The sequence below is a fragment of the Bacillus sp. JZ109 genome (genome assembly GCF_053903135.1).
This window is the reverse complement of sequence record NZ_CP096388.1, coordinates 345,008-402,678: the sequence shown is the minus strand read 5'-3', so window position 1 is coordinate 402,678 and position 57,671 is coordinate 345,008. Positions and strand designations below refer to the sequence as shown.

General features: G+C 44.8%; 58 protein-coding genes, 1 pseudogene and 2 other annotated features (2 of these 61 running past the window's edge). Of the genes and pseudogenes, 25 read left to right on the top strand and 34 right to left on the bottom strand.

All coding sequences use genetic code 11. The annotated features are described in order from the left end of the window. Positions 1–309: the 5' portion of a class II fructose-bisphosphate aldolase gene (locus M1D94_RS02085; RefSeq protein WP_003243339.1), read on the bottom strand. The gene continues 549 nt to the left of window position 1, outside the view; the window shows 309 of its 858 coding nt (coding positions 1–309); the start codon lies at positions 307–309; its stop codon lies off the left edge, out of view. Between the two features lie 180 nt (positions 310–489). Beyond that, on the bottom strand, positions 490–864 hold the full coding sequence (spo0F, locus tag M1D94_RS02080) for a sporulation initiation phosphotransferase Spo0F (RefSeq protein WP_003227621.1): 375 nt from the start codon (positions 862–864) through the stop codon (positions 490–492). 165 nt (positions 865–1,029) lie between these two features. Here spo0F and M1D94_RS02075 point away from each other — a divergent pair, with 165 nt between their 5' ends. Beyond that, positions 1,030–1,551, top strand: coding sequence for a DUF2529 domain-containing protein (locus M1D94_RS02075; RefSeq protein ID WP_032727050.1), 522 nt, complete (start codon positions 1,030–1,032; stop codon positions 1,549–1,551). An 81-nt stretch (positions 1,552–1,632) separates the two neighbouring features. Here the strand turns inward: M1D94_RS02075 and pyrG are convergent, their stop codons facing one another. The 4 genes from pyrG to M1D94_RS02055 all read right to left on the bottom strand — a co-directional run bounded on the left by pyrG (position 1,633) and on the right by M1D94_RS02055 (position 7,439). Beyond that, positions 1,633–3,240, bottom strand: a complete 1,608-nt coding sequence (pyrG, locus tag M1D94_RS02070) for a glutamine hydrolyzing CTP synthase (RefSeq protein WP_003227612.1) — start codon at positions 3,238–3,240, stop codon at positions 1,633–1,635. Between the two features lie 241 nt (positions 3,241–3,481). Then, positions 3,482–4,003 carry a DNA-directed RNA polymerase subunit delta gene (gene rpoE, locus M1D94_RS02065; protein WP_003227609.1) on the bottom strand — a complete coding sequence of 174 codons (522 nt, stop codon included), beginning with the start codon at positions 4,001–4,003 and terminating at the stop codon, positions 3,482–3,484. 182 nt (positions 4,004–4,185) lie between these two features. Beyond that, on the bottom strand, positions 4,186–5,325 hold the full coding sequence (gene acdA, locus M1D94_RS02060; RefSeq protein WP_072175620.1) for an acyl-CoA dehydrogenase AcdA: 1,140 nt from the start codon (positions 5,323–5,325) through the stop codon (positions 4,186–4,188). After that, on the bottom strand, positions 5,322–7,439 hold the full coding sequence (locus tag M1D94_RS02055; RefSeq protein WP_072173777.1) for a heterodisulfide reductase-related iron-sulfur binding cluster: 2,118 nt from the start codon (positions 7,437–7,439) through the stop codon (positions 5,322–5,324). The genes acdA and M1D94_RS02055 overlap by 4 nt, the downstream gene beginning before the upstream one ends. 154 nt (positions 7,440–7,593) lie before the next feature. Here M1D94_RS02055 and cls (M1D94_RS02050) point away from each other — a divergent pair, with 154 nt between their 5' ends. The 3 genes from cls (M1D94_RS02050) to M1D94_RS02040 all read left to right on the top strand — a co-directional run bounded on the left by cls (M1D94_RS02050) (position 7,594) and on the right by M1D94_RS02040 (position 10,118). Next, positions 7,594–8,790: a cardiolipin synthase gene (gene cls / locus M1D94_RS02050; protein WP_187001944.1), complete on the top strand. Its 1,197-nt coding sequence runs from the start codon at positions 7,594–7,596 to the stop codon at positions 8,788–8,790. 12 nt (positions 8,791–8,802) lie between these two features. Next, complete coding sequence (uvsE, locus tag M1D94_RS02045) at positions 8,803–9,765, top strand: UV DNA damage repair endonuclease UvsE (protein ID WP_124059346.1); 963 nt, start codon at positions 8,803–8,805, stop codon at positions 9,763–9,765. An 80-nt stretch (positions 9,766–9,845) separates the two neighbouring features. After that, positions 9,846–10,118 carry a hypothetical protein gene (locus M1D94_RS02040; RefSeq protein WP_003227597.1) on the top strand — a complete coding sequence of 91 codons (273 nt, stop codon included), beginning with the start codon at positions 9,846–9,848 and terminating at the stop codon, positions 10,116–10,118. A gap of 41 nt (positions 10,119–10,159) precedes the next feature. On the opposite strand, the gene M1D94_RS02035 is transcribed toward M1D94_RS02040, so the two are convergent. From M1D94_RS02035 to arfM, 9 genes and pseudogenes are all read right to left on the bottom strand, one after another. Further along, positions 10,160–10,684 carry a dihydrofolate reductase family protein gene (locus M1D94_RS02035; RefSeq protein ID WP_014481206.1) on the bottom strand — a complete coding sequence of 175 codons (525 nt, stop codon included), beginning with the start codon at positions 10,682–10,684 and terminating at the stop codon, positions 10,160–10,162. A 9-nt stretch (positions 10,685–10,693) separates the two neighbouring features. Then, a complete protein-coding gene (locus M1D94_RS02030; protein ID WP_424934894.1) occupies positions 10,694–12,421 on the bottom strand; it encodes an ABC transporter ATP-binding protein in 1,728 nt (575 codons plus the stop codon). Positions 12,422–12,509: 88 nt separating this feature from the next. Next, the gene (gene cls, locus M1D94_RS02025) at positions 12,510–14,012 is read right to left on the bottom strand and encodes a cardiolipin synthase (RefSeq protein WP_038829823.1); all 1,503 of its coding nucleotides are present in this window, start codon (positions 14,010–14,012) and stop codon (positions 12,510–12,512) included. A 130-nt stretch (positions 14,013–14,142) separates the two neighbouring features. After that, positions 14,143–14,348: pseudogene (locus M1D94_RS02020) on the bottom strand (YitT family protein); the annotation flags it as partial. Positions 14,349–14,534: 186 nt separating this feature from the next. Further along, complete coding sequence (gene narI, locus M1D94_RS02015; protein WP_003242665.1) at positions 14,535–15,206, bottom strand: respiratory nitrate reductase subunit gamma; 672 nt, start codon at positions 15,204–15,206, stop codon at positions 14,535–14,537. Next, the gene (gene narJ / locus M1D94_RS02010) at positions 15,203–15,757 is read right to left on the bottom strand and encodes a nitrate reductase molybdenum cofactor assembly chaperone (protein ID WP_456270402.1); all 555 of its coding nucleotides are present in this window, start codon (positions 15,755–15,757) and stop codon (positions 15,203–15,205) included. The genes narI and narJ overlap by 4 nt, the downstream gene beginning before the upstream one ends. Before the next feature lie 25 nt (positions 15,758–15,782). After that, positions 15,783–17,246: a nitrate reductase subunit beta gene (gene narH, locus M1D94_RS02005; protein ID WP_456270401.1), complete on the bottom strand. Its 1,464-nt coding sequence runs from the start codon at positions 17,244–17,246 to the stop codon at positions 15,783–15,785. Beyond that, on the bottom strand, positions 17,236–20,922 hold the full coding sequence (locus tag M1D94_RS02000) for a nitrate reductase subunit alpha (protein ID WP_456270400.1): 3,687 nt from the start codon (positions 20,920–20,922) through the stop codon (positions 17,236–17,238). The genes narH and M1D94_RS02000 overlap by 11 nt, the downstream gene beginning before the upstream one ends. 190 nt (positions 20,923–21,112) lie before the next feature. Further along, positions 21,113–21,589, bottom strand: a complete 477-nt coding sequence (arfM, locus tag M1D94_RS01995; protein ID WP_003243032.1) for a Crp/Fnr family transcriptional regulator ArfM — start codon at positions 21,587–21,589, stop codon at positions 21,113–21,115. Between the two features lie 143 nt (positions 21,590–21,732). On the opposite strand from arfM, the gene M1D94_RS01990 reads away from it, so the two are divergent. Beyond that, positions 21,733–22,452 (top strand): YwiC-like family protein, encoded by a 720-nt coding sequence (locus tag M1D94_RS01990; protein ID WP_161619171.1) that lies wholly within the window; start codon positions 21,733–21,735, stop codon positions 22,450–22,452. Positions 22,453–22,483: 31 nt separating this feature from the next. Here M1D94_RS01990 and fnr read toward each other — a convergent pair whose 3' ends face one another. The 4 genes from fnr to M1D94_RS01970 form a co-directional block, all read right to left on the bottom strand. Then, on the bottom strand, positions 22,484–23,200 hold the full coding sequence (gene fnr, locus M1D94_RS01985) for a fumarate/nitrate reduction transcriptional regulator Fnr (RefSeq protein WP_021480833.1): 717 nt from the start codon (positions 23,198–23,200) through the stop codon (positions 22,484–22,486). A 98-nt stretch (positions 23,201–23,298) separates the two neighbouring features. Further along, positions 23,299–24,486: a nitrate transporter NarK gene (gene narK / locus M1D94_RS01980; protein ID WP_014478287.1), complete on the bottom strand. Its 1,188-nt coding sequence runs from the start codon at positions 24,484–24,486 to the stop codon at positions 23,299–23,301. A gap of 135 nt (positions 24,487–24,621) precedes the next feature. Further along, positions 24,622–26,292: an arginine--tRNA ligase gene (gene argS / locus M1D94_RS01975; protein WP_021480835.1), complete on the bottom strand. Its 1,671-nt coding sequence runs from the start codon at positions 26,290–26,292 to the stop codon at positions 24,622–24,624. Further along, positions 26,289–26,717, bottom strand: a complete 429-nt coding sequence (locus M1D94_RS01970) for a DUF1934 domain-containing protein (protein ID WP_003243604.1) — start codon at positions 26,715–26,717, stop codon at positions 26,289–26,291. The genes argS and M1D94_RS01970 overlap by 4 nt, the downstream gene beginning before the upstream one ends. Before the next feature lie 312 nt (positions 26,718–27,029). Between M1D94_RS01970 and sboA the strand changes: the two genes are divergently transcribed. From sboA to albG, 9 genes are read left to right on the top strand one after another with little or no spacing between them, the layout of a single operon-like run. Next, positions 27,030–27,161 carry a subtilosin A gene (sboA, locus tag M1D94_RS01965; protein WP_003222002.1) on the top strand — a complete coding sequence of 44 codons (132 nt, stop codon included), beginning with the start codon at positions 27,030–27,032 and terminating at the stop codon, positions 27,159–27,161. Beyond that, positions 27,118–27,270, top strand: a complete 153-nt coding sequence (gene sboX, locus M1D94_RS01960) for a bacteriocin-like protein SboX (protein WP_010886632.1) — start codon at positions 27,118–27,120, stop codon at positions 27,268–27,270. Before sboA ends, sboX begins: the two co-directional genes overlap by 44 nt. A 24-nt stretch (positions 27,271–27,294) precedes the next feature. Further along, positions 27,295–28,641: a subtilosin maturase AlbA gene (albA, locus tag M1D94_RS01955; RefSeq protein WP_015714887.1), complete on the top strand. Its 1,347-nt coding sequence runs from the start codon at positions 27,295–27,297 to the stop codon at positions 28,639–28,641. Between the two features lie 12 nt (positions 28,642–28,653). Further along, entirely contained in the window at positions 28,654–28,815 is a 162-nt protein-coding gene (gene albB, locus M1D94_RS01950; protein ID WP_003222006.1) for an antilisterial bacteriocin subtilosin biosynthesis protein AlbB, read from the top strand. Continuing rightward, on the top strand, positions 28,812–29,531 hold the full coding sequence (locus tag M1D94_RS01945; protein WP_072175631.1) for an ABC transporter ATP-binding protein: 720 nt from the start codon (positions 28,812–28,814) through the stop codon (positions 29,529–29,531). The genes albB and M1D94_RS01945 overlap by 4 nt, the downstream gene beginning before the upstream one ends. Continuing rightward, positions 29,524–30,834 carry an antilisterial bacteriocin subtilosin biosynthesis protein AlbD gene (gene albD / locus M1D94_RS01940; RefSeq protein ID WP_456270399.1) on the top strand — a complete coding sequence of 437 codons (1,311 nt, stop codon included), beginning with the start codon at positions 29,524–29,526 and terminating at the stop codon, positions 30,832–30,834. Before M1D94_RS01945 ends, albD begins: the two co-directional genes overlap by 8 nt. Then, entirely contained in the window at positions 30,824–31,984 is a 1,161-nt protein-coding gene (albE, locus tag M1D94_RS01935) for an antilisterial bacteriocin subtilosin biosynthesis protein AlbE (RefSeq protein WP_456270517.1), read from the top strand. The genes albD and albE overlap by 11 nt, the downstream gene beginning before the upstream one ends. A 4-nt stretch (positions 31,985–31,988) precedes the next feature. Beyond that, entirely contained in the window at positions 31,989–33,269 is a 1,281-nt protein-coding gene (locus tag M1D94_RS01930) for a M16 family metallopeptidase (protein WP_456270398.1), read from the top strand. Continuing rightward, a complete protein-coding gene (gene albG, locus M1D94_RS01925; RefSeq protein ID WP_456270397.1) occupies positions 33,266–33,967 on the top strand; it encodes an antilisterial bacteriocin subtilosin biosynthesis protein AlbG in 702 nt (233 codons plus the stop codon). Before M1D94_RS01930 ends, albG begins: the two co-directional genes overlap by 4 nt. Before the next feature lie 5 nt (positions 33,968–33,972). Here the strand turns inward: albG and M1D94_RS01920 are convergent, their stop codons facing one another. Together M1D94_RS01920 and M1D94_RS01915 are read right to left on the bottom strand one after the other, a co-directional pair. Beyond that, positions 33,973–35,349 (bottom strand): YncE family protein, encoded by a 1,377-nt coding sequence (locus tag M1D94_RS01920; RefSeq protein WP_416042660.1) that lies wholly within the window; start codon positions 35,347–35,349, stop codon positions 33,973–33,975. Positions 35,350–35,387: 38 nt separating this feature from the next. Further along, complete coding sequence (locus M1D94_RS01915; RefSeq protein ID WP_015250986.1) at positions 35,388–36,743, bottom strand: YncE family protein; 1,356 nt, start codon at positions 36,741–36,743, stop codon at positions 35,388–35,390. Positions 36,744–36,972: 229 nt separating this feature from the next. On the opposite strand from M1D94_RS01915, the gene rapF reads away from it, so the two are divergent. From rapF to M1D94_RS01875, 8 genes are all read left to right on the top strand, one after another. Next, complete coding sequence (gene rapF / locus M1D94_RS01910) at positions 36,973–38,118, top strand: response regulator aspartate phosphatase RapF (RefSeq protein ID WP_021480843.1); 1,146 nt, start codon at positions 36,973–36,975, stop codon at positions 38,116–38,118. Beyond that, positions 38,102–38,221 carry a phosphatase RapF inhibitor PhrF gene (gene phrF / locus M1D94_RS01905; RefSeq protein ID WP_085185514.1) on the top strand — a complete coding sequence of 40 codons (120 nt, stop codon included), beginning with the start codon at positions 38,102–38,104 and terminating at the stop codon, positions 38,219–38,221. Before rapF ends, phrF begins: the two co-directional genes overlap by 17 nt. Positions 38,222–38,473: 252 nt before the next feature. After that, positions 38,474–38,953 carry a hypothetical protein gene (locus M1D94_RS01900; protein WP_015714892.1) on the top strand — a complete coding sequence of 160 codons (480 nt, stop codon included), beginning with the start codon at positions 38,474–38,476 and terminating at the stop codon, positions 38,951–38,953. Positions 38,954–39,101: 148 nt separating this feature from the next. Next, positions 39,102–39,890: a membrane protein gene (locus tag M1D94_RS01895; RefSeq protein WP_015714893.1), complete on the top strand. Its 789-nt coding sequence runs from the start codon at positions 39,102–39,104 to the stop codon at positions 39,888–39,890. Further along, positions 39,877–40,551 carry a hypothetical protein gene (locus M1D94_RS01890; protein WP_015714894.1) on the top strand — a complete coding sequence of 225 codons (675 nt, stop codon included), beginning with the start codon at positions 39,877–39,879 and terminating at the stop codon, positions 40,549–40,551. The genes M1D94_RS01895 and M1D94_RS01890 overlap by 14 nt, the downstream gene beginning before the upstream one ends. A 9-nt stretch (positions 40,552–40,560) precedes the next feature. After that, the gene (locus M1D94_RS01885; RefSeq protein ID WP_302897074.1) at positions 40,561–41,358 is read left to right on the top strand and encodes a hypothetical protein; all 798 of its coding nucleotides are present in this window, start codon (positions 40,561–40,563) and stop codon (positions 41,356–41,358) included. A gap of 2 nt (positions 41,359–41,360) precedes the next feature. Continuing rightward, positions 41,361–42,008, top strand: a complete 648-nt coding sequence (locus M1D94_RS01880; RefSeq protein WP_015714896.1) for an ABC transporter ATP-binding protein — start codon at positions 41,361–41,363, stop codon at positions 42,006–42,008. Next, positions 42,001–42,561: a hypothetical protein gene (locus M1D94_RS01875; protein WP_163135931.1), complete on the top strand. Its 561-nt coding sequence runs from the start codon at positions 42,001–42,003 to the stop codon at positions 42,559–42,561. The genes M1D94_RS01880 and M1D94_RS01875 overlap by 8 nt, the downstream gene beginning before the upstream one ends. 48 nt (positions 42,562–42,609) lie before the next feature. On the opposite strand, the gene speB is transcribed toward M1D94_RS01875, so the two are convergent. Together speB and speE are read right to left on the bottom strand one after the other, a co-directional pair. Continuing rightward, positions 42,610–43,482, bottom strand: a complete 873-nt coding sequence (gene speB / locus M1D94_RS01870) for an agmatinase (RefSeq protein WP_003227545.1) — start codon at positions 43,480–43,482, stop codon at positions 42,610–42,612. Positions 43,483–43,542: 60 nt separating this feature from the next. Continuing rightward, on the bottom strand, positions 43,543–44,373 hold the full coding sequence (gene speE / locus M1D94_RS01865) for a spermidine synthase (RefSeq protein ID WP_003227543.1): 831 nt from the start codon (positions 44,371–44,373) through the stop codon (positions 43,543–43,545). Between the two features lie 201 nt (positions 44,374–44,574). Here speE and M1D94_RS01860 point away from each other — a divergent pair, with 201 nt between their 5' ends. Then, entirely contained in the window at positions 44,575–46,650 is a 2,076-nt protein-coding gene (locus M1D94_RS01860; RefSeq protein ID WP_077670951.1) for a transglycosylase domain-containing protein, read from the top strand. Between the two features lie 27 nt (positions 46,651–46,677). On the opposite strand, the gene M1D94_RS01855 is transcribed toward M1D94_RS01860, so the two are convergent. The 3 genes from M1D94_RS01855 to M1D94_RS01845 all read right to left on the bottom strand — a co-directional run bounded on the left by M1D94_RS01855 (position 46,678) and on the right by M1D94_RS01845 (position 48,442). Beyond that, on the bottom strand, positions 46,678–47,115 hold the full coding sequence (locus M1D94_RS01855) for a hypothetical protein (RefSeq protein ID WP_456270396.1): 438 nt from the start codon (positions 47,113–47,115) through the stop codon (positions 46,678–46,680). A 135-nt stretch (positions 47,116–47,250) separates the two neighbouring features. Next, a complete protein-coding gene (locus M1D94_RS01850) occupies positions 47,251–47,769 on the bottom strand; it encodes a YwhD family protein (protein ID WP_032727077.1) in 519 nt (172 codons plus the stop codon). Positions 47,770–47,782: 13 nt separating this feature from the next. Then, a complete protein-coding gene (locus M1D94_RS01845) occupies positions 47,783–48,442 on the bottom strand; it encodes a site-2 protease family protein (RefSeq protein ID WP_003243167.1) in 660 nt (219 codons plus the stop codon). A gap of 108 nt (positions 48,443–48,550) precedes the next feature. Here M1D94_RS01845 and M1D94_RS01840 point away from each other — a divergent pair, with 108 nt between their 5' ends. Further along, positions 48,551–48,739: a 2-hydroxymuconate tautomerase gene (locus tag M1D94_RS01840; protein WP_003222038.1), complete on the top strand. Its 189-nt coding sequence runs from the start codon at positions 48,551–48,553 to the stop codon at positions 48,737–48,739. Between the two features lie 42 nt (positions 48,740–48,781). Here M1D94_RS01840 and M1D94_RS01835 read toward each other — a convergent pair whose 3' ends face one another. The 7 genes from M1D94_RS01835 to M1D94_RS01805 form a co-directional block, all read right to left on the bottom strand. Continuing rightward, positions 48,782–49,201: a MarR family transcriptional regulator gene (locus M1D94_RS01835; RefSeq protein ID WP_021480847.1), complete on the bottom strand. Its 420-nt coding sequence runs from the start codon at positions 49,199–49,201 to the stop codon at positions 48,782–48,784. A 119-nt stretch (positions 49,202–49,320) separates the two neighbouring features. Continuing rightward, on the bottom strand, positions 49,321–51,237 hold the full coding sequence (thrS, locus tag M1D94_RS01830) for a threonine--tRNA ligase (protein WP_032727078.1): 1,917 nt from the start codon (positions 51,235–51,237) through the stop codon (positions 49,321–49,323). A 53-nt stretch (positions 51,238–51,290) separates the two neighbouring features. Beyond that, positions 51,291–51,512: a binding site (T-box leader), on the bottom strand. Positions 51,513–51,545: 33 nt separating this feature from the next. Then, positions 51,546–51,774, bottom strand: a binding site (T-box leader). A 46-nt stretch (positions 51,775–51,820) separates the two neighbouring features. Then, entirely contained in the window at positions 51,821–53,230 is a 1,410-nt protein-coding gene (locus tag M1D94_RS01825) for an MFS transporter (protein WP_041850405.1), read from the bottom strand. Continuing rightward, on the bottom strand, positions 53,230–53,700 hold the full coding sequence (locus M1D94_RS01820; RefSeq protein ID WP_021480899.1) for an Rrf2 family transcriptional regulator: 471 nt from the start codon (positions 53,698–53,700) through the stop codon (positions 53,230–53,232). Before M1D94_RS01820 ends, M1D94_RS01825 begins: the two co-directional genes overlap by 1 nt. 111 nt (positions 53,701–53,811) lie before the next feature. Continuing rightward, positions 53,812–54,312: a YwgA family protein gene (locus M1D94_RS01815; protein WP_003227524.1), complete on the bottom strand. Its 501-nt coding sequence runs from the start codon at positions 54,310–54,312 to the stop codon at positions 53,812–53,814. Positions 54,313–54,347: 35 nt separating this feature from the next. Beyond that, entirely contained in the window at positions 54,348–55,649 is a 1,302-nt protein-coding gene (locus M1D94_RS01810) for an HD domain-containing protein (RefSeq protein ID WP_021480900.1), read from the bottom strand. A gap of 161 nt (positions 55,650–55,810) precedes the next feature. Beyond that, the gene (locus M1D94_RS01805; RefSeq protein ID WP_003222050.1) at positions 55,811–56,035 is read right to left on the bottom strand and encodes a DUF1450 domain-containing protein; all 225 of its coding nucleotides are present in this window, start codon (positions 56,033–56,035) and stop codon (positions 55,811–55,813) included. A gap of 215 nt (positions 56,036–56,250) precedes the next feature. On the opposite strand from M1D94_RS01805, the gene rsfA reads away from it, so the two are divergent. After that, positions 56,251–57,027: a prespore-specific transcription regulator RsfA gene (rsfA, locus tag M1D94_RS01800; RefSeq protein ID WP_003227516.1), complete on the top strand. Its 777-nt coding sequence runs from the start codon at positions 56,251–56,253 to the stop codon at positions 57,025–57,027. A 143-nt stretch (positions 57,028–57,170) separates the two neighbouring features. On the opposite strand, the gene M1D94_RS01795 is transcribed toward rsfA, so the two are convergent. Next, positions 57,171–57,671, bottom strand: the 3' portion of a protein-coding gene (locus tag M1D94_RS01795) for a carboxylate/amino acid/amine transporter (RefSeq protein WP_264379378.1). Its footprint extends 390 nt past the window's final position; only the last 501 of its 891 coding nucleotides appear in the window; the start codon falls outside the window, past its right edge; the stop codon is at positions 57,171–57,173.

Below are 57,671 nucleotides of genomic sequence, written 5' to 3'. Positions count from 1 at the left end.
AGATGTGAAACCTGCATGAATCGCTTTCGCACAAGATTCAAAGCTTGAACCATGGTCTAAGTGAATCGCAACAGGAACTGTCACTTTGTACTCTTCCATAAGTGCTTTTACCATAGCAACGACTGTTTTGAAGCCGCCCATGTAGCGTCCCGCACCTTCGGAAACACCAAGGATCACTGGAGATTTTTCTTCTTCAGCTGCTTGTAAAATCGCTTGAGTAAACTCAAGGTTGTTTAAGTTAAATTGTCCTACAGCGTACCCTTTTTCTTTAGCTGTATTCAACATTTCCGTCATAGAAACTAAAGGCATGTCGAATGTCCTCCTTATGTAGCCTGATTGTCTTCTAGCGAAAAAAGCTTTCCACCCTAGCATGACCCATATATTGCTGTCATATGTAAATACTCAGATCGCTTTTTCTCCATAACTAGGATACCAACTTTTCGACAAATCGGCAACATAATGACATGATTCATTTGTTTCTTCTTTTTGTCAGTTAGACTTCAGGGGCAGATATTTTTTGACGGCGTCTCTGATTTCGTCGATGTCAAACGGCTTGGCAAAGTGCGTCAGAGCGCCCAATTCCTTCGATTCCTGGATCATGTCGAGCTCTCCGTATGCCGTCATGATAATGACCCGGATGTTTTCGTCAATGACCTTCATCCGTTTTAAGATTTCGATTCCGTCCATGCCGGGAATTTTCATGTCCAAAAGCACAAGGTCGGGCCGTTCTTTTGTCACAATGTCAAGCGCCTGCAGGCCGTTCGCAGCCTGAAACGTCTGGTAGCCTTCTTTATTGAACACTTCATTTAGCAAAATACGAATGCCGTATTGATCATCAACGATTAAAATTTTTTCATTCATCATTTTACACCCCAATATTATGATTTTCGTCAAAAGTAAGCAGTATTGTATGTATTCTGTTTGATTTTCCTATTTCCTTTAATTATAATAGTCTACTTTACGACATTTTCTGAGCATTTTCTCTTTTGTTGTATACTGATATTGTACGTTATAAAGGAGGATTCACTTATGTTGAAAATATTCACGACGCAGTTAACAGGTATTTTTTCCCGCATTCAGGATAAGGAATCTGACGCGATTGAAGATGGGGCGCGGCTGCTTGCTCAAGCGGTGATCAGCGGGCATTCCATTTATTTATACGGAGCAAATGAGCTGCAGGGCATCTTTTTTGAGGCCACTGAAAGCAAAGAACCCTTCCCATCTGTCAAAGCCTTTCCAGAAAGCGCTGAGGAAGTGACAGAAAGCGACAGGGTGCTGATGTTTTGCTCAGGGACGGGCACAGCCGAAGAACAGGCGCTCGCAAAAGAGCTTTATGAAAAAGGTGCGGGAGTCGTATGCGTATCGCCCGCAGCCAAAGACAGTGCGGGAATAGAACAGTATTGTGATGTGCATATTGATTCTAAATTAAAAATGCCGCTTGTTCCGGATGAAGACGGCACCCGTTACGGGTTTCCCTCTTTAATGACAGCACTGTATGTCTATCACGCTTTATCGTTTACACTAAAAGAAATTCTGCAAGAGTATGCATAATATCTTATTGTACATGCTGGAACTTGCCGGAAACAAATAAAAAAGACTTGCCCGCTTTTGACAAACGGCAAGTCTTTTTTATTACTTCTGATTTGCAGCTTCGACAGACGCTCCGATAAAGCCTTTGAATAGAGGCTGAGGTCTTGTCGGTCTTGACTTGAACTCTGGGTGGAACTGAGAAGCCACGAACCAAGGGTGGTCTTTCAGCTCGATGATTTCAACAAGGCGTCCATCAGGGCTTGTGCCTGAGAATACGAAGCCTTGCTCTTCCATTTGCTGTCTGAATTCATTGTTAAACTCATAGCGGTGGCGGTGGCGCTCGTACACCACTTCATCCTGATACACTTCAAAGGCTTTCGTGCCTTCTTCAAGCTTACAAGGGTAAAGGCCTAGACGAAGCGTTCCCCCGAGATCCTCCACATCCTTTTGTTCAGGAAGAAGATCAATGATCGGGTATTGAGTTGACGGATCAATTTCCGCTGAGTGGGCACCTTTTAAGCCCAATACGTTTCGTGCGTATTCAATAGACGCCACCTGCATGCCCAAGCAAATGCCCAAGAACGGAATGTTGTTTTCGCGCGCGTATTTTGTCGCGACGATTTTACCTTCAACACCGCGGTCTCCGAATCCGCCCGGCACAATGATGCCGTCTGTTCCGCTTGTGAGTTCTGCGATATTGTTTTCTGTCACTTCTTCCGCGTTGATCCATTTCACTTTTACATCTGTGTCAAACGCATAGCCCGCATGGCGGAGAGACTCGACAACAGAAATGTATGCGTCAGGAAGCTCAACGTATTTGCCGACAAGGCCGATTGTAATCGTTTGAGACAGATTGCTGACTTTGTTAACAAGCTCTTTCCATTCGGACATTTCCGCTTCTTTGCATGCCAATTTCATGTGCTCGCAAACAAGCTTATCAAGCCCTTGTTTTTGAAGCTCCAACGGAATGGAGTAAAGGTTGTCCGCATCTTCACATTCAATAACCGCTTTTGTATCGATGTCGCAGAAAAGCGCGATTTTATCTTTCATATCTTGAGAAATCGGCATTTCTGTACGAACGACGATGATGTTTGGCTGAATGCCCAAGCTGCGCAATTCTTTTACGCTGTGCTGTGTCGGTTTTGTTTTTAATTCGCCAGCAGCTTTAATGTAAGGTACGAGCGTACAGTGGATGTACATTACGTTTTCACGGCCGATGTCGCTCTTCATTTGGCGGATCGCTTCAAGGAATGGCAGTGATTCGATGTCTCCGACAGTACCGCCGATTTCTGTAATGACAACATCTGCGTTTGTCTCTTTCCCTGCGCGGTAAACACGGTCTTTCAATTCGTTTGTGATGTGCGGAATGACCTGTACGGTTCCGCCAAGGTAATCTCCGCGGCGTTCTTTTTTAAGAACTGTTGAATAGATTTTACCTGTTGTCACGTTGCTGAATTTATTCAGGTTAATGTCGATAAAACGCTCATAGTGACCAAGGTCCAAGTCTGTTTCAGCGCCGTCATCCGTTACGAATACTTCACCGTGTTGGTACGGGCTCATTGTTCCTGGGTCAACGTTGATGTATGGATCGAATTTCTGAATCGTCACGTTCAGTCCGCGGTTTTTCAGCAAACGCCCTAATGAAGCTGCTACAATACCCTTTCCAAGTGAGGATACAACTCCCCCGGTTACAAAAATATATTTCGTCATTTCGTTTGCTCCTCTCTTCGCTCTTAGCTACATTTTTAAAATGTACTATTTTATAAAAAATCATTTAGCCTTTTAAATGATTTATAAGAAAAATGAGGGGTGAAAATAAGAAAGCTCCCTTTCAATTTCTTGAAAGGGAGCATAACGTACTATGTTCTCTCTTCGTTTTTGAAGAGCCCAAAATACATACTACATAGTTCGACTATGAAAGTCAAGATCGTTTTGAAGATGAAATCTGATACTATTTAATTTCCTCTTCTTCATCATCATAGTCTTCATCATCTTCATCAATAATATCTTCTTCGATCTCAAGATCATCGTCGTCTTCATCAAGATCTTCATCGTCAAAATCGTCGGCTTCAAGATCGAGTTCTTCCTCAACTTCATCCAAATCAAGGTCGTCTTCGTCGATCTCTTCAAACTCGTCAAGATCAAGATCTTCTTCGACTGCTTTCTTCGCTTTTTTCTTTTTCGCCTTGACTGTCGGCTGAGTTTCTTCATCAAGCTGATCATACGGATACCAGCTGCGAAGCCCCCACGTCTGGTCAGAAAGCGCCAGGAAGCGGCCGTCAATGTTTAAATCTGTATAAAATTGAGCGATGCGGTCTCCAAGCTCTTCTTTTTTCACGCCGAGCAAAGATGCGATTTCATTTAAAAGCTCCTGAAAAGGAACTGGTTTTTTATGTTCTTCAAATAATTCGTGAGCGATTTCAACTAAAGCCATTTCCTTTAGCTCTTCCTGTGAATATTGTTTGATACCCAAGGTCGGACACTCCCTTTCTATTACTTATATGTATCTGTTTTATCAATAATGAAAGCGATTTTGTATCGTTCTTATACAAACCATACCTCTCATTATAAACAAAATAAAACAGAATATGCTACCCTTAACAGCGTTAATTTAAATAATTTTACAAGAGTGATCCGACTGAGAGATGTTTTCCGTTAATCCGCGAGCATTCTGGAGATGACCAGTCTTTGAATTTCTTGAGTGCCTTCATAGATTTGCGTGATTTTTGCATCACGCATATAGCGTTCTACCGGATAATCTTTTGTATAGCCGTAGCCGCCGAAAATCTGCACGGCTTCGGTCGTTACCTTCATCGCCGTATCCCCAGCCATCAGTTTGGACATGGCGGAAGCTTTTCCATATGGAAGGCCCGATGATTCTAACCACGCAGCCTGATAGGTCAATAGCCTTGAAGCTTCTATCATTGTCGCCATATCCGCGAGTTTAAAAGCGATGCCCTGCTGCTCGGCGATCGATTTTCCGAATTGCTTTCGCTCTTTTGCATATTGAAGCGCCGCATCAAGCGCTCCTTGGGCGATGCCTACGGCTTGTGCAGCTATGCCGTTTCTGCCTCCGTCAAGCGTCTTCATCGCGATTTTGAAGCCTTCTCCTTCTTCTCCGAGACGCTTTGATGCGGGCACCACACAATCTTCGAACATGATTTCCGTTGTCGGTGAAGAACGGATGCCCAGCTTCTTTTCTTTCTTGCCTGTAAAAAATCCTTCAAAATCCTTTTCTACTATAAAAGCGGTAATGCCTCTTTTCTTTTTCTCGGGATCGGTGACGGCAAAAACAATGTAAATATCAGCAACGCCGCCGTTTGTGATAAACACTTTGGAACCATTTAACACATAGTCATCGCCGATTCGTTCAGCAGTTGTTTTCATGCTGCCGGCGTCAGAGCCAGACCCTGCTTCGGTCAAAGCGAATGCGCCGATTTTCTCTCCGAGGGCCAGCTGTGTTAAGTACTCTGTCTTCTGTTCCTCTGTCCCAAAGGCAAACAGCGGCCAGCTGCAAAGAGAGATATGGGCGGAAAGCGTCACACCGGTGGAGGCGCACACTTTTGACAGCTCCTCCACCGCGATGACATAGGCTAAATAGTCACTTCCGATTCCGCCGTAATCTTCAGGCCACGGAATTCCCGTCAGCCCCAGATTTGCCATTTCCCGAAACAGCTCGCGATCGAAGCGTTCTTGTTCGTCCCGTTCTGCTGCTGTCGGGGCCACCTCATGCTTCGCAAAATCGCGCACCAATTTTCTTATCATCTCATGTTCTTCTGATAATGAAAAATTCATTGCTTCTCCCCCATTTTCAGATCAGCGCCTAAAACGGATTGAGCCAGAAGCTCGACGACGTCGTACGTTTTGACTTGGTCTTCGGCTTCCTTCGCCTTTGTGCCGTCCCCAAGCATTGTGAGACAATACGGACAGCCAGAACTGATCACCGATGGGTTGACTGCGAGCGCTTGCTCTGTCCTGGCGACGTTAATCCTGTTGCCTGTTTCTTCCTCCATCCACATTAATCCCCCGCCGGCTCCGCAGCACATGCCGGTTTCCCGGTTTCTCTCCATTTCAACAAGCTGCACGCCCGGAATGGCTTTCAAAATCTCTCTCGGCGGATCATAGACTTCATTGTACCGGCCCAAATAGCACGAATCATGGAAGGTAATCGTCTCATGAAGCGGGTGCTGCGGTCTTAATTTTCCGTTTTTCACAAGCTCGGCCAGCACTTCTGTATGATGATAAACCTCGCCTTCAAATCCGAAATCCGGATATTCGTTTTTAAATAAATTGTATGCATGGGGATCGATCGTAACGATTTTTTTGACATCATTTTTTTCAAATTCAGAAATATTCTTCTCAGCCAGCTCTTGGAACAAAAATTCATTTCCGAGGCGGCGCGGCGTGTCTCCTGAATTTTTTTCTTTATTGCCGAGGATCGCGAAGGACACGCCCGCGTGATTGAGCAGCTTGGCAAAGGAAATTGCGATTTTCTGGCTTCTGTTGTCGTAAGACCCCATGGAGCCTACCCAGAAAAGGTACTCAAATTCTTTTCCTTCTTTTTTCATTTCTTTTACAGTCGGAATCTCAGCATCCGGCGCCTCGTCACGCCAATTTTCACGTTCCTTGCGGTTGAGTCCCCACGGATTCCCCTGCCGCTCAATACTTGTCATTGCGCGCTGGGCGTCACTGTCCATTTTTCCTTCTGTCAGTACGAGGTAGCGGCGGAGATCGATGATTTTATCCACGTGCTCATTCATGACCGGGCATTGATCCTCACAGTTCCGGCAAGTGGTGCATGCCCAAATTTCTTCCTCTGTGATGACGTCGCCGATCAAGCTTGGATTGTAATCAAGCGCCGCTGCGGCTTCCTGCGATCCGCTGCCCGCTGACGCCGCAGCCAGCTGATTGCCTCTCGTATGCCGAAACGCTGCTGCGGGCACCCATGGGGAGCGCGAGGTGACGGCAGCGCCTTTTTCCGTGAGATGGTCTCTGAGACGCAAAATCAAGTCCATCGGAGAAAGCATTTTTCCGGTGCCTGTTGCAGGACACATATTGGTACAGCGGCCGCACTCGACACACGCATATAGATCAAGCAGCTGAGACTGTCTGAAATCCTCAATTTTTCCCGCTCCGTAGCTTTCTTTCGTTTCGTCGGTAAAATCAATTTTTTCAAGTTTTCCGGCAGATTCCATTCGATTGAAAAAGACGTTTGCCGGGCCGGCGATTAAATGGGCATGCTTCGACTGAGGCACGTACACTAAAAAGCTAAGCAAGAACAGAAGATGGATCCACCAAGCGATATAGAAAATCACCGCCGCGCCTGTTTTCCCGACACCGCTAAGCATAAACGCAATACCTGAGGCAATTGGCTCGCTCCAAGAAAGCCCATGCTCATGCCAAATCAGATTCATCCCGTTCCCAAGCAGAACGGTCAGCATTAATCCTCCGATAAAAATGAGAACGAGTCCGGCTTTGAAACCGCGTTTCAGCCTCACGAGCTTTTCGATATAACGTCTGTAGAATGCCCACCCAACAGCAATTAAAATGAGAAACGTAACAATTTCCTGAAAAAAGGTGAAGGCGGGATAGACAGGGCCAAGCGGCAGATTCCGGCCGGGAGCCAGTCCTTTGATGATAAAGTCAATTGCTCCGAACTGAACCAATATAAATCCGTAGAAAAACATGACGTGAATGATTCCGCTTTTCTTGTCCTTGAGCAGTTTTTTCTGTCCGAATACATTCACCCATATGGCGTGAAGCCGTTCCTTGAACCGTTGATCAAATTGTTCTTTCTGGCCGAGCTTGATGTAGGCCAGTCTCGTTTTGACCAAGTACACAAACAAATAGACAGCGTAAGCGGTTACAATCAGAAATAATAATGCATTTGCGATGAGAAAGCCGCTCATTCCAATTCCCCCTTTTTACTGATAAAGACCGCGATCCCCTACCCCCGAATCTGTATAAGATTATCTTTATGATAAATAATGAATGAGTGTTCAGTCAATAATTAAATTCCTGCTGTTCGGGCACACTACCTTTACTACGGAAAGGAGTGCCGGTATGAAGGTATTTATCGTGATTATGATCATTGTCGTTATTTTCTTTGCCTTGATTCTGCTTGATATCTTCATGGGCCGTGCCGGATACAGAAAAAAGGCGTACGAGCCTGTTTTTTCAAAAAAGAAGAGTGACATCGAATTGATCCACTGCGGCGCTGATCTCGTTGAGCGGATGATGAATGATATTCGCCAGGCCGCCTCTTCTGTTCACATGATGTTTTTTATTATGAAAAATGATGAGGTCAGCCACAATATGTATACCTTGCTGAAAACAAAAGCCCAAGCTGGCGTCTCCGTTTATTTGCTTCTGGATTGGGCGGGCTGCCGGGCAATTAAAAAAACGGCGCTGCAGACGATGAAAAATGCCGGCGTCCATGTCCATGTGATGAATCGTCCCCGTTTTCCTTTTTTCTTTTTTCACATGCAAAAACGGAATCACCGGAAGATTACGGTGATAGACGGAAAAATCGGTTATATCGGCGGGTTTAACATCGCCGAAGAATATCTTGGAAAGAAGGCGAAGTTCGGCAATTGGGAGGATTATCATCTGCGCATGATGGGAGAAGGCGTACATGATCTTCAAACGCTTTTTGCTTCTGATCTAAAACGAAATACCGGAATCGAACTGGGTTCGGATGTTTGGCCAAAGCTTCAGCAAGGGACTATTTCTCACAAGATATATGCGACTGACGGTTATTCCCTTGAAAACACATACTTGGCCAACATTGCCCAAGCGAAGAATCGCCTTACGGTTTGCACGCCTTATTACATTCCATCAAAACCGCTTCAAGAGGCCCTTATTAACGCAAGAAAAAACGGCGTATCCGTGAGAATCATTGTACCGATGAAATCAGACCATCCGCTGGTACGAGAAGCAGCTTTTACGTATTATTCGGAGCTTTTGGATGCCGGCTGTCTTATTTATCGTTATTATCAAGGGTTTTATCATGTAAAAGCCCTCATCATAGACGACCATCTCAGCATAATCGGAACAGCCAACTTCGATAAACGAAGCCTGTTTTTAAATGAAGAGGTGAATGTCGAAATTGATGACGAAGCGTTTACAAGTGAAGTCTATGCCACGATTGAGGAGGATATGAAAAAGTCGGAGCGGCTGACCATGGAGGATTTCAGCAAGCGCACATTCAGGCAGCGCCCGGCGGAATGGCTCGGCAGGGCATTATCTTATTTCTTATAAAGGAGAGTTCCTATGATTTTCAGATTCGGGTTCGTTTCAAATGCGATGAGCCTTTGGGATGCGTCTCCCGCTAAAACATTGACATTCGCGCGTTATTCAAAGCTTTCAAAGACTGAAAGAAAAGAAGCGCTTCTGACTGTGACAAAAGCCAATTTGCGCAATACGATGAGAACCCTTCACTATATCATCGGCCACGGCATTCCTTTGTACCGTTTTTCCAGTTCGATTGTGCCGCTGGCTACGCATCCCGACGTGATGTGGGATTTTGTAACACCGTTTCAAAAAGAGTTTCGGGAGATTGGAGAGCTTGTTAAAACGCATCAACTGCGAACAAGCTTTCATCCAAATCAATTCACTCTGTTTACGAGCACGAAGGAATCCGTCACAAAAAATGCGGTAACCGATATGGCCTATCACTACCGCATGCTTGAGGCCATGGGCATTGCTGATCGCTCCGTTATCAACATTCATATTGGCGGCGCTTACGGAAATAAAGACACCGCCACTGCACAATTTCATCAAAATATAAAACAGCTGCCGCAGGAGATCAAAGAGCGGATGACACTTGAAAATGATGATAAAACATATACAACGGAAGAAACGCTTCAGGTCTGTGAGCAGGAGGATGTTCCGTTTGTCTTTGACTTTCATCATTTTTACGCCAATCCAGACGATCACGCCGACCTGAATGTAGCACTGCCCCGCATGATCAAAACGTGGGAGCGGATCGGCCTTCAGCCAAAGGTTCACTTGTCTTCCCCAAAATCGGAGCAAGCGATACGCAGCCATGCCGATTATGTTGACGCCAACTTTTTGCTGCCGCTGTTGGAACGCTTTAGGCAATGGGGAACGAATATTGATTTCATGATTGAAGCAAAGCAGAAAGACAAGGCGCTTCTCCGCTTGATGGATGAATTAAGCTCCATCCGCGGTGTCAAACGCATCGGGGGCGGTGCGCTGCAATGGAAATCATAAATGTGCAAAAATAGGTTTACGACTTGTCAGCTTTGGGAACTTAGGCTATATAAGACAACAATCGATGGAGGAGAAAGATCATGAAAAATATCAAGTCTCTGAAAGTAGCCGCACAGGCCTTTACTTTAAGAAATTTGATTCATCTTTATAAAATGTGCCATTCCGGAAGCCACGAGGTTTATATTTATTCAAAGAAAACGATGTGCAAAATCAAAAGCTTAATTGAGCTTGAAACATTCCGCATGGCTCATAATGAAAAGGAATATTTGATCGTAGTTGAAGGAACAAAAGCATCACAGCTCATTGAAAAATTCCAAAATCTCATCGAGCCTGCTGAGAGAGAAGCGCTCTAACTTACATACAAAAAAGGATAGACATCTGTCTATCCTTTTTCTTAAGCTCTTACATAATGGAGCTGAACCGCTTGTCCAAATTGTTTTGTCCCTTTTAACCGCAGTTTTGTTTCATTTGTTAGTTCGTGAAACAGCGGGATGCCGCTTCCTAAAACGACGGGAATAACAGTGATGATGAATTCGTCGATGGCATCTTCTTTCATAAAGTCATTCACAAGCTCTGCCCCGCCAGCTATCCAGATGTTTGAGCCTTTTTCCTGTTTCAAACGGGCAGTGAAGGCTCTGGCTCCCTCATTGATAAACGTCACATGTTCATCTTGATAACTGTCGGGCGATCCTGTAAAAACATAGCAGGTTTTATCCTGATATGGGAAAACCGGTGTTAGCACTTTAACGTGCTCATATGTGCCCCGCCCTAGAATGACTGTATCAACAGTCTGATAAAAATCACTGTAGCCGTTGTCACCTTCACCTTCAAATTCATCCAGCCAATCGATGCTTCCATCTTCTTTTGCGATCATCCCATCCAATGAAACAGCAATGTACAGCACAGTTTTTCTTTCCATGTTCTCCTCCTATCGCTGCACAATTTGCCCGAATTGCGCTTGATGCAGCCTGCTGTATAGGCCTCCGGCTTCGATCAGGTCTTGATGACAGCCTTGTTCTTCAATACCGTTGTTTGTGACGACTACAATTCTGTCCGCGTCTTTGATCGTCGCCAGCCTGTGGGCGATGACAAGCGTCGTGCGCCCCTCAGACAACTCTTGAAGCGCCTTTTGGATCGCCGCTTCCGTCTCTGTATCAAGGGCTGAGGTGGCTTCGTCGAGAATCAAGATCGACGGATTTTTCAAGAACATCCTTGCAATTGACAGACGCTGTTTTTGCCCGCCGGAAAGCTTCACGCCGCGTTCGCCAATCATAGTATCCAACCCATCGGGCATGTTATGGACGAGCTCTTCCAGATGCGCCTGCTTCACAGCTTGCCAAATGTCTTCTTCTGATGCGCCTAGTCGGCCGTAGGCGATATTTTCTCTAAGCGTGCCCGAGAATAAGAAAACGTCCTGCTGCACGACGCCAATCTGCCCGCGCAACGAAGAAAGCGTCATGTCTTTTATACTGATCCCGTCAATCGTAATGTAGCCCTCCGATGCTTCATAAAAACGCGGAAGCAGACTGCAAAGCGTTGATTTCCCCGCACCTGACGGACCGACGAACGCCACCGTTTCCCCCGCTTGAATGGATAGGTTGATGTCATTGAGGACATTGTGATGGCCATCATAGCCAAACGAAACATGTTTATAGCGGATATTGCCCTTCAGGCCGGAAACATCTTTCGCATCAGGTGAATCCTGAATGTCCGGCTCTGTCTCCATGAGCTCCATATAGCTTTTGAAACCCGCGATCCCCCTCGGATACATTTCGATAATGGCATTAATTTTGTCAATAGGCCTGAACAGCACATTTGTCAGGAGCACAAACGCCACAAATTCCCCGTACGATAAGGAGCCGCGAATGACAAACCACGTCCCGCACAAAAGGACAAACAGCGTGACAAACCGGGTCAGCATATAGCTGATTGAACCGTTTTTCGCCATGATTTTGTAGGAAGAAAGCTTTGTGGCACGGAAACGCTGGTTATTGACGGCGAAACGTTCTTTTTCAAACGCTTCATTTCCGAACGCCTGCACAAGCCGGATGCCGCCGATGTTATTTTCTACACGCGCGCTGAAGTCTCCGATATCCTTGTTCAGCGTGGTAAATGCTTTGGTCATTTTTTTGTTGAAATAAAGCGCTAGCCAAATGACGATCGGCATAATGATAAACGTTAATAAAGCAAGCTGCCAGTTAATAAACAGCATCACTCCGAACGCCCCGAGAATGGTCATGACCGCAATGAATAAGTCTTCCGGTCCGTGATGAGCGACTTCACCGATATACATTAAATCGTTCGTGAGCTTCGACATCAGCGTTCCCGTCTTGTTGTTGTCGTAAAATTTGAACGAGAGCTTTTGCAAATGGTCAAAAAGCGACTTTCTCATATCAGTCTCAATATTGATACCAAGCATGTGTCCCCAGTAGGTCACGATATACTGAAGAGCCGAGCTGAGCGCGTACACCGCAAATAACCCGATTGAGGTCGCGATGATCAGCCCCCAGTCCCTGCCCGGCAGCAAGGTATCAATAAAATAATTGACGATCAAAGGAAAACTCAGCTCCATTAAACCTCCCGCGATCGCTGAGAAAAAGTCGAGAAAGAACAACGTTTTATATGGTTTATAATATGAAAAAAATTGCCGCAGCACCCTATCTTCCCCCAATGTATAAATAACTGATAATATTTCTCAATTATACTATACACGGGCTGTTTTGAAAGATCAGATTTCTTTTTTCTTACAGAACACCTGAAAACAAGCGGGCAAATGACTCTTTTGTCCGGTCAGCCACGCCTCTTTTATAAAAGCCGACAGGGCTGAGCTTTTCACTTTCCTGCATATCCTCTTCAAAATGGGTCTCAAGGGTTCGGATCGCTTCGGCATCCGTGAAGAACACATTCACTTCAAAGTTGAGCTGAAAGCTGCGCATGTCCATATTCGCGGTGCCGACGGAGGCGAGATCACCATCAATGATCATGACTTTTTGATGCATGAAGCCTTTTTGGTAGGAGTACACTTCAATGCCCTCAAGAAGCAGCTCCGGGAAATAGGACCTCGACGCGTATTGGGTCAAAAAGCTGTCGTTCTTCTCCGGCACCATAACCCTTACCTCTACCCCCTTTGTCGCCGCTGCTTTTAGCGCCGTGCGAATGGATTCATTGGGGACAAAATAGGGCGTGGCGATCCATATTGATTTCTGCGCTGAAGAAATCATTTCATAATAAAGGTCGCTCATGCTTTCCTTCATGTCAGGGCCTGTCGCGACAATTTGATAAATGCCTCCTCCTTCCACGGGAACCGGGGTATTGTACTCCTCTTGATCAATTAGCACTTCATTGGAGACGTATTCCCAATCCAGCATAAAGATAGCGTGGAGCGTTTGCACAATTTCCCCCTCAAGCCGCAGGTGTGTATCTCTCCAAAATCCGATGTACGGATCTCTGCTGATATATTCCTTTCCAACATTTAATCCGCCCACAAAACCGGTTTTCCCATCGATGATCACGATTTTCCGGTGATTTCTGAAATTCAGCTTCTGGTTGAAAAACCCGTATTTCAGCGGAGAAAACGGGACGATGTCCACCCCCGCTTGTTTCATTCTCATAATATCTCTTCTTGCCAGCTTCATGCTTCCTGCCGCATCGTATAAAAACCTCACCTCGACACCCTGGCGCGCTTTCTCCATCATAATGTCCATCATGCCGCGTCCGAGCATGTCTGATTTAAACATGTAGTATTCAATATGTATGTAAGATTCCGCTTTTCTCATCGCTTTGAAAATGTCCGGGAAGGTTTCTTCGCCGTTTTTCAGCACTTTGATGTTGCTTTTCGTATTGATATTCATATGGGCAGCCCTGATGGAATATGTAAAGAACCTCTCTTGATTGTCCTTCAGCCCTGTCACTTCGGGCGTTTCCTCCTTGTCAAACAGCTTCCTGAGCTTTTCCCTGTTGTACATTCGTTTTGTCTTAAACAGCTTTCCCTTTACATAAAGCTGTCCCGAAAACAGATAAAACACGTAGCCGGCGATTGGAAAAAAGACAAGAATATGGATCCATAGCAGCGTGTGCTGCGAGGTGCGGTTTTCAAGAATTAATGAATAGATGCTGAACAAAATAATGCTTATATAGCAAAGCAATCCTCCGTAAAACTCAAGCCTGGAAACCGGAAAAAACCAAATGACATATGCCCCGATGAGCATCATATATAAAAAGAAAAATTCCAGTCTCCTTTTCAGCATCCTGATTCTCTCCAATCTGATTCAATTACCTCTGTATTACCTCTTTTTTCTAATCGATAAACCTTGTAAGTAAATAACCTCTCCGCCGAAGGAGGAGAGGTTTAGAGAAAACTAACTGTCAAGGAATTCATCCGCATCGTTTCTGCAGAAATAAAGCAAGACTATTGGCAACGCCGAGTGACAACATGAGCGGCAGGCCGAACCCGCTGAGCACTCCGGCAAGCGCCGAAAAAGAGGCAGCGCTGTGACTGCAAATACGGTGGATAGAGTGAAGTTGATACCCATTCTGATGAGAGAAAATATATAAAACGGGATATTGATCAGAAAGAAAATAAGGAGTTAATCAGGCTGAGTCATAATCTTCTGTTCCGCCGGTTTAAAATGAGTAAAATCCGTTTTATTCTTGATGTTATTTCCAAATACAAACACAACAGGATTCCCGGCCGCCCAGCCATTACCTTGGCAGAAGATATCTTATGTTTTCATCAAGATAAAAAAATCCCCCTCTTTCAAGGGGGATTTTCACGAGCGTTTCCGATATACAACGTAGCTGCGGGTCAGATACTTGAGCGGCAGACTGAACACATGAACCAATCTCGTAAACGGCCACAGGATAAAAACGACGTATCCTATCACAATATGAAACTTAAACCATAGCGGGACACTCTCCATCAAAGAGGCGTCAGGCCTGAACAAAACGATTTCCCTGAACCAGGGCCCGACTGTGGTCCGGTAATCAAATCCTTTCGAATCAATGTTGAGAAACGTGGCCGCAACGCCTGACAGCATCATGAACAGCAGCAGGAGGAGCGTAAGGATATCGGATGGCGAGCTCGTTTTGCGGATTCTTTTGTCAAACAGCCTTCTGTACGTCAGGATGACAAGTCCGGTACATGCCGCAATGCCCGCCGGCAAGCCAGCGCCAATCGCCATTTTGTGATACATATGCTCTGAAATGCCAAGGGAAGCATACACGCCTTCTGGGATCAGAATCCCCATGACATGCCCGCCGACAACGCACAGCAGTCCCCAGTGAAAAAGTGTGCTGCCCGCCGCAAGTTTTTTCTTTTCTAACAGCTCGCTTGATTTCGCCGTCCAGCCAAATTGGTCATGCTGGTAGCGGTAAATATGGCCGCCGATAAAGATCGTCAATACAATGTATGGCATAATACCCCAGAGGATCTGCCCGCTCATGCCTGAACAGCCCCTTCAACGCTTTCACGTACGCCGATGGTTTCAAGCGCGGCCAGCAGCACGTGCAGCAGTTCAGCGTATATACTGTCATTTTTTTCGAGACGGGATGCCAGCTCCCTCACATTGGACAGATATTTCTCAAACACGCTTCTCGCTGCTTCAATTTCTGCAGCCGCAGCAAATTCCAGCATCAGCGGCAGATAATCAGGCAGCTCTTTCTCTGTCGGCAGAAAACCGGATTGCTCGTATGCGTTTTTTAAATGCAGCAATTCAATGCCGCGTTCCCTTTGCTCGCCCGAGTTAAAGTAGGTGACATACATATTTGTTTTTTTTCCAAAGTCGAACGTATAGACATAGTGTTCAATCAGCGCTTCCGGTGAAAAGCTGGCTGACGCCTCGAAAAAGTGCAGCAGCTTCTCTCGGATTTGCCGGTTGCCGATTTCATGGATAAGAGCCTTCCATTCGGGAATCTCGGCTCTCCACTCTTCATCCGGATAAGAGAGAAGAGAGGAAAGAGCGGAGAACGTAATTTGCCGGTCTGTGGTGTTCATCTTGTTACACCTCATTTATCAAAAGTTAGAAACAGGAGCCGGGGCCGCCTGAAAATGATAAGCCGCAGCTCCCTTGTTCAGCATATAAATCTGAAACTTCTTCTCGATGACTGCTCGGTATCACAAAGCGGTCATCATATTTGGCAATCGCAAGCAGCCGATACATATCTTCAATTTGCTGTTCTGTTAAGCCGATACTGGAGATCAGTTTCGGGTCGATTGATTTATTCGTCTGGATCGCTCTCATATACTGGCGCATGACAGACATTTTCTTTAACGTTGACCGAATATGATCCGTATCACCGGCCGTTAACAGCTGCGCCAAATAGTCTATCGGTATTCTCATTTGGTCGATAGCCGGAAAAATATCTTCCGCGGATTGCCGGCTGCCTTTTCCTTCAAAGAGATTCATAATCGGACTGAGCGGCGGAATGTACCACACCATTGGCAGCGTGCGGTACTCAGGATGAAGCGGCAGCGCAATCTTCCAGTCAATGATCATTTTATAGATCGGCGATTGCTGCGCAGCCTCTATCCATTCAGCCGGAATGCCTTGTTCTTTTGCCAGTTTGGCAACCTCAGGATCATTTGGATCAAGAAAAACGTCCAATTGGGAATGGTAGAGATCCTTTTCATTTTCAACAGATGCCGCTTCCTCCACTTTGTCCGCATCGTAAAGCATGACGCCGAGGTAGCGGATTCTGCCAACACACGTCTCAGAGCAGATGGTCGGCAGTCCCGCCTCCAAACGCGGAAAGCAGAGTGTGCATTTTTCCGCTTTGTTCGTTTGCCAGTTAAAATAGACTTTTTTATAAGGACAGGATGAGACGCAATATCTCCATGAACGGCATGCGTTTTGATCCACAAGCACAATGCCGTCCTCCTCGCGTTTGTACATGGCGCCGGATGGACAGGATGAGACGCACGCCGGGTTGATGCAGTGCTCGCAAATACGGGGCAAATACATCATAAAGACCTCATCGAATTCTGTTTTGATCGATTCCTCCATCTTTTGTACGTTGGGATCTTCAAGTCCCGTTATGTGGCCGCCCGCGAGATCATCCTCCCAGTTCGGTCCCCATTCGATATTCATGAAATCCCCCGTCAAGGACGATTTCGGGCGTGCTACTGGCTGGTGTTTTTTCTGCGGGCTGTTCGTTAATGTTTCATAATCATAGTTCCAGGGCTCATAGTAATCATCAATCGACGGCTGATTCGGATTATAGAAAAGGCCTGCAAGCCGATTGGTTTTCGAGCCCGATTTCAGCTCGAGCTTTCCTTTTTTCAATGTCCAGCCGCCTTTATATTTGTCCTGGTCCTCCCATTGCTTCGGGTAGCCGATGCCCGGCTTTGTTTCTACATTATTGAAGTACATATATTCCGCACCGGAACGGTTTGTCCACGTGTTTTTGCAAGTGACGCTGCACGTGTGGCAGCCGATGCATTTATCCAAGTTCATGACCATACCGATTTGCGCTTTAATCTTCAAGCCAATCGACCTCCTTCAGCTTGCGGATGACGACGTTCAGGTCGCGCTGATTCCCCGTTGGACCGTAATAATTAAAGCCGTAGCTGAGCTGGGCGTAGCCACCGATCATCTGTGTCGGCTTGACGTGAATCCTTGTCGGGCTGTTATGGGTGCCTCCGCGGTTATTCGTCAGCTTTGTTCCTGGCACGTTGATGTGGCGGTCCTGGGCATGGTGCATAAACGCCATTCCTTTAGGAATCCGATGAGACAAAACGGCTCTCGCGACGACAACACCATTTCGGTTAAAGCATTCAATCCAATCGTTGTCTTTGATATCCGTGTCCTCTGCATCATCTTTATTCATCCACACGGTTGGCCCGCCGCGGAACAGCGTCAGCATTGGCAGTGAATCAAAATACATGCTGTGGACAGACCATTTATTATGCGGCGTCAAATAATTGAGGACGATTTCTTTTCCCTCTTGATCAGGCCGCTTGCTCAGAAACGGGCGATGCTGAAGGATCGGTTTGAATGTCGCCATCGTTTCACCGAATTCCATCATCAGTTCATGATCGACATAATAGGATTGTCTGCCTGTCAGCGTCCGCCACGGAATTAATTTTTCAACATTCGTTGTAAACGGCGAATACCTGCGCCCTCCTTTTTCAGAGCCGGAAAACGCTGGAGACGTGATCACCGTTTTCGGCTGGGCTGTAATTTGTTCGAACGTAAAGCATTCTTCCTCGCGTTCTTCCGCCAGGTCTTTCAGCTTCAGGTTTGTGATGTTTTCAAGTGATTCCCATGCTTTTACTGCGACCTTTCCATTCGAAGTGGATGATAGGGTTAAAATCGCTTCTGCAGCCTGCTTTGCTTCACTTATATTCGGACATCCCTTTGCCACACTGTCCGAGGTGATTTCTCCCAATCTCTGTTTGAGTGATTCATATTCATCGGCTATTGACCAGCTCATCCCTTTTGTTCCGCTCGGCTTTAAAGCAACGTTCGGACCAAGTGCAGTCATTTTATGAAAAATGTGTTTGTAATCCCGTTCAACGACTTGGATGTTCGGCATCGTTTTTCCCGGAATGGCTTCACATTCGCCCTTGCTCCAGTCATTGATTTTGCCGAATGGCTGGGCCAATTCCTGCATGGTGTCGTGGAGGAGCGGCGTCGCAACCACTTCTTTCACCGGCTCCATATTGACTTCTTCTGCCAGATCGGAAACGGCTTTTGACAGCGCCTTGAAAATATCCCAGTCTGACTTCGATTCCCACGGAGCTGAGATCGCCGGAGCAAATGGATGAATGAACGGATGCATATCTGTGCTGCTGAGATCGTGTTTTTCATACCATGTCGCCGCCGGCAGCACGATATCGGAATACAGCGCCGTACCGGCCATTCGGAAGTCAAGATTGATTAACAAGTCGAGCTTTCCTTCCGGCGCCTGCTCCCGCCATTTAATTTCTTCAGGGCGGATGCTGTCGCTGTCGTCATTCATCAAGCCGTTTGTCGTCCCCAACAAATGCTTGAGAAAATATTCATGCCCTTTTCCTGAGCTCGAGATCAGATTTGCCCGCCATACGAAGAGATTTCTTGGGAAATTCACTTCATTATCAGGATCTTCAATCGCGAATTTCAGTTTTTTCTCTTGGAGCTGTGAGGCCACGTACGCACCAACGTCTTCAGGTGTTTCTGCCCCTGCTTTTTCAGCTTCTTTATACAGATCGATGCCATTTTGATTGAAAGTCGGGTAAGACGGAAGCCACCCCAGCCGCGCGGCCAGCACATTGTAATCAGCGTGGTGCTTGTAACGGGATGACGCAGCAATCGGTGATGCCAAATCACTGATCGGCTGGTCCTCATAACGCCACTGATCTGTCGCAAAGTAGAAAAATGAGGTGCCGTTTTGCAGCTTGGGCACGCCCTCCCAGTCCTTTGCAGTTGCAATCGTCTGCCACCCTTCAGCAGGTCGGAGCTTTTCCTGCCCCACGTAATGGGCCCAGCCTCCGCCGTTTACGCCTTGGGCGCCTACAAGTAAAACAAGATTTAACACCGCTCGGTAGATCGTGTCGGAGTTGAACCAGTGGTTAATGCCGGCCCCTACGATAATCATGGACCGGCCGTCTGTATCGATCGCATTTTGAGCAAACTCTCTGGCAATCTTAACGACAGCTTCTTTTTTGATTCCTGTCATTTGTTCCTGCCAGGCAGGCGTAAACGGCTCAGGATCATCATAGGAGACAGCCGATCGTTCGCCGATACCCCGGTTCACGCCGTAGTTAGCCAGTATCAAGTCAAACACGGTCGTGATGTACGTTTCTTCACCGTTCAGGTTCATTTTTTTAATAGGTAGATCCCGCTCGAGCACTTTGTTTCCGTCATTTGAAAAATACGGGATGCGCACCGTGCCGATTTCGTCCTCTATTCCCAGCACAGAGAGACGGGGTTCAATCGGTTCCCCGGTTTCTTCATCAATCATGTGCAGGTTCCATTTCTGCTGCCCGTCCCAGCGCGATCCCATTGTCCCTTGGGGTATGGCAAATGAACTTGTTTGTTCATCCCAAACCGCAGGCTTCCACTGATCATGCTTTGTCTTCCGCCCGATGTCCTTCGCATGCAGAAACCGTCCCGCTGTGTATACGCCATTTTCTTTTGACAGGGTGACGAGAAATGGAAAATCAGTGTATTGCTTCGCGTACTCAATAAAACGTTCAGTTTCTTGGTTCACGTAAAATTCCTGCAGAATGACATGACCCATCGCCATCGCAAGTGCCCCGTCAGTCCCTTGGCGAATACTCAGCCAGTCATCCGCGAACTTTGAGGATTCCGCAAAATCCGGACTGATCGAAATGACCTTAGCGCCTTTATAGCGGGCCTCCGCCAAAAAATGCGCGTCAGGCGTTCTCGTTAACGGAACGTTGGAGCCCCATGTGATGATATAGCCGGAATTGTACCAATCACTGCTTTCCGGAACGTCCGTCTGGTCACCCCAAATTTGCGGGGATGCTGGTGGAAGATCCGCATACCAGTCATAAAAACTGAGCATAGGGCCTCCGATTAACGACATAAACCGGGAGCCTGATGCATGGCTGATCATGGACATGGCCGGAATCGGAGAAAAACCGACGTTTCGGTCAGGCCCGTATTTCATCACTGTATACAGCAGAGAGGCTGAAATCAGCTTCAGCACCTCCGGCCATTCAGCGCGCACAAAACCGCCTTTCCCTCTCGCCTGTTTATAGGACTTCGCTTTTTCAGGGTTTTCGACGATCGATTTCCAGGCGTCCAATGGATTTTGATGTTCTTGCAGTGCCTCCCGCCATAAATTAATCAGTACACCGCGCACGTATGGATATTTCACACGCAGCGGGCTGTAGATATACCATGAAAAGCTGGCCCCCCGCGGGCAGCCTCTCGGTTCAAAATCAGGCATATCCGGGCCTGTTGATGGATAATTCAAATTTTGCCCTTCCCACGTGACAATTCCGTTTTTCACATAAATATTCCAGCTGCAAGACCCTGTACAGTTGACGCCGTGGGTGGAGCGAACGACTTTGTCGTACTGCCATCTGTTTCTGTATACATTCTCCCAATCGCGATCCTCGCGGGTAGTTTGGCTATGTTTATTTGAATGGTGTTCGATAGGAGAGAAATAATTCAATCTCCTAAACAACGGACTCATTTTCTTTTTCTTCATGAGAGTTCACTCCTTCCGAGTCAGGTGATGCTAAGTTCACTATAAACAGAGACAGCGTGTTTCCTTGTGAACTATGTCACACACTCCGCTTTTTTCACAAAATGTTCACACAAAGGAGAAGGAAGGCTGCGTTCAGGCAGAACGCTTGGGTCATTAGCCGCCTTTCAAAGATCAAAAAAACCGGCTCTATTTAAGAACCGGGCTCGGCGTTTTCATCCTGTGATGTATGCAGATACCGCAAAAATAATTGATAGGAACAAAAAACATTTTGCTGAAGCATAGCCAAAAAGTTCATTTGCAGCTGCGGATGATAAGACATCATTTTCTTAAATATGTAATATGGGATGTTGAGAATCAGAATGTCTGAAGTGGCATTGACTGAGATAAAGGGCGATAAATAAAGCCCGCCTTTTTCATCAATCGGAAACACATCGCCTTTTTCCCACAGCGCAACGGTTTTCGACCCTTCAGGGAGCCTTGTGTCCATAAAACGGACACTGCCTTTTAATACAATATAAACAGATTGAGAATGAAGAAAAGATGGAGACTGATCACATGAGCCGCGGATAAACGTGCCGTTTTTCAGCAAGGTTTCGACAATGGATAGAGGCACTTCATTAAACATAGGAAGTTGTTTCAGAAATAATAAATAGTCACACTGATTCATAGGAAAACCTCCTGTGCTAAGGATAGCTTTAGTGTAGCTCGACTGAGCCTGTACAGCAGTGATGTATTTCACAGCCTGTATGATGAATGTCACTTATCAGGAGGGTGACTGCATTTATAATGAAAGAAAAAAGGAGGATTTCGATGAAGGCGCTGATTCCGAAGCAGCACGGCGCGTGGGCGATGCTGCTGATCCCATTTTTACTCGGCATGGTCAAGGGAGGCCCCGTTATTTGGCATATTCCGCTCTTCCTAGGCTGGCTTTTCCTATACTTAGCGGTTTATCCCGTTACGCTTGCCTTAAAAAAGAAACAAAGCAAACCATATCAAAAGTGGATGTGTTATTACGGTTTTCCCGCCTGCTGCTTTTTGATGATCTCGGTCTTTCATAAGCCGCCTCTCATCTGGATGGGCGTTTCTTTACTGCCGCTGTTTCTCATACATATGTATTTTGCCCGCAGAAAAAACGAACGAGCCCTATTGAATGATGTTGCAGGTGTCTTGTTCTTTTGTTCGGGCGGGTTTGCGAGCTGCTGGCTGGGGATGGGAACCCTCGACGGCTGGGCTTGGTTTATTTTCTTGCAGTCTGCTTTATTTTTTATCGGGAGTTCCTTTTATGTGAAATCGGTGATTCGTGAAAGAAAAAACAGGACATTTGCATACTGGTCATGGGGATATCACCTGCTGCTCCCCTTTTTATCCGCTCTTTTCGGAGCAGGATGGGCGTTTCTCGCTTTTATCCCGAGCAGCTTGCGGGCATGGTTTTTTCATGGAAGAGATTGGCCCGTAAAAACGATTGGCATTCTGGAAATCGTGAATGCCTGCTTCTTTTTTGCCGTCATGTGCCTCTTTATGACAAGGTAAAAAAACAAGGACACCGCTGTCCTTGTTTTTTTCAGTCAATATTGCAAATCTCCAGCGGGCAATTTTCACACTCAATCTCACATCGTAAATAGTCCCGCTTGTGCAAAATAATTTTTCCGGATTCGTCTATCGAAATAACCCCTTTTTTGCGGAGATCTCCCAGCATACGGTTGATGCTTTCCCGTGCAGCCGCACAAAACTTTGCCAAATCCTGATTTGTCAGGACAATGTTAATCAGAATGCCGTCGCTTCGCTTCACTCCGTAGCTGTTTGATAAGCGGATAAGGGTAGAATAGAGCGCCCCCTTTTTGCCATGAAGAAGCAGATCCCTGATTTTGGACTGAATCTTCCGGAGGTGCGTGCTCATCCATTTCATGAACTCAAATGTCAAAGCGCCGTTTTGGATTAATTCTTTTTCCAGCTTATTTTTATTAATGACGAGCACCTCGCCATCCTCTAGCACTTTTGCACTGAGCATATACCTTGGTTCTTCAGTGAAAAGTGTTAATTCTCCGACGATATCATGCTTTTGGCAGATTCTAAGCGTCAGGTCTTTTCCATCAGATGTCAGCTTGCCGATTTCAATGAGTCCTGATTGAATCAGATAAAGCTCTTCTGCATCCATTCCTTCTCGAAACAAATACGTGTGTTTTTCCATTTTTCTTTTCGTGCTGATCGATTCCAGCAATTCATGCAGATCGCTGGAAATAAGATCACTATCAGATGGTCGAACAGAGAGAAAATTCATGAGCTCACCTCGAAGAAAGTCACGTTGTGTGTTTATTGTAACGTGAATTGATTTGTACCCATCGAGAAAAAACTAACAATCTTGTGAATGCCCCAGTGTTAGTTGATGCTCTGGCTGTTTCTCTCCGTGTGTGTTTTCATTCTTTCCTGCCAATACATCCATATGACAAGGACAAAACTGGCTAACGCCACCTCTGAAAGCGCCATAAACCCGATCGCGTACTGGCCTGTTGCCTGAAACACACTCGCCAATATGAGCGGAGGAAAAAAGCCGCCTAATCCGCCCATGGCAGACACAATCCCATTGGCAATCCCCGCTTGCTTGGAAAAATAGAAAGGCACCAGTTTAAAAACAGTCCCGTTTCCTATGCCTGAGCAGACGGCCACGGTTAATGATCCAAACGTATAAAGGCCAATTGTCGGCGAGAACGATAGGATAATACCTGATAATGTAAGCCCGGCAAAAACAAACATTAAGATGCGGAGCGGGCTCATTTTATCAGCCAGGAATCCACCCGCAGGCCTGAGCAGCGTAGAAACCGCAATAAAGCCAGCCGTCCGCAAGCCGGCATCTGCAGGATTCAGCCCAAAATGCTCGACCAGAAAGTTCGGCAGATAGATAGTGAAGGCGACAAAGGCACCGAACGTAATAAAATAAAACAGGCTCAGAAACCATAGCACATGATTTCGGTAAACGGCTTTGATTTGAGTCTTAACAGAAACTTTGACCTTCTTCTCATGCCTGTCGCCGAACAAAACGTGCAGTAAGGCAAAGACAGCCAGCAAAACCAGATACATCTGCACGGTTGATTTCCACCCGACGGCTTGAGCGATAACCGGCGCTGCAAATGTCGTAACGGCTGTCCCGATATTTCCTGCACCGTAAATCCCATTGACGACACCGTGCTTTTCTTTCGGATAATATTTCGGGAGGGAGGTCACTCCAATGGAAAACACCGCTCCCCCGATCCCTAAGAAAAAGCCGCCTGCGATTAAATCAAACAGAGAGTCCGCGATACTGATCCAAAATACAGGAAATAAAAGCAGGATGAAGCTGACCATAAACATGAGCCGCGCGCCAAACCTGTTCGTTAAATACCCTAAAGGAATGCGGAGAAGCGACCCGAGGATCACAGGAATCGCCGTCACCAAAGAAATCTCACCCTTGCTTAAATGAATATCTAATGTGATTTGGGAAATGAGTGATGAAATCAGCACCCAAACCATAAACCCTGCCACCAAGCTTAATGACTGTAACGATAATTGAATGTGTTGACGGTTGATCATTTGGCTTGCCCCTTTCAATGATTCAATAATCAGTCTTATCATACAAAAACTCGCCAAACAGGATTGTGAATTACATCACACGTTTTTCTCATAAAAAAAGGACAAAGCCCGAAGACTTTGCCCTTTTGATCGTGATTACATTTTTTCCGGAGCCGATACGCCGATCAGCTGAAGCGCATTGTTCAGCGTAATTTGCGTTGCCTTCATTAAAGCCAGGCGCGCGCGGCTCTTCTCTTCATTTTCAGGGTCGATGACTTTCTCTGCGTTGTAGAAGCTGTGCAGAGCAGAAGCCAGATCATAAATATAGTTTGTGACACGGTGCGGAATTCGTTTTTCCGCTGCTTCCGCCACTGCCTCTGGGAAGCCGCCGATCGTTTTCAGCAGATCGTATTCTTTTTCTGATTGAATATGGCTGAAATCAAGATCTGCCGCCGGTTTAAGTCCCAGCTCTTCCCCTTGGCGAAGCATGCTGCAAATACGGGCATGCGCATATTGTGCATAATACACAGGGTTTTCGTTAGATGTTGATACAGCAAGATCTAAGTCAAAATCCATATGGGTGTCCGCACTTCGCATTGCAAAGAAGTAACGAACGGCATCCAAGCCGACTTCTTCAATCAGGTCACGCATCGTTACGGCTTTACCGGTCCGTTTGCTCATTTTCATTTTCTCGCCGTTTTTGTAAAGGTGAACGAGCTGAATGATTTCTACTTCAAGCGTTCCTTTTTCATAGCCCAGCGCTTCGATTGCCGCTTTCATACGAGGGATGTAGCCGTGGTGATCGGCGCCCCAAACGTTGATCAGCTTATCAAAGCCGCGGTCAAGCTTGTCCTTATGATACGCGATATCAGGAAGCAGGTACGTGTACGTGCCGTCCTTCTTGATCAATACGCGGTCTTTATCATCGCCGAACGTCGTGGAACGGAACCAAGTCGCGCCGTCTTCTTCATAGACATGGCCTTTTTCGCGGAGCGCTTCAAGCGCCGTGTCGATTTTTCCATTTTGGTACAGTGAAGTTTCGGAATACCACACATCAAACGGCACACGGAAGTTTTCCAAGTCCTTGCGAAGCTTGTCCAGCTCGTATTTCAGGCCGTATTCACGGAAAAACGCGAGGCGTTCACTTTCCTCTTCGTTAACGAAACGGTCACCGTATTCCTCAGCGAGACGCTTTCCGATCGCAATGATATCCTCGCCGCGGTAGCCATCCTCCGGCATCGGTTTTTCCAATCCGAGCGCTTCAAAGTAACGGACTTCAACAGAAAGCGCCAGATTGTTGATTTGGTTTCCCGCATCGTTAATGTAGTATTCGCGGCTTACATCGTAACCCGCTTTTGAAAGCACGTTGCACAAGGAATCGCCGACAGCCGCCCCGCGCGCATGCCCGAGGTGAAGGTCTCCCGTCGGATTCGCTGATACGAATTCTACCTGAACTCGTTCACCGTTTCCGATGTTCGTTTCCCCGTATGCTTCCCCTGCTTCCAGTACAGACGGAATCAGCTTTGTTAAATACTGATTGTTCATATAGAAATTGATAAAACCCGGGCCGGCGATATCCAGTTTTTCAATCGAAGCCTTTCCTTTATCAAAATGAGCGACAATCTCTTCAGCGATTTGGCGCGGCGCTTTTTTTGCGACTCTTGCCAGCTGCATCGCCATATTCGTTGAGTAGTCGCCGTGTGTTTTATCTTTCGGTGTTTCTAAAACAACATTGGGAATCTGGCTTTCTTCAGCCAGTCCCGCTTTCAGAACGGCCGCTTTGATTTCTTCTTTCAGCACGTCCTTCATTTGTTCCGCAATGTTCATGCGTGAGTTCCTCCCTCATACGTGATCGTCATATTATGTAAATGCTCCTGCTCGTCTCCGACATGCATGTCATATGCGATGCTGATACGGCCTTTTTCTTCATCGAGATCAGATTGAATCGATTTTGTGCTTGTTTTCAGCTCAAGCTCACCAAATGACATTTTATATTTAGCAATTGTGGAAGCTCCCGTTACGAAACGCTGATTCATTTTGACAGCGCCTGACCTCATGACCAGGACTTCGCCTTCGCTTACTTTCACAATCGTTTTGACTTTGCCTAAGTCGTGTTCTTCATAATAAGATAGATACACTTTATTTTGTTTTACATAGTAAAATCCGGTGGTGCGGAATTCGATGACTTCTTGGTTTCCGTCATCCTCGATCACAGACTTCACATGGAGTGTTATCGGTGTCTCTTGCTTCATTCTGACACGTCCTTTTCATCATTCCACTTTGACTTGAATAGTATAATCATTCGGTTTGTAAACTTCAACTGCTTCTATCTTACCATCATTGCTCATCAGATTTGAAGATAAACCTCATAAAAAGCATTTCCTTATATAGAAGAGAAAATCATATCACTAATTACCTTTAGGAAATGTTACATTTTTCCGAAATCTATCATTTCCTTTTCACATTTTTTTCAAATTATATGTATTGAATTAGTAATTTGATAGTTTTAAGATAAAAGTACAACATAGATCTGCTAGAAAAACAAAAAAAGGGAGGATTCAATTATGAAAAAAGCTGTCATTGTAGAAAACAAAGGTTGTGCAACATGCTCGATCGGAGCCGCTTGTCTAGTGGACGGTCCTATCCCTGATTTTGAAATTGCCGGTGCAACAGGTCTATTCGGTCTATGGGGGTAAGGATCTCCCAAAAGGGCATAGTCATTCTACTATGCCCTTTTTAAGTAAATTACAATTTTTAACTAAAATCTACCTCTTGGATATACATACACAACCGTTTTTCATTTGAATCATATGTATAGGGGATGGTATTTTGTTTATAGAGCAGATGTTTCCATTTATTAATGAAAGTGTAAGAGTTCACCAGCTTCCTGAGGGCGGCGTGTTAGAAATCGACTACTTGCGCGATAATGTCTCCATTTCTGACTTTGAGTATTTGGATCTCAACAAAACGGCTTACGAGCTCTGCATGCGCATGGATGGCCAAAAAACAGCTGAGCAGATTTTAGCTGAGCAATGTGCAGTGTATGATGAATCACCGGAAGACCATAAAGATTGGTATTACGACATGCTCAACATGCTCCAGAACAAGCAGGTTATTCAGCTTGGAAACCGGGCCAGCCGCCATACAATCACCACGAGCGGAAGCAATGAATTTCCGATGCCGCTCCACGCCACCTTTGAACTGACGCACCGCTGTAATTTGAAATGCGCCCACTGTTATTTGGAAAGCTCACCTGAAGCGCTCGGCACCGTGTCGATTGAGCAATTCAAAAAAACGGCTGATATGCTGTTTGATAACGGTGTATTGACATGCGAAATCACAGGCGGAGAAATTTTTGTCCATCCAAACGCCAATGAGATTCTTGACTATGTGTGTAAAAAGTTCAAAAAAGTCGCTGTCTTAACAAACGGAACACTCATGCGAAAAGAGAGTTTGGAGCTTTTGAAGGCTTACAAGCAAAAAATCATCGTCGGCATTTCTCTTGATAGTGTCAATTCTGAGGTCCATGACTCCTTTAGAGGGAGAAAAGGCTCTTTTGCCCAAACTTGTAAAACGATAAAATTGTTGAGTGACCACGGTATATTTGTCAGAGTCGCCATGTCTGTCTTCGAAAAAAACATGTGGGAAATCCACGATATGGCCCAAAAGGTTCGGGATCTCGGGGCGAAGGCGTTCTCTTACAATTGGGTTGACGATTTCGGAAGAGGCAGGGATATTGTCCATCCAACGAAAGACGCCGAGCAGCACCGCAAGTTTATGGAATACGAGCAAAATGTGATTGATGAGTTTAAAGATCTGATTCCGATTATTCCTTATGAGAGAAAACGCGCGGCAAATTGCGGCGCTGGCTGGAAGTCCATTGTGATCAGCCCGTTCGGCGAAGTACGTCCTTGCGCCCTCTTTCCAAAGGAATTTTCATTGGGAAATATTTTTCATGATTCCTATGAAAGCATCTTTAACTCCCCTCTCGTCCATAAACTGTGGCAAGCGCAAGCGCCGCGGTTCAGCGAACATTGCATGAAAGACAAATGCCCGTTCAGCGGCTATTGCGGAGGCTGTTACTTAAAAGGGCTGAACTCTAACAAATATCACCGAAAAAACATTTGCTCTTGGGCGAAAAATGAACAATTAGAAGACGTGGTCCAGCTTATTTAGGAGGGAAACGATTTGTCACCAGCACAAAGAAGAATTTTACTGTATATCCTTTCATTTATCTTTGTCATCGGCGCAGTCGTCTATTTTGTCAAAAGCGATTATCTGTTTACGCTGATTTTCATTGCCATTGCCATTCTGTTCGGGATGCGCGCGCGGAAGGCTGACTCGCGATGAGCATTTTGGATATACACGATGTATCCGTTTGGTATGAACGGGACAACGTCATCTTAGAACAAGTGGATTTACATTTAGAAAAAGGCGCCGTTTACGGGTTGCTTGGGGTAAACGGCGCCGGAAAAACGACACTGATTAATACGCTGACAGGCGTGAACCGCAATTTCAGCGGGCGCTTTACACTGTGCGGAATTGAAGCGGAGGCCGGCATGCCGCAGAAAACATCAGATCAGCTGAAGACTCACCGTTACTTCGCCGCCGATTACCCGCTGCTATTTACAGAAATTACGGCGAAGGACTATGTGTCTTTCGTCCATTCGCTTTATCAAAAGGATTTTTCAGAGCAGCAGTTTGCCAGTTTGGCCGAGGCCTTTCATTTTTCGAAATACACCAACAGGAGAATTTCGGAGCTGTCCTTGGGGAACAGGCAAAAGGTTGTATTGATGACAGGCTTATTGCTGCGCGCTCCCCTGTTTATTTTGGATGAGCCGCTCGTCGGTTTGGATGTGGAATCGATAGAGGTTTTTTATCAGAAAATGCGCGAGTACTGTGAAGCAGGCGGGACCATTTTGTTTTCTTCTCATCTGCTCGATGTCGTGCAAAGATTTTGTGATTATGCGGCTATTCTTCACAACAAACAGATCCAAAAGGTCATTCCGATTGGAGAGGAGACCGATCTGCGGCGGGAATTTTTCGAGGTGATCGGCCATGAATAACATAATCCCCATCATGTCTTTGCTGTTCAAACAGCTTTACAGCCGGCAAGGGAAAAAGAACGCCATCCGCATTGCCGCAGGCCTTGTCATTCTGGCCGTGTTTGAAATCGGGCTGATCCGCCAGGCCGGCATTGATGAATCGGTGTTGCGCAAAACGTATATCATACTCGCGCTTCTTTTGATGAACACATATATGGTGTTTCTTTCCGTGACATCTCAATGGAAGGAATCTTATATGAAACTGAGCTGCCTGCTGCCGATTTCTTCACGGAGCTTTTGGCTCGCCCAGAGTGTCGTTTTGTTTGTCGATACCTGTTTGAGAAGAACTTTATTCTTTTTTATTTTACCGCTGTTCTTATTTGGAAACGGAACGCTGTCAGGGGCGCAAACATTGTTTTGGCTCGGCAGGTTTTCGTTTTTTACCGTTTACTCCATTATTTTCGGAGTTGTGCTAAGCAACCACTTCGTCAAAAAGAAGAACTGGATGTTTCTGCTGCATGCGGCGATATTCGCCTGTGTATGTCTCAGCGTCGCTTTGATGCCGGCCGCCACGCTTCCGCTTTGCGCGGTTCATATGCTGTGGGCGGTGATCATTGACTTTCCTGTCCTTCTGCAGGCGCCTCCGCAGCAGGGCAAGATGCATTCATTTATGCGGCGATCTGAATTTTCGTTTTACAAAAGAGAATGGAACCGATTTATCTCTTCTAAAGCGATGCTGTTAAATTACGCGGTAATGGCGGTATTCAGCGGCTTCTTTTCGTTCCAGATGATGAACACCGGCATCTTCAATCAGCAAGTGATTTATATCGTGATTTCCGCGCTTTTGCTCATCTGCTCGCCGATCGCCCTTTTGTACTCGATTGAAAAAAATGACCGGATGTTGCTCATCACGCTTCCGATCAAGCGGAAAACGATGTTTTGGGCGAAATATCGCTTTTATTCAGGCCTATTGGCAGGCGGATTTCTCCTTGTCGTGATGATTGTGGGTTTCATCAGCGGCCGTCCGATTTCAGTTCTCACTTTTTTGCAGTGCATTGAGTTGCTGCTGGCGGGAGCTTTTATCAGGTTAACTGCGGATGAAAAAAGGCCCTCCTTCAGCTGGCAGACGGAGCAGCAGCTATGGAGCGGTTTCTCAAAATATCGGTCTTATCTGTTTTGTCTTCCCCTATTCTTAGCCACATTAGCCGGCACCGCTGTATCCTTGGCGGTCATTCCGATAGCCGGTCTGGTCATAGTCTATTACCTGCAAAAACAGGATGGTGGTTTCTTTGATACAAGCAAAAGAGAACGGCTTGGAAGTTAACCTGCTGAAGACTCATCAATTTTCAACTATTTCAATCGCCGCGAGCTTTCTGAAACCAATCGAAAGCGCGGTGGAACCTGAGGAAGAAACAATTTATTTTTACGGCGCCGCCGCATACCTGAAGGAGCAAATCATTGACGCTTTTGGTTATGCTGCCGGCAGCCGTTTCATGTACTCAGCGAATCTCTTTTTTGATCAGCAGCTGAAAACCTGCGGGACCCGTTTGATTCACCCATTATATAACGGGAATCTTCATGTTGACGCCCTGCTGAAAACTTTTGCAGACTTGTCTTTCCCTTCTTCTCTTTCATTCGAAGCAGTTGAAAAGGCCAGGAATGAGCTGCTGCTGAGAATCGAAAAGAAATTCACTGATCCCTTCTCCTACTCGGCGGCGCGCTTGGCTGAGGAGGTCTTCGGAAACCCGATGTACGGCACAGGCATGTTTGGCCGGAGAGACAGGATAAAGGCGATTCATCCTAAACGGTTTCTCGACGCAACGGACTTTATCGTTGATTTAGTGTCCCAACAAAAACAGCTGAACATATTGGGACAAGTACAAGCATGTGATGTTCGGGGACATGCCCCGCAAACGTCCGCTGTAACGTCCGGAAGAATACCCGTAAACCGGCATGTTTTTGAAACAGAGACACGCAGCGCTGCAGGTCCTTCCGTCTTGACACTCGGATTTGACTGCGGAGAGATGAAAGATGCCAGCGATTATATCAAAATACAGCTAATAGACGGATTACTGGGAAAGTACGGCCATTCCGCTTTATTCAAGCACTTCAGAGAGAAGGATCTGGCAGTCTATCACGTTATCACCCGTTACGATGTCATGAACAATTTGCTGCTTGTTTCAATATGTACAGATCAGCTTCATGAGAAAGACATTCCCCCGCGCGTTTTGGAAGCTGTCTCAGCTTTTCATACAGATGAGCGGGAACTAGAACAGGCAAAGCAGTTTTTACGCAATGAATTGCTGCTGCAATTCGATTCTCCCGAAGGTCTATTGGCCTATATGGGGATCCTGCGCCGCTTCTCCTGCACGAAAGAAGCCTTGCTGGATGGCATCTCAGGGGTTACATGCCGTGATGTATTGCAATTCATAGCGACCATCAATTATATCGGAGCTCATGTAGTAAGGGGATGAAGAGATGGAAAAGAAAGCCTTTTTTCAACAGCTGGATGAACGAACCGATATCAGATACACAGACAGCGGACTAAAAATATTCAGATTGAAATTCCCCCGCGCCCACCTGCGGCTGTGCAATGTAAAAATCGATTTCGGAAGCCGGGATGTATGTATACGGGCAGAATCCGGTGATACACTGCTTCCGTATGGCACAGCACATTTTTTAGAGCATCTTCTCTTCTGGCATAACGGCCGCAATCTGTACAGTGATTTTTTTGCGCATGGCGCGCTTTTAAACGCATTCACTACCTACACCGATACCAATTTCATGTTTACCTCATTACCGGATCGGCTCAGACAAACGATCCCCATCCTGCTTGATGCTTTATGGAACCACTCATTTGACAAGAAGATTGTCGCTCAGGAAAAAGCTGTGATTACAAGCGAAATTCAAACAGCACACCTTAACCATCAGCTCTCATATCATTATCAGCTGATCAGCATGCTTTCTCCCTCCTCACCAGCTGCCGTTTTCCCCGCAGGCAGAATCGAAGATATTGAGGCGCTTGACATCAATGATTTACAAAAAGCCTATAAGGCTGCCTACCAAGCCCATCGGATGACGCTGTTTTTGATTGGGGGCTCAGAAAATACAGAAACGCTTTTGCCTCCTCACCTCCAGCTGGAAAAGCGTCCGGATTATCATGCTGAAAGAAAAATCATCCCGGCATGCCCTCCAGCCCTCTCACAAAAAATGGTGCTGGGTGATGAGGAGCGGATGGAAGATACCTGGACCGGATTACAGATCGGCGCACTTCCCGGGCAAAACGATCTGTTGTCGATAAAGCTTTATTGGGATATCGCGGCTCGTATTCTATTTCAATTAGATTCACCGTTTTTTCAAGAGATTCAGCAAACGTACTGTCTGGAAATCGATCGCTTGTCAGCCGAGACTTATATATATGAGGATGGCGGTTTCTTGATCCTTCACAGTCAAGGGACCCATTCTTCAGCTTATATCGATGTGGCTTCATACTATGTCACACAGAAGAAAGAACAGGTTGCCGCCTGGCTTCAATACGGCAAGGACTCTTTGACAGACGCGATCATTTATGACAGCGATTATGTGCGTAAATGCTTCGAGTGGGCAGCCGAGTGTGACAGGTGCGATTGCTCGTTTCTTGACATGTACCACATCATTCAAGATATGGATGCGCAGGTTTTCTTGTCTCTCATTGATGCAATGGCATCTTCTAACAAAGCGATCATTCACATTTCTCAGAAAGAGGCGATCAGACAATGAAAAAAAACACTGTCTTTACCCTTTTATTGCTGCTTATAGGTATGGCGGCTTATTCCTTCGGCTGGGTTCAGGCCTTTGCCGAAGCCGCCGCCCAATATGTACAGATGATCAACAATGATGCTGTGCGGCTCGGACTGCTGGCTTGTACCGCTGCCCTCCTGATGCTGCCTGCTTTTCTCTATCTTCACTATGTCACCCAATCCGTGAAAAACATGACAGCAGCTTTTCAGAAACTCACACAGTCTCATCAAAGCTGCTGTGACTTTCAGCAACACAACTTGTGCAGCCGATATGCAGAAGACGTCAAATCGCTGCGTGACAGCTATAAAAACGTCCGCCAAACATACGTGATGGCTGCCGTGTTGTGCCAAGTCATCATATTCGGCTGCATGTTCGAAATCGTTAAAGCCGTCCCTTTCCGCCTTCATACGCCCCCTGCCTTTTCAATGGGACTTGCGATGCTACTGATCCTGTATTTATTGTTTTGCATGCGAACGTATTTGCGGCAGCTTTTCCGGCACGGCAGACTGTTCAGAAAAGTGTTTGCGGGAGCACTGGCAGCAGCCGGGATTTGGTGGATGCTCAGTTTCTCTATAAGTGAACTGCTGTTTCTGATTATCCTGGCTGCCATTCAGCAAATCGGATCATTTATTTATAAACGATTCTCTTATCGCAGCACCGCTTCTCTTGATCTATAAAATAGCTACATCGCAATCGCAGACGGACCTGCGCCAACCGGAATCACCGTCACGGCTGTATAATCACTTGTGCGGTACACGGTCACAGCATTGTCGTTGGGCTGTGCCGCATAAATATACTGTTTGTCCGGCGTTACGGCGAGGTCAAAGGCGCCGGGGAGAGACACGTTTGCAATGATCCTCTGTCTGGCCGTATTAACTACATATAAGTTATTAATGAGAAACGGTTCACTATATGGCTCTAGAAAATAAGCTCTAGTACTATCGAGAGAAAATACAATCGTCATCAGCGTTTCAAATAAACGGCTGAAGTCCCCTCCCCTGCTTAATGGTGACAAACTAATCTCCGTTACACCTTTCGGCCACAGCTCACCATTCAACACGTACGCAAAATTTCCAGCGTAAGGAGTTGCAATTAAACTGGGAAATTCAAATGAATCTATGATACTTTCTACCAACTGCCCAGTATTTACATCATATTTATCAACCGACCAACTGCTTCCATTAGCGGTATAGACATACTGTCCATTCGGATCAAGAGCAAAGTCTAAAGCGCCGGGTATCGGAATGACATCAATGACCGATTGAGAGGCCGTGTTAATCACATATATAGATCCGGCGGCCATCACGTATGCGAACTCATCTGTTGGATCAAATTCGATTTTTCTCGGCCCTCCTCCAACAGTAATGGTATTTATGATGGTTAATGTTTTATTATCAATCACTGAGACAAGGTTGGTATTTCCATGGAGGACATACGTGAATGCTTTATCGAAAGTAACGCCTAGATTAGTTGGCACGTCAGAAAAAGGGATTGTTTTTACAACAGTGTTTAAATCTGCATCAATAACCGAAACCGTGCTGTCTCCAGTATTGGCAGTAAACACATACGATTGAGGGTCTGGTGATGGCGGTAAAACAAGTGTCCCGGTCACCGTAAGCGGACTGCCGTAGAAAGGCGGTACAATGAGCAGATCTTCCACTGTCATTTGACTAAAATCAGGACAGCGGTCAGACTGTGCTGCATAATAAACAACTTGATCAATCTCTTCAGTATGAATCACAGAAACCGCCCCATTGCCTTGTCCATATTGATTTCGCACAGGCGACACACTGACAAGAAGCGTAATGGTCCCTTGTACTCTCACAGCATATCGAACACCGATATCTTCTGGTTCCGGCCCAGTCTGGATTAAGCAAGGCTCACTGATACAGGACAAATTGTCTGTACTCCATGTAACAGCCGCTGACGCTTCGGCCGTATCAACCTTGAAGCCCTCAGGGAAATCTATCGGCACTTGAAACGGCGCTTCCCGGCTAATTTCCTCATCACAAAAACAGAAACAATTTTCCTGTAAAGCAGAAAGATCATTCTTTTTCATGATTTCACGTCCTTTTAGAAATGCACAACATGCAGCGGTTAAATCGTAATGGCACCCGGTGAAACCCCAAGAGATATCACAGTTTCCTCAGAATAATCATCTGTGTTGTAAACAATGATGCTCTGCTCTATAAAACGAGTTGCATACAGAAAATCGCCATTCGGGGTAAACGCATAGTCTGTTGCTGATTGCGGAAGATTTCCAATTACACCTGCTCCATTCGGACTGACAGAATATAAATTGCCAGTGAAGCTGTCATGTAAATACACCTCTGATCCACTCGTAAACATTACATATAGCCCGTCAGGCTCCAGCTCTTGGGTATCCCTGATCGTAAACGTATTTAAATCAATAACCGTCAAATAATTGAATAAGAATTCTTGTTCTAATACATACGCATACCGCTCCGTAGAATCTGTTTCTATGGATGATACGATAAGCTCTCGTTCAATCGTTCCTAAGACTTCACCGGTAGATAAGTCCACTTTTTGCACTAACCCAAAATTAAGAACATAGGCGAACAACCCATTGGGGTCAATTGCAATATCAAAACCTTCTACAGGAATAGACCTCTCAACAGTCAACGTATCAATTCCAATCACATAAATGGCAGTACCGGTGAAAACATAAGCAAACTCATGATTAGGGATAAATCTAATCAATCGAGGCGGCTGATCCAGCAATATAGTTGCTGTCACTGTTAATGTGTCATAATCGATGACAGAAATCACATTATTGTTGGGATGTAAGACAAACACAGCGCTTTTATCTGGCGTAATTTCAATACCTGCCGGATTGTACGGAAGAGCAATCGTTGTCACAACAGTATGGGTGTTTGTATCAATCACAGAAACTGATTGATCATTTGGATTCGCTGTAAACGCGTAGACGGGTTCCGGCTCCGGTACAAGCACAATCGTCCCCGTCACCGATAAAGGACTGCCGTAAAACGGCGGAACAACAACAAGGTTCTCAATCGTGATGTCACTGATATCCGGGCAATCATCCGGTTCATCGGAATAATAGACGACTTGATCGATTTCTGCATTGTGAATGACGGAAACAGCCCCGTCCCCTTGTCCATATTGATTTCGCACAGGTGAGACACTGACGAGTAGCGTAACGGTTCCCTGCAGGCGCACTGCAAATTGAACACCGACCTCATCAGGCTCTGGCCCCGTTTGAATTAAGCAACGGTCACTGACACAAGAAAGGCTGTCTGCATTCCACGTCACGTTTGCAACAGCTTCAGCCGGATCAACGACAAACCCTTCAGGTAATTCAATCGGCGCTTGAAACATGGCTTCTCGGCTTGCTTCTCCCTCACAAAAACATAAGCACTCTTCTTGTTCTGCTCCTGCTTTTTCTTTAAAGGAAAGCTTATTTTTTCTCATACCTTCACTTCCTTTTCAGACATACACTGCTCACGCAGATACAACAGAATATGGAAGGTGAATGTGTTTGCTTGTACAAATTGCCGAGGGTAAAAGTGGTTTTTAAAAAGTATTTCCTCCAACATGCGGTGTAACGAAAGAAAAAATTGCGGTTTTTTTGCGCTTCTCACAAGAATGTTGATGATAAAATATGACATATATAGAATTATGAAGGGAGGGATTTGCAAACGTGACAGGTGTCATATCTTCTTCTTCCATCGGAGAAAAGATTAACGAATGGTATATGTACATACGCCGATTCAGCATACCCGATGCAGAATATTTGCGACGAGAAATCAAGCAAGAGCTGGATCAAATGGAAGAAGATCAAGACCTTCATTTGTACTATTCACTGATGGAGTTTCGGCACAACCTAATGCTTGAGTACCTTGAACCGTTAGAAAAAATGAGGATTGAGGAACAGCCGAGACTGTCTGATCTGCTGCTTGAGATTGATAAAAAACAGGCTCGTTTAACTGGTCTGCTTGAGTACTATTTTAATTTCTTCAGAGGCATGTATGAGCTGGACCAGCGGGAATATCTGTCGGCTATTAAATTTTTCAAAAAGGCCGAAAGCAAGCTGATATTCGTTAAGGATCGGATAGAGAAAGCTGAGTTTTTCTTTAAGATGTCTGAATCTTATTACTATATGAAACAAACGTATTTTTCAATGGACTATGCACGGCAAGCATATGAAATATACAAAGAAAATGAAGCTTATAATATAAGATTGCTGCAGTGTCATTCTTTATTTGCCACCAATTTTTTAGATTTAAAACAGTATGAGGATGCCATCTCACATTTTCAAAAAGCTTATTCTATGGCAGAAGCTGAAAAGCAGCCCCAATTAATGGGAAGAACTTTGTACAATATCGGGCTTTGTAAAAACAGCCAAAGCCAATATGAGGATGCCATACCTTATTTCAAAAGAGCAATAGCTGTTTTTGAAGAATCAAATATTCTTCCTTCCTTACCTCAAGCGTATTTTTTAATTACACAGATCCATTATAAATTAGGAAAAATGGATAAAGCTCATGAATATCATAGTAAGGGAATGGCTTATTCACAAAAGGCCGGAGATGTAATATATTTATCAGAGTTTGAATTTTTGAAATCTTTATACTTATCAGGCCCGGATGAAGAAGCAATTCAAGGATTTTTTAATTTTCTCGAAAGTAAAATGTTGTATGCTGATCTTGAAGATTTCGCTATTGATGTGGCAAAATATTATCATGAACGTAAAAATTTTCAAAAAGCTTCTGCTTATTTTTTGAAGGTGGAACAAGTAAGGCAACTTATTCAAGGAGGAGTGAGTTTGTATGAAATTGAAGTCTAAACTATTACTCTTTTGTCTGGCTCTAAGCACTGTGTTCGTGGCAACAACTATTGCAAATGCACCTACACACCAAATTGAAGTTGCACAACGAGGAATGATTTAATGAAAACAACCGGTTTTCACCGGTTGTTTTTTTGTTAAATACACAATCGGGACAAAAGTTTTATTTTTTGAATCTCTAAATATTATTACTAACTAATTTAAATTGGTTACCTAACCCACAAACATAGGAAACAAGATAATTTTTATTATATGAAAATAAAAATATGTTTACTTTTCCTTTTTTTTGAACTAATATATATATGACTTAAGTTCAGTATCACTTCAATTGGAGTTTAAAAATGGAGGATTTATTTTGAAAGTTCAATTCAAAAAAAGGATTAGTTTACTCATCATCATGTTTGGGATCGCAGTTTCCTCACTGGGTGTTACACAGGCGGTTCATGCAAAAGCAAATACGAGCGATTCAAGGGTGCATTTTACTTTCAGATGGTACAGCCCTTACGACTATACAACTGCTCGAAGAAAACAAAATAGAAGCTACATGTATATGCATCTCCTAAAGAAAGATGATGGAGGTAAATTTAATGTATGGGCAGAGGCAGATAAAAACGTTCACTCTGGCGGGCGCGACTGGCACAATGTATCCGGTGGTGGAACTCACGAAGGAACAGTACACCCGGGTCATACATACTTATTTTCCAACACTGCTGTTGAAGATTACGGGAGAAATGTACCCGTAAGGTTTGGCGGTTACAGCCGCAGCAGTGATTCCTTCTCAACTGATTGGAGTCCTGACAGCGTAAAACCTAAGGGAAATTACACAATCTATTAATAGCTTTCTCAAAACAAAGCGATCTTACATTAAACATGTAAGATCGCTTTTTAAGGTAAAAATAATATCCACTCTTCAAGATTGTTTATTAAAATAAAACTATCCAAAACTCACACAGAGTTTTAATAAAAAAACAGGAGCCTCGCACATGATTTCTTTCTTTTTAAAGCGTTTATTGAAAAATAAAGAGATTTATTTTTCTTTATTCATTAGTATCGTTCTTATGATCGTCAGTTATCTAGGTATACTCTTCTTTCATCAGAAGATCAATCTTCCTTATGAAATCCATAACTCACCGTTTTTATCGAATATTGCAGAAGGAAATACAACCTCAGCTCAGACTGTCTGGATTCTCATTCTTCCGTTATTAGCATCACTTCCAATGTCCGGTATGTACCGTGAAGATAAAAATACTGGATTTTTTATGAATGTTATAACAAAAACAACTAAAAAGAAATACTTTACAGTATTATTCGGATTGAATGTTGTGATTTCTTTTTTGGTTATTTTTTTACCGTTATTATTAAACCTTTACTTGCTGATGATGACATATCCTTCAGTAAATCCGGACGGAATCGTCAATTATATGGACCCAATCGTTTTGGGCGGAACTGATTTAGCAAACCTTTATTATGAAAACTCGCTGATTTATACTCTCATTTTATTTATACTAAATGGTTTGTACGGTGCCATTCTCTCTTCCATTGGATTAGCTTTATCATTTTTTATTAAAAAGAAATATTTTGTTTATATCATACCTTTCTTAATTAATTTGATAGGCTTTACTTTACTCAACAACCATTACAATCCAATGAAATATATTGTTAACGATGGAGGGTTTTTGAGTGTAGATAAGTTTATTTATTTGAACCTTAGCGTGTTCATTGTAACTACTTTACTTTATATGTGGGGAAAAAAACGCCGTGTTTTATTATAATACTCTAAAATCAACATTAAGAATGAAGTGGCCGGGTATCACCGTCGCTTTACTGCTGCAGTTAATTGCTGTTTATTTCTTTTTTCATCAAGAAAATGGTAGTGATGATAGTTTTGTACTGGAAAATATTTTTTCCTATTGGCATCTCGTTTCTATTTTATGCCCTGCTGCCGTTGTATTTTCTGTTTTGATCTCATCCGATTACTTTTCAATTTATACTGTAATCCGAGTAAACAATGCACCTTATCTAACAATGATATACCTTTTAAAAACACTTTTATTTTCAGCAGTATACGGGATTATCATTATGGGTGAATTATATACTTTATGTGTATTCAATGATACGGGACTATTGTATGTGACCCCGATATCTTTCATCACTCATGTCTTTGCATTTATTTTCATTTGTTATGTTGTTTCATTTATTTTACTGTATTTGAATCAAATCATTGTAGTTTTTCTATTCATTCTTTTATTTTTAATTGATTACCTTGCATGTAATGGTATGCTCTTTTTAAATGGTTTTGTACTGGAATTAAGTGATTCGGCTGAATTATTATTGATTAGATTAGGGATTATGTTGTTATTATTCGGGATTTCTATAGAATCTATAAAGCGACGCAATTATTTACAGCAGGTTGAGGAGAAAGGAGCAAACTGATTGTCTTTTATGAATATGCTGAAACGTGATATTGTCATGCGTTTCAATGAAAGTAAGATTACATACTTTGTCATTAGCTTAGCTGTTGCCCTCCTTCTTTTATGCTTCCTCTGGAATAGCAATAAGACGGGACAGCTAGAACATCAAAGTTTTTCCGACAGCCTGACCACACTATTTCATTCGATGAATTTCTTTGATCTACATATCTTATATACACAGCATAGATTATCTATCCCTCTACAATGGATTAGTTTTCAAGTGCTGCCTTTGTTGATTGTGGGTAATTTTATGTTTAGTGACATTCAAATTTCTGGAGCTTATATCCTTCCAAAACTCCCCAAAAAAGGAGTATATATATTCAGCAAACTTCTGTCACTGTTTGTTCTGATTGGATCTATTTGGTGCGTATGGCTTTTTATATACATTATGTTATTTACCTCATTTAATGGCTTTACAGCAGAACTGAACAGCAAGGTAATATTATTTATGTTAATTCAAATCTTAGTTTCGTTTATGTATGCAGTTTTGCTAGAAACTTTAACTTTCATGATATCTTTTATATCAGCATTTATTATTATTGTTGCTTATATTGTAATATCTATTTTTTTTCACAGCTCTTTATTCATCGCTTCATTTGCTATGGCTGGAAAGTGGGCTTTTATTGATTATTCGCGCATGAACATTAACTACTCAGATGGTCGTTTTTTTCATGCCTCTGACTTTTTATTAATTGCACTTATTTTCTGTGCAGCTTGTACTTTTATTACCCTAGTTTTTATTAAAAAAATAGATATTTTAGGAGAGTAAATATGACGTCGTATATCGAGTGTAAAAATATAGTAAAAAAATTAAAGGGAAATCATGTATTAGATGATATCAGTTTTTCAATTAAAGAAAACGAATTTGTCGTGTTAAGAGGCCATAATGGATCTGGAAAGACAATGATTTTAAGAGCCATCGCCGGACTGCTAACATTAACAAAAGGCGAAGTTTCTGTTAACGGCCTCGTGATCGGAAAAGATATTGACTTCTCTGAACATACAGGTCTGTTAATTGAATACCCGAGCTTCATCCCTGTCTATTCGGGATTTCAAAATCTGAAATTCCTTGCTTCTATCAAGAAAAAAGTATCTGATGAAGAAATCAAAGAAGTAATAAGAAAAGTTGGGTTAGACCCCGAAGATAAGCGTAAAGTCAAACGCTATTCTTTAGGGATGAAGCAACGCTTAGGAATTGCTCAAGCAATAATGGAAAAACCCAAATTACTTCTTTTAGATGAACCGACAAATGCCTTAGACAAAAAAGGGATTAATCTTATACTGGATATCCTAAAAACCGAAAAAGAAAACGGCACAACGATTGTAGTGGCTAGTCATGATGATACACTATGTGAAAATAGTGTTGTCGACAGAATTATTGATATTAGTGAAGGTAAACTGGAGGATACAGATGAATAAACGTTGGATTTTCTTTATTGTTTTATTAATAATAGTAACATTCAGCTGTGTTCGTTTCTATACAGTGAATGCCCAAAATGATAAATATACTCCAAAAAATATTAATATTGCCGCAAACCAAACAATCGATACAGGAAAAGGAATAAAATTCCATATTTTAAAACCATTAAAGCCGGTCAAGTCATTTGATAAAGATACAAATTCCATAAAATATATATACATTTTGCCTTTTAATGCTGAAAATACTTCTAATCATAAAATTACTCTAGAAGATCTTTCACCGGACGGAAAAACCTTTTTATTTTTTGGTCAGTATCAATATAATAAACAATTGATGCCTTATAATTATGATTTGCCGGATAAGTATCAATTCAATACAGAGATTCCACCAGGGAAAACAGTACTAGGATATGTAGGATTAAGTTTGTATCCCGACGAAAAAGTAAATTATAAAAATTTCAATCCTGAATCATCAAAAGTATCTGCTTATTATACTGTAATAGACGACGAATCTAATAAAAGAATTTCTTATAAAATGACTTTAAATAATTAAAAGATAAAAAAGGGCCTGGATGTAATTCAGACCCTTTTTTATTAAAAACTATTTCACAAACCCAAGCAGCATTTCACGGATGATTTTGCTGGCTGTGTTTGCCGTTTGCTCTGAGTGGTCATACACCGGTGCGACTTCCACTAAATCAGCGCCCTTTACGTTTACCTCTGAACGCGCAATTTCATGGACGGATGCAAGCAGTTCTTTAGACGTGATGCCGCCGGCGTCAACCGTTCCTGTACCCGGTGCGTGTGCAGGGTCTAATACGTCAATGTCAATTGTGACATAAACCGGACGGCCCGCCAGCTTCGGAAGCACCTCTTTCAGCGGTTCAAGCACTTCAAATTTTGAGATGTGCATGCCGTTTTCCTTCGCCCATTCAAACTCTTCTTTCATGCCGGAACGGATTCCGAATGAATACACATTGTGCGGTCCGATCAATTCTGCCGCCTTACGGATCGGCGTGGAGTGAGAAAGCGGTTCTCCCTCATAATCAACACGAAGATCTGTATGTGCGTCAAAATGGATAATCGCAAGGTCTGGGTATTTCTTGTACATCGCTTTAATGACAGGCCATGACACGAGGTGCTCTCCCCCCATACCCATTGGGAACTTCCCTTTTTCTAAAATGCTATCCACGTACTCCTCAATCATATCCAGGCTTCGCTGCGGATTTCCGAACGGCAGCGGAATGTCGCCGGCGTCAAAGAAGTTCAAGTCAGCCAGATCGCGGTCTAAATATGGGCTGTATTCCTCAAGGCCGATTGACACCTCACGGATTCTGCTTGGACCAAAGCGTGAGCCCGGGCGATAGCTGACTGTCCAGTCCATCGGCATGCCGTAAAGAATGGCGTCCGCCTCTTCCCACTCGGGACGGCTCGCGATAAATACTTTTCCTGAATAAGCTTCATCAAATCTCATCTATAATACCCTCGCTTTCCTGTAAAAAAGCGCAAGATTCGCTCCTGCGCCATACCTTCATTATTTAATCAGGTCACTCACAAATTTCGGCAGAACAAACGCCGCTTTATGAATATCTTTTGTGTAATATTTCGTCTCAATATCGAAGAAACGGCTGTCTTCCACTGCAAGCGGATCATATTTTTTCGAGCCAATTGTAAATGTCCACAAACCGCTCGGATATGTCGGAATGTTCGCCGTATACAGCTTCGTAATCGGGAAGATTTCCTTCACGTCGCGCTGTACATTTGTGATTAATTCCGGTGTAAACCATGGGTTGTCCGTCTGTGCGACAAAAATGCCGTCTTCTTTCAGCGCTTTAGCGATTCCTGCGTAGAATCCTTTTGTAAACAGGTTTACAGCCGGTCCGACTGGTTCAGTCGAATCTACCATGATGACGTCATATTGATTTTCAGATTTTGCAATGTGCATAAATCCGTCATCTACCTGCACGTCAACGCGCGGATCATCCAGTTTGCCTGCGATAGAAGGAAGGAACTTTTTAGAGTATTCGATAACCTTGCCGTCAATATCTACAAGTGTCGCTTTTTTCACGCTTGGGTGCTTCAGGATTTCTCTGATAACGCCGCCGTCACCACCGCCGACTACGAGAACGTGCTCCGGATTTGGGTGCGTGAATAATGGGACATGCGCCACCATTTCGTGATAAACGAATTCGTCTTTTTCAGATGTCATCACCATGCCGTCCAAAAAAAGCATGTTGCCGAACTCTTCTGTTTCCACCATTTCTAAATGCTGAAACTCCGTTTGTTCTGTATGTAACGTCTTGTTAACCTTCATCGTAATGCCAAAGTTTTTCGTCTGCTTCTCTGTGTACCAAAGTTCGCTCAATTGTCATCTCCCTTTCGAGGCTGTATTCATTTATTGTAAGCGTCTTATCAGCTTTTATTCTCGGTTGAAATCTCATTTTCACCTAAGGAAAAAGTATAGAGGATGGCGGGGAAAAAGTAAAGATGCGTCCTGTTCTGCGATGTTTAAAAACGATCTTTTTTTCTCATAATAGTAGAAACATAAAAAAAGGGGGAACCCGTTGTGGATGCAATGACAAATAAACGGCTGAGACTGACGCTGAAAACCGTTCGCGCCTTTATCTTTTTAGGGGCTTTTGCGGCCTTGGCGGCAGCTGCCGTGTTTATGACTGTCATTTTGATAGCCAAATACCAGGGCGCTCCCTCGGTGCAAGTGCCGCAATCCACGATTTTGTATGCGAGTGACGGCTCAAAGCTCGGGGAAACGAACTACGGCGAAAAGCGCTATTGGATCCCCTTAAAGGACATGAATCCGACGATCGTAAAAGCGACAGTGGCGATTGAAGACCAGAATTTCTACGATCATCACGGCTTTGATTATAAACGCATGGCCGGCGCGGCGCTTGCTGACCTGAAAGCATTTGCCAAGGTTCAGGGTGCAAGCACCATCACCCAGCAATATGCGAGAAACTTATACCTTGAACACGACAAAACGTGGAAACGGAAATGGAATGAGGCGTTCTATACGATCCGTCTGGAACAAAACTATTCTAAGGACGAGATATTAGAAGGCTATTTAAATACGATTTACTACGGACACGGCGCCTACGGCATTGAAGCAGCTTCCCGCCTGTATTTCGGCAAGCATGCCAAAAACCTGACGGATGCGGAGGCGGCGCTTTTGGCAGGTATCCCGAAAGGCCCTTCCGGCTATTCACCGTATGTCAATGAGACGAAGGCCAAGGAACGCCAGAAAACGATTGTGCGGATGATGGAAAAGCAGCAGATGATCAGCCAAAAGAAAGCGGATGAATTGATCAAGGAACCTCTTTCCTATCAGCCTTTGAATAAACAAGTTTCCAAGAGAAAGGCTCCTTATTTCTACGACAATGCGATGAGAGAGCTGGAGAAAAAGCTCGGCATGACACGGGAGCAAATTGAAACGAGCGGGTTAAACGTCTATACAACGGTAGATAAACGGATGCAGCGCATCGCCGAGGAGACCATTACCGAAACGGTTAACGCGGGCTCTGACATTCAAGTCGGGTTTTCAGCCATTGATCCCCGCACCGGAAACGTTCTCGCCCTTGTCGGCGGCAGGGATTATCAAAAAAGCCCATTTGACCGGACGACACAGGCGAAGCGCCAGCCTGCTTCGACGATCAAGCCGTTGCTGTACTATAAAGCGATTCAGAGCGGATTTACGCCAGTCACTTTGATGAAAAGCGAAGAAACCGAGTTTCAAATTGATGCAAAGGGAGAAACCTATTCTCCAAGCAACTATAACGGATACTATGCCAACAAGCCGATTACGCTTCTGCAGGCGCTGGCGCTTTCCGACAATATTTACGCTGTGAAAACGCATCTTTTTCTCGGCACGAACAAACTTGTAAAGACGGCAAAGGAATTCGGCATTACCGCCCAACTTCAAGCACTGCCGTCCCTGGCACTCGGCACCGAACCCGTACGTCCGATTGAGATGGTCAACGCCTACGCCATGCTCGCAAATGGCGGAAAGAAAATCGAACCGACTTTTATTTCAAGAGTAACGGACGCAGCCGGCCACGTGCTGTACGAAAACCCGAATCAGCATAAACAGGTGCTTGATGAAAAAGCCGCTTTTGTCACAGCGAGTATGATGACAGGCATGTTTGATACCGATTTAAATGGATATACGTCGGTTACGGGGCGAACGATAGCCAACCGCCTGACAAGAACGTATGCCGGAAAATCAGGAACCACCAGCGCAGACAGCTGGATGATCGGCTTCAATCCGAAGCTGGCCGCCGGTGTTTGGACCGGCTATGACAAAAACAGCACCATCGACTCGGTCGAAGAAAAAAGCTATGCTAAAACCATTTGGGCGGACTTCATGGAGGACGCGCTCAAAGGCGAACCGGAAACCGCGTTCAAGCCACCAAAAGGCGTAACCGGTGTGTACATTGATCCGGAAACAGGCTACTCATCAGGTCCCGGCTGCGCCGCTAAGCATTACACATATTTTGTGAAAGGGACAGAACCCGCAAACGTGTGCTACGGGGCAGAACCCGCAAAACAAACAAAAGACCGGCTTCCATCCAAAGAAAAGCCCGCTTCCGAGAAAAAGTGGTGGGACAAATGGCTGGGGCGACATCATTGAAAATAACCCGGCTCCTCGGAGGCCGGGTTATTCGTATGGTTGGTCAATGACCCATGGAAGAAGCGTAACACAATCGAGCTGAATAATTGGTTTTGGAAAACCCTTAGGAATGTAAATTTGGTGTTGCGGCACTGAAAATGAAATATGCCACGAGAAATCAATCTTTTTCGGATTCCATTCTTGTTTTCCTTCAACAATACGGCCTACTATAAAATAACTCGCTATATAAAAGTGCAGATGATCTTTTACCCCATGATAATTTATATCTGTGCATTTGGACGGAATGAGGCCGAAACTTTCTAATACTTGTGCTTTTTGGACTGGCAGTTCATTCACTGCCTCGTAATAGTTAAGACAGTTACCGCATTCACACATATCCTCTATATCTTTCTCATATTGCTTTCTCATTTCTTCCACGTCGGCTTTTATCAACCAATCGCCGACTCGAATGGTTTCGAACATCATATCCCCCTAAAAATGAAAAACCCCGAGTCTTGTTTCGGCTCGGGATTTTCCATGTCCTATTTCTGTATCACCAGTTTACTCAATGTTTATGAAAAATATCTCAAATACTTTAAAAATTCACAGAAAATTCATAAATTAATTGTTTTCCGGAAGCAGGCTCTTTTTTAACTCATCTGAGGAACGGTCCCATAGGCCCTGATCATGCTTTTTCAGAAATTCGCCTAGTACACGCTTCGAGCTGTCGTCCATTTTATCAACGATGATTTTCCGTTTCATGGATTTATCCATCAAATTCACATGCTCAGGCAGCGACTTGTAGCCTCTTCTGATACTTCTGTCGACCGTCATTTCACAGGCTGTCACACCAGCGTAATAAGGCCCCTCTTCTTTTCTGTCAATCGTTACCCACACAAGCCAGTATGGTTTTCCGTTCGGCACTTCTTCTTTATTCGGGAGAAATTTAATTCCTTTTTCAACGGTGCTGCGGGCATGCATGGCGCCGATGTCTACGAACGCTTCTTTTTCTTCTACATCAACGAATACGGGAGAAATGTTATCAAGGCTGAGTGCCCCTACGCCAAAACCGCCGTGTCCGTCTGTCGGATCACTTTTGATAATATTAAACCCGATTGATTTTTTCTTTTTTTCTTCCATGAAGTTCTACCTCCTACAAAAGCGGTTGAAATATCGCTGAAAACAGCTTTAAAATCGAATCTCTTCCTGCATTGAGCATCGGCCACAGCACGTAAGATCCTAGCGGTGTCACAAACAGCACCAAAAATACGATAAAGCCGTAGCTCTCCGCCTGCGTCATTTTGGCACGCACGCCCGGCGGAACGAGATCTTCTATAATTCGATAGCCATCGAGCGGAGGAAGCGGCAGCAGATTAAATAAAAACAAGACAAGATTCAGCTGTATCCAAATAGAAAAAAACTGATCCAGCCCCGTGCTGAACGCCGCAAGCATTTCCATTCCGTACGCATGCATCAACACTAACAAAAAGAAACCAATAAACGCAAGAATCAGGTTACTGACGGGCCCGGCTATAGATACGAGCACACCGGCAAGCCGAGGCTTCTTAAAGAAGCGTCTATTCACGGGAATGGGGCGCGCCCACCCGAAGCCGGCCACCAAAATCAAAATGGTTCCGAACGGATCAAGGTGTTTAATGGGATTCAGCGTCAGTCTTCCTTGTTTTTTCGCCGTATCGTCACCGAATTTGTATGCGACATAAGCGTGGGCAAGCTCGTGCATCGTAAACGACACAATTAGCGTGATGACGAGGTATGGCATTAAAGATAACGGATAATATAAAAAACGGTCCAAGTGAGATATCCCTCTTTCTCAAAATGCAAGAATTTACTTTATTCAGTATACTATAAGAAGCCTCTTTTTCTAAAGAGAGGAAACGAGATAAAGGAGGATTCAGCACCCATGCCATACGTAACTGTCAAAATGCTCGAAGGCCGTACAGACGAGCAAAAACGCAATCTTGTCGAGAAAGTAACAGAAGCCGTAAAGGAAACAACCGGTGCTTCTGAAGAAAAAATTGTTGTCTTTATAGAAGAAATGAGAAAAGACCATTATGCCGTCGCAGGCAAACGCCTGAGCGATATGGAATAATCTCTATAAAGCCGGCGCTTCGCGCACCGGCTTTTATTATCCCTATTGAGCCAGCTTCGCAATAATCGCCAAGAACGTCTTTTTCTCTTCGGCTGTTAAACGTTTAAACATGCCGTCAATCAGCTGCTGGCGGTTTTCGATCATTTGTTCAGCCGCTCCCCGGCCCGATTCAGAAAGCGTAATCCATACAGTGCGGCGGTCATTATTATTTCTGGATCTCTCAATAAACCCTTCCTGCTCTAAATGATTCAGAGCTGTGGTCGTGGCAGAGGGAGACAGTGTGACCTCCTTCAAAATATCCTTTATGGTGCAGCTCCCATGTCTGTATATGATCCGCAGAATAAACCCTCTTACATTATTCACGTGTTTCGGAACGGTGGCTTCATCTAATTGCTTCGTGCTTTTCAAATATTTTGTAAGTGCGTGATCCAGCAAATTTGCTTCCAGTTTGTCATGGTCCATGTCAATTTCCCCATTTCGAGATGCATTCATAACATACGAACGATATGATTTACTTATTATTTTACTGATTCCGAATAGGGAAAGTCAAAAAAGCAAAATATGAATTCACAGCTTTTATCCTACATGCCTCGATTTTCCACCTGTTTCACAAGCTCATCTTTAAATGTCTGAAAAGGAACTTGTTCATTCTGCTGATATCCGAATTGGCGGACGTTTACCGCATCCTCCTGCTCCTCATGATCTCCAAGCACCAGCACGTACGGAATTTTTTGCACCTGCGATTCTCTGATTTTATAGCCCAGCTTCTCATTGCGCTCATCAATGCCGGCTCTTATCCCCGCCTGCTTCAGCTCCGCCTGCACCTTTCTGCAATAGTCTAAGTGAACGTGCGAAACCGGTATGATTTGAACCTGGATCGGTGCGAGCCAGACTGGAAAAGCCCCGCCGTAATGCTCGATCAAAATGCCGAAGAAACGGTCGATTGAGCCGAAAACCGCTCTGTGGATGACAACGGGACGAACCTTCTCATTGAGTTCGTTGATATATGTTAAATCAAATTTTTCCGGCATTTGAAAATCAAGCTGAATTGTCGCGCATTGGTGGCTCCGTTTCAGGGCATCTTTTATGTGGAAATCAATTTTCGGCCCGTAAAACGCCCCATCGCCTTCATTGATCTCATAAGAGAGGCCAAGCTCCTCAAGGACGCGTGCTAAGGCACGTTCCGACGCTTCCCAAAGGCTGTCATCGCCTAATGAATCCTCCGGGCGAGTCGAAAGCTCAACAGAATACTCGAAACCAAATGTCCGATATACCTCATCAATCAGCCGAATCGCTTCTTTGATCTCACTCTCAATCTGATCCTCCCGAACGAAAATATGGGCGTCATCCTGACAGAACGTCCGAACGCGAAGCATTCCGTTTAAAGCGCCGCTGTATTCATGGCGGTGCACCTGTCCGAATTCCGCCATGCGAATTGGCAGATCCCGATAAGAATACAGGCTGTTTTTAAAAATGAGCATGTGGCCGGGGCAATTCATCGGCTTCATTGCGAATCTTGTATCATCCACTTCTGAAAAGTACATATTGTCGCGATAATGGTCCCAATGGCCTGACTGCTCCCATAACCGCTGATTCATCATAAACGGCGTACGCACCTCATCGTAGCCGGCATTTGTTTGCAGCTCACGCGAGAAGCGCTCCAGCTCATTACGGACAATCTGCCCTTTCGGCAAATAAAACGGCATCCCCGGCGCTTCTTCAGAAAACATAAACAGCCCTAACTGTTTGCCGAGCTTGCGATGGTCTCGTTTTGCCGCTTCTTCCAGCATATGCAGGTGCGCATCCAAATCTTTTTTCTTTTGAAAGGCAACCCCGTACACCCGCTGCAGGACTTCATTTTTGCTGTCTCCGCGCCAATAAGCGCCTGATACTCTTGTCAGTTTGAACGCCTTGATCATCCCTGTAGAAGGAAGATGCGGCCCTCGGCACAGGTCAACGAATTCCCCTTGCTGGTACAGTGTGATATCCTCCCCGCGCGGAATATCCTTTAAAATCTCAAGCTTGAACCGCTCGTCTTTTTGTGCAAACAGCTCTTCAGCTTCTTCGTAAGAAACCTCTATACGTTTGATTTCAAGGTTCTCATTTATTATGTTTTTCATTTCTTTTTCGATGGCCTCTAAGTCTCCTGATGCCAAGCTTTTCCCCAGCTTCATGTCATAGTAGAAGCCGTCTTCAATCACAGGCCCTACCCCCAATGACACTTCGCCGTACAGCCGTTTTACTGCTTGGGCCAGCACGTGCGCTGTTGTGTGGCGAAGCACCTGCAAGCCTTCTTGTGAATCGAGTGTGACAATCGAAAGCTCAGCATCCTCCTCCAGCTTGAAACTGAGATCAACAAGCTTGCCGTTGACCTGACCTGCGGCCGCCTTCTTTTGCAGACTGGAACTGATAGAACCAGCCGCTTCTTTGATTGTGATGCCTTTCGGATATTCCTGGATCTGTCCGTCCGGAAGCTGAATGTGTACATGTTTACTCATTTTAGAACACTCCTTATTCATTGTTATATATAAAAAAACACACCCGTCCCGCAGATAGGGACGAGTGTGTGATTAACCCGTGGTTCCACCCAAGTTCCCGACAAATACTATGTTGTCGGCTCGGTGCTGTAACGCAGCATAGACGGCATTGGTTACTTCAGTTCCCCAATGCTGCTCCAAGGCGGTAAATGATATTCCTAAGCTGGGAAGCTCTCACCTTTCCTTCCCTCTCTGAAAACCGTAACTATCATTCATGTCCTTTTCTTCGCATGTATTCAATTCAAATAAAAAAACACACCCATCCCTCTAAAAGGGACGAATGTGTTGATCATCCGTGGTTCCACCCAAATTCCCGATCAATTACACATGGTGATCGGCTTAAAGATGCTGTAACGCAGCATGACGGTATCAGATACTTGTTTTCCCCGATACGGCTCAAAGGCGGTAAGCTGCTTTCCCTGCGTTAGGAAGATCTCAGCTGTCCTTCCCTCTCTGGAAACCGTAAAAAGCATCTCGTGTCCTTATCAGTGCCTGTTGTTTCAATAATTTTTTATATCTTACTATATATTCCCACAAAGCGCAATCAGTGATTTACATTTTTTTCTGACGCGGCAGTCCCGTTATGGGCAGCCAGAAACAGCCATACAAGCAATGCAGCGAGGCTGTATGCCGCTCCCATCATCAAAAACGTAAACCCGGCACCAGCATACCAAGTGGCGGACAGATGAATGATCACCCCGGTTATCGCTACGCCGACCAAGGCTCCGATTTGTCGGTTTGCATTTAACGCCGCACCGGCGATATTCGTATGTCTTTGCCCGGCAGCCTGCATGATCACAGTTGTCATGGCAGGAACTGTAATACCGGTACAGAGGTTCATAACAGACATCAACACCGCCAGCTGCCAATAAGGAAAATCCGGAGAAATCAGCACAAACAACAGCAATGCAATGATACAGCTGACCGCCATTGATACAAACATAAGCTGACCGGCTTCAAACCGATTCGCCAGACGGGCAAACAGCAGATTGCCGATCACGAAGACCGCCATCATCGGCAGCAGCTCCACTCCAGCCATAAAGGAACTTGCGCCTCCTGCTTCCTGCAAAAAAAGGCTGAGCATAAACATGCCGCCAAAAAGGGCGAAATTCAGCAAAAACCCGATAAATTGGGCAGCTGAGAAGCGGCCGTTTTTGTATAAGGACGCCGGCAGGATGGGTGCTTTTGCAGAAATTTCCCGCAACAAAAACAGCACAAATGCCAAAATCGCTGCAGTAAATGCTGCAAGAATCACTGGCGAGCGCCAGCCCGCTGAAGGCCCCTGTATCAAAGCATAGGAAAGAAACCCGAGAGCCATCATGCCAAGCAGATGCCCGATGATGTTCACGCGGCTGCTTTTTCCCGGAACGCGGCTGAGGATTCGGTAAGCTGAAATGAGCGCAGCAGCCCCTATTGGCACATTGATTAGAAAAATACTCTGCCAGCCCGCCAACTCTACCAGCACGCCCCCGATAAAAGGCCCAAGGGCTGAAGCGGCGGAAACAAGCGCGGCCCACAGCCCAAACATTCTCGCCCGCACCCGCTCATCAGGGTAAGAGGCAGCCAAAAGGCTGAGTGAGCTTGGCATAAACAAAGCTGCTCCAATTCCCTGTATGAGACGTCCGGCAATCAGCATCTGCCCATTTATAGATGCAGCGCATAAACAGGAGGCCAGAACAAAAACGGCTAGACCCAAGATATAGATCGTCTTCGAGCCGAAACGGTCAGCCAAGGCTCCGCCCGCCAGCAGAAGCGACGCAAAAGTAAGAATGTACCCGTCCACAACCCACGTTACACCTGAAAGTGACATTGAAAGAGTGTTTTTCATATCAGCCATCGCCACATTCACAACGGTCACATCAAGAGTTGCCATGAGGAAACCAAGTGCGAGCACGATCAGCACGGATATGCCTGTTGATGATGTTGATTCTTGTATAGACCCGCTATTTTTCATTACAATTGCCCTTTCACTTGCTTGATTACCCACTCATCTATTTTTTCAAGATCATACAATTCCCCGACTCTGTCCATGACATGCTGCAAGGATTCTTCTTTCATGAGATTGGACCATTTATCCTCGATTTCCCCCATGACTGTCTCCAGCACACAGTGACTTTCACCCTCAAATACAGATTGCAGCAGGCCTTTCCCCTGATACATCGAACCTCTGCCTTCGACCGCTTGATAAACATCATAAAGCGTAATGTCAGCCAAAGGCTTCGTCAGGGTAAAACCGCCCTTCGTCCCTGGTAAGGATTCTGCCAAACCGGCTTGAACCAATGTTCTCATCAGCTTCTTCAAGTAAGACGGAGACACGCGCAATCGCTGGCTTATAGCCTCTGACGTCAAAGAAGCCTGTACAGGCAGCCGTGACAGTAACAGCAGCACAGAAACCGCCTGCTCCATTCCTGATTTCATTTTCATCCTATTCACTCCTGATTCATTATGGATAACTATTATCCATAATGAATCTCTTAGCAGCTTTTGTCAATAAAAAAAGCAAAAGAAACGATTCATTTCTTTTGCTTGGTATGGTTAACAAATCTGCTTCAGTTCCTCTATGTATTGAAGCGCTTCGTCATATTCTTCATTTGTATATTTTTGCTTGCTTTTGATGGTAAAGACTTTTTCTTTCTTTTCCTCATCCTCAAGCCCGTCAAAGTAAAGGATCGTGGAAACCAGCTCTAAAAACCGTGATGAACGGCTGTTTACACTGTCGATATAGCCTTTCATATCCGGCATGTCCAGATCAGCATGGTCTAAAAATGCGGAGCCTGTCTCAGTCAGAGAATACCGATATTGAAAGTAGCCGCCCTTTTTTTCCTTCACCTCATGCAGAAATCCAAGGTTGCACAGCTCTTCAATCTGGAGCGTCAGTTCCTCTGAATATGGTCCGTAAAAGTGAAAATCATATTTCTCATAGAAAGGAAACTGCATTTTCTTGGCGATATAAATCATTTTCTGCAGCTTCTTTCGCCCGATGATTTCTCCAGAATCCGAGAACACCTTCATCAGTTTTGCATGTTCTTTCAACAAATTCCCGACATCTCCTTTTTCCTTCTTTCCAATTTCTATGTCAGTCCCAGCAGCTGCCGGATTTTCATTTTCGCTTCCGGATGTTTAGAGCCGTCACAAATTAAGTCCTTTGGATAGTACAGCTTGTGGTCCGTCCGCCGTTTACCTGAGATGGATTCCACAATAGCCGACTGCCTGGACAGCTCTTTAATTTGGCCGTTTTGCGTCAAGAGATGGATCGGCAGACGCTCCTCTTCCTCTCCTGGTCGGTAAAAATCGTATGGCAGATCTGATGAAGAATCAACGACCAAATAATAGCTCGGATCGATCCCCGCCTCTTTGAACAATGAAGTCAGCTCAAAATAAGCCGACATTTCTTCATTAGGATTGAATTCAACGTATTGGAAAAGCTGGCGGTTAATGAATCTGCGGCACAAGTCGGATAAAATCACGTCTTCTTCATCCTCCCAGGCCTGGAAGTAATACAAAATAATAGATTCATCCAGCTTTACATAATCCTCCAGTGTCAATTTCCCTTCAAAAATAGAATAGAAATGAACCGGAGCGTGAGTGAAGACATAGCCTTCATCGTGCAGCTGCTTCGCCCTGTGAAGAATCTTCGTTAAAATGACCTCTGCACTTCTGGTCACAGGATGGAAGTAGACCTGCCAGTACATTTGGTAACGGCTCATGATATAGTCTTCGACAGCGTGCATTCCGCTTTCTTTAATGACGATCTGATCCTCGCGCGGCCGCATCACCCGAAGAATCCGCTCCATATCAAAATGGCCGTAGCTGACGCCCGTATAATATGCGTCGCGCTGGAGGTAATCCATGCGGTCTGCGTCAATCTGACTCGAAATCAGGCTGACCACTTGCTTGTTTTTATATGTTTTGGCAATGACTTCAGCAACATCCTGAGGGAAACCCGTGCTCACCTTTCTGAGCACCTGATTAACCTCCGTGTCTCCCAAAATGATACCTCTTGTAAAATCCTCGTGGTCAAGGTGAAAGACCTTTTCAAATGAATGCGAGAACGGCCCGTGCCCGAGGTCATGAAGCAGCGCCGCAGCCAAACAGAGTTCGCGCTCACTGTCATCCCATTCAGGGCGGCCTTTAAAGACGTCATCAACCATTCTTCTGACAATTTCATAGACACCGAGAGAATGGTTGAACCGGCTGTGCTCAGCCCCATGGAACGTCAAATAGGTCGTTCCGAGCTGCTTAATTCTGCGGAGACGCTGAAATTCACGGGTTCCGATTAAATCCCATATCAGCTTGTCCCGAACATGAACATAGCGGTGCACCGGATCTTTAAACACTTTTTCTTCTGATAATTTTCCATTTGGATACGCCATCGTCATTCCCTCTTTTTTTTAGCCGTGTTTCTATTATATCGACTCTATTCTTTGAAAACATCCTTGAATTTGCCCGGCGATTTGTTCCATCTTCATGAAAAACACATCTTGTGAAGCAAAAAAGCCTGACCTGAGGGCCGAGGCTAAGAAAAAATATGTTTTTACTTTTTTATTTTCTTTTTTACTTTGTCAATCAGCTCATCCTCTGTCGGAGCTGACAGCGGGCGATTGTTCACAAAAGCAAATGATTTTTTCCGTCCGGGCCCGCAATAAGATTGGCATCCTACCTCAACCTTTGCGTCCGGGTCCACTTCTTTCAAACGCGGCAGCAATGTTTTGATATTAGTGGCTTGGCAATCATCACACACTCGAAATTCATTAGCCATGACGTACGCTTCCCTTCATTTCTATGTTCATCTATGTGAATAACCTAAAATCACGTTTCAAAAAAAAATCACATCACTCTTCATTTTACAAGGATTCGACTGTTCCTGCAAGCCGGTCCACCCTTCGTATCTCCTATTCTTTCAGCCAATTTGTATAAATATTTTCCAACCTGGACATTCTAATACCATGAAAAGAAAAATGGGAGTTGAGATAAATGACAAAACAGCGACAAGACGCTTGGTCAGAGGAAAACGATCTGCTTTTAGCCGAAACAGTGCTTCGGCATGTGAGGGAGGGCAGCACTCAGCTGAACGCCTTTGAAGAAGTCGGCGATAAATTAAACCGGACATCTGCAGCCTGCGGATTCAGATGGAACGCAGTGGTCCGCCATCAATATGAAAAAGCGCTTCAGCTTGCGAAGAAACAACGAAAACAGCGGATGAGAGCGCTCGGAAACGGGCAGCCTGCGAAAAAAAGATTATTATATCAGCCTCCTGCCGTGGATCCTGAAATCATTCAAGAAACCGCTGCAGAAGAGCCGGTTAAAACGGAAACACCTTCTGTCGAAAATGAGCAACCTTTAATGTCTGGCGAACATATGCCTTTTGTTGATGAAAGCTTTAAGGAAGAGTTAGCTAGTCTATCACACTTATTGTCTCCTCAAACGCCTGCAGCTGCGCCTGAGATGACGATGAATGATGTGATCCGCTTCCTGCAGAATTACGAAGGCAATAACGAACAATCATCAGCATTAAAAATGGAAAACGAGCGTTTAAAGAAAGAAAATCAGGAATTGCAAAACAAAACAGAGCAGCTAGAGGCAGAAGTTCAAAAGCTTGAAAAAGACCAAAAAACGATCCAAGAAGATTATGAAACCTTGGTGAAAATTATGAACAGAGCCAGAAAGCTAGTTTTATTTGAAGAAGATGAACATGCCTCTCCGTCCTTCAAAATGGACCGGAACGGCAATTTAGAAAAATTAGCGGAATGACATAGAAAAATCCCAAAACGGGCAGCTGTTTTGGGATTTTCGCCATGTACAAAATCCCCTTTTCTATTGAGAAAAGAGAATTTCCTCATTTTGCAGCCGGATCAGCTATTCTTGTAAAATGAGGCGAAGCTTATGTGAATCTATTAAGACATGTGAGCTGCCTCGGCCGTTTTTTGTTTTCGAGGCGCAGCAGAAATGACCAAAAGCCCCAGCATCATAAGCGCAATGCCCAGCCACGAGGAAGGCGAAAGCATTTCCCCTATGAAAAACACGCCAAGCAATGAAGCCGTCAGCGGTTCCGCTAAAGACAGCGTGACCGCCGCCGAGGCCGGAACCCCGGTAAGCCCTTTCGCAAACAAAAAGTATGCGGCACATGTTGCAATTAACCCGATGTAAAGGCTTGTTCCCAGTCCTCTAGGGGTCCATATCCACGAGATATCTGACTGCCATAATAGCGGCGTCAGCAAGATGGCGCTGAGCATGAATACAACGGCAGAGGTCGCTCGAGGAGGCTGGGTTTTCATCATCGCTTTACTGATGAGCGTATAGCCTGCAAAAGAAGCACCCGCTCCAAGCGCCATAAGAACACCAGCCACATTAATCCGAACATTGGAACTGTCGGAAAACAGAAGCCAGCAACCCGT

Bases quoted from the DNA above. Each gene is read 5' to 3' on its own strand.
- rsfA (WP_003227516.1), top strand. From the start codon at position 56,251: ATGACAAAACAGCGACAAGACGCTTGGTCAGAGGAAAACGATCTGCTT.
- narJ (WP_456270402.1), bottom strand. From the start codon at position 15,757: ATGAACACCACAGACCGGCAAATTACGTTCTCCGCTCTTTCCTCTCTT.
- albG (WP_456270397.1), top strand. From the start codon at position 33,266: ATGAAAAAAAACACTGTCTTTACCCTTTTATTGCTGCTTATAGGTATG.
- M1D94_RS01825 (WP_041850405.1), bottom strand. From the start codon at position 53,230: ATGAAAAATAGCGGGTCTATACAAGAATCAACATCATCAACAGGCATA.
- spo0F (WP_003227621.1), bottom strand. From the start codon at position 864: ATGATGAATGAAAAAATTTTAATCGTTGATGATCAATACGGCATTCGT.
- M1D94_RS01875 (WP_163135931.1), top strand. From the start codon at position 42,001: ATGAATAAACGTTGGATTTTCTTTATTGTTTTATTAATAATAGTAACA.
- narK (WP_014478287.1), bottom strand. From the start codon at position 24,486: ATGATCAACCGTCAACACATTCAATTATCGTTACAGTCATTAAGCTTG.
- M1D94_RS01840 (WP_003222038.1), top strand. From the start codon at position 48,551: ATGCCATACGTAACTGTCAAAATGCTCGAAGGCCGTACAGACGAGCAA.
- M1D94_RS01850 (WP_032727077.1), bottom strand. From the start codon at position 47,769: ATGGAAGAAAAAAAGAAAAAATCAATCGGGTTTAATATTATCAAAAGT.
- M1D94_RS02075 (WP_032727050.1), top strand. From the start codon at position 1,030: ATGTTGAAAATATTCACGACGCAGTTAACAGGTATTTTTTCCCGCATT.
- M1D94_RS01945 (WP_072175631.1), top strand. From the start codon at position 28,812: ATGAGCATTTTGGATATACACGATGTATCCGTTTGGTATGAACGGGAC.
- cls (WP_038829823.1), bottom strand. From the start codon at position 14,012: ATGCTGAAAAGGAGACTGGAATTTTTCTTTTTATATATGATGCTCATC.
- M1D94_RS02055 (WP_072173777.1), bottom strand. From the start codon at position 7,439: ATGAGCGGCTTTCTCATCGCAAATGCATTATTATTTCTGATTGTAACC.
- thrS (WP_032727078.1), bottom strand. From the start codon at position 51,237: ATGAGTAAACATGTACACATTCAGCTTCCGGACGGACAGATCCAGGAA.
- uvsE (WP_124059346.1), top strand. From the start codon at position 8,803: ATGATTTTCAGATTCGGGTTCGTTTCAAATGCGATGAGCCTTTGGGAT.
- M1D94_RS01915 (WP_015250986.1), bottom strand. From the start codon at position 36,743: ATGAGAAAAAATAAGCTTTCCTTTAAAGAAAAAGCAGGAGCAGAACAA.
- acdA (WP_072175620.1), bottom strand. From the start codon at position 5,325: ATGAATTTTTCATTATCAGAAGAACATGAGATGATAAGAAAATTGGTG.
- M1D94_RS01970 (WP_003243604.1), bottom strand. From the start codon at position 26,717: ATGAAGCAAGAGACACCGATAACACTCCATGTGAAGTCTGTGATCGAG.
- M1D94_RS01820 (WP_021480899.1), bottom strand. From the start codon at position 53,700: ATGAAAATGAAATCAGGAATGGAGCAGGCGGTTTCTGTGCTGCTGTTA.
- M1D94_RS01855 (WP_456270396.1), bottom strand. From the start codon at position 47,115: ATGATGTTCGAAACCATTCGAGTCGGCGATTGGTTGATAAAAGCCGAC.
- arfM (WP_003243032.1), bottom strand. From the start codon at position 21,589: ATGAATCAGTGTGACTATTTATTATTTCTGAAACAACTTCCTATGTTT.
- M1D94_RS01810 (WP_021480900.1), bottom strand. From the start codon at position 55,649: ATGGCGTATCCAAATGGAAAATTATCAGAAGAAAAAGTGTTTAAAGAT.
- cls (WP_187001944.1), top strand. From the start codon at position 7,594: ATGAAGGTATTTATCGTGATTATGATCATTGTCGTTATTTTCTTTGCC.
- pyrG (WP_003227612.1), bottom strand. From the start codon at position 3,240: ATGACGAAATATATTTTTGTAACCGGGGGAGTTGTATCCTCACTTGGA.
- M1D94_RS01880 (WP_015714896.1), top strand. From the start codon at position 41,361: ATGACGTCGTATATCGAGTGTAAAAATATAGTAAAAAAATTAAAGGGA.
- M1D94_RS01895 (WP_015714893.1), top strand. From the start codon at position 39,102: ATGATTTCTTTCTTTTTAAAGCGTTTATTGAAAAATAAAGAGATTTAT.
- fnr (WP_021480833.1), bottom strand. From the start codon at position 23,200: ATGAATTTTCTCTCTGTTCGACCATCTGATAGTGATCTTATTTCCAGC.
- sboA (WP_003222002.1), top strand. From the start codon at position 27,030: ATGAAAAAAGCTGTCATTGTAGAAAACAAAGGTTGTGCAACATGCTCG.
- speB (WP_003227545.1), bottom strand. From the start codon at position 43,482: ATGAGATTTGATGAAGCTTATTCAGGAAAAGTATTTATCGCGAGCCGT.
- M1D94_RS01885 (WP_302897074.1), top strand. From the start codon at position 40,561: ATGAATATGCTGAAACGTGATATTGTCATGCGTTTCAATGAAAGTAAG.
- M1D94_RS01835 (WP_021480847.1), bottom strand. From the start codon at position 49,201: ATGGACCATGACAAACTGGAAGCAAATTTGCTGGATCACGCACTTACA.
- M1D94_RS01990 (WP_161619171.1), top strand. From the start codon at position 21,733: ATGAAGGCGCTGATTCCGAAGCAGCACGGCGCGTGGGCGATGCTGCTG.
- albD (WP_456270399.1), top strand. From the start codon at position 29,524: ATGAATAACATAATCCCCATCATGTCTTTGCTGTTCAAACAGCTTTAC.
- argS (WP_021480835.1), bottom strand. From the start codon at position 26,292: ATGAACATTGCGGAACAAATGAAGGACGTGCTGAAAGAAGAAATCAAA.
- phrF (WP_085185514.1), top strand. From the start codon at position 38,102: ATGAAATTGAAGTCTAAACTATTACTCTTTTGTCTGGCTCTAAGCACT.
- M1D94_RS01920 (WP_416042660.1), bottom strand. From the start codon at position 35,349: ATGAAAAAGAATGATCTTTCTGCTTTACAGGAAAATTGTTTCTGTTTT.
- M1D94_RS01930 (WP_456270398.1), top strand. From the start codon at position 31,989: ATGGAAAAGAAAGCCTTTTTTCAACAGCTGGATGAACGAACCGATATC.
- M1D94_RS02040 (WP_003227597.1), top strand. From the start codon at position 9,846: ATGAAAAATATCAAGTCTCTGAAAGTAGCCGCACAGGCCTTTACTTTA.
- M1D94_RS02000 (WP_456270400.1), bottom strand. From the start codon at position 20,922: ATGAAGAAAAAGAAAATGAGTCCGTTGTTTAGGAGATTGAATTATTTC.
- M1D94_RS01805 (WP_003222050.1), bottom strand. From the start codon at position 56,035: ATGGCTAATGAATTTCGAGTGTGTGATGATTGCCAAGCCACTAATATC.
- narI (WP_003242665.1), bottom strand. From the start codon at position 15,206: ATGAGCGGGCAGATCCTCTGGGGTATTATGCCATACATTGTATTGACG.
- M1D94_RS02035 (WP_014481206.1), bottom strand. From the start codon at position 10,684: ATGGAAAGAAAAACTGTGCTGTACATTGCTGTTTCATTGGATGGGATG.